At 61.1% G+C, this 55,707-nt stretch carries 55 protein-coding genes and 8 pseudogenes; 51 read left to right on the top strand and 12 right to left on the bottom strand.

Annotated elements, in window-relative coordinates; genetic code table 11:
* Positions 1–23 precede the first annotated feature (23 nt).
* Positions 24–980: a toll/interleukin-1 receptor domain-containing protein gene (locus NKH49_RS28665; protein ID WP_352624386.1), complete on the bottom strand. Its 957-nt coding sequence runs from the start codon at positions 978–980 to the stop codon at positions 24–26.
* Positions 981–1,025: 45 nt separating this feature from the next.
* Here NKH49_RS28665 and NKH49_RS28660 point away from each other — a divergent pair, with 45 nt between their 5' ends.
* Positions 1,026–1,937 (top strand): toll/interleukin-1 receptor domain-containing protein, encoded by a 912-nt coding sequence (locus tag NKH49_RS28660; protein ID WP_352624388.1) that lies wholly within the window; start codon positions 1,026–1,028, stop codon positions 1,935–1,937.
* 931 nt (positions 1,938–2,868) lie between these two features.
* Here NKH49_RS28660 and NKH49_RS28655 read toward each other — a convergent pair.
* Together NKH49_RS28655 and NKH49_RS28650 are read right to left on the bottom strand one after the other, a co-directional pair.
* A complete protein-coding gene (locus NKH49_RS28655) occupies positions 2,869–3,120 on the bottom strand; it encodes a helix-turn-helix domain-containing protein (protein WP_352624389.1) in 252 nt (83 codons plus the stop codon).
* A 370-nt stretch (positions 3,121–3,490) separates the two neighbouring features.
* Positions 3,491–4,528 (bottom strand): IS110 family RNA-guided transposase, encoded by a 1,038-nt coding sequence (locus tag NKH49_RS28650; RefSeq protein ID WP_352457839.1) that lies wholly within the window; start codon positions 4,526–4,528, stop codon positions 3,491–3,493.
* Positions 4,529–4,715: 187 nt separating this feature from the next.
* Here NKH49_RS28650 and NKH49_RS28645 point away from each other — a divergent pair, with 187 nt between their 5' ends.
* From NKH49_RS28645 to NKH49_RS28605, 9 genes and pseudogenes are all read left to right on the top strand, one after another.
* The gene (locus tag NKH49_RS28645; protein ID WP_352624392.1) at positions 4,716–5,285 is read left to right on the top strand and encodes a hypothetical protein; all 570 of its coding nucleotides are present in this window, start codon (positions 4,716–4,718) and stop codon (positions 5,283–5,285) included.
* Positions 5,286–5,381: 96 nt separating this feature from the next.
* The gene (locus tag NKH49_RS28640) at positions 5,382–5,909 is read left to right on the top strand and encodes a helix-turn-helix domain-containing protein (protein ID WP_352624393.1); all 528 of its coding nucleotides are present in this window, start codon (positions 5,382–5,384) and stop codon (positions 5,907–5,909) included.
* A gap of 8 nt (positions 5,910–5,917) precedes the next feature.
* A pseudogene (locus NKH49_RS28635) lies at positions 5,918–6,430 on the top strand (recombinase family protein); the annotation flags it as partial.
* A gap of 125 nt (positions 6,431–6,555) precedes the next feature.
* Positions 6,556–6,648 (top strand): annotated as a pseudogene (locus tag NKH49_RS28630) (hypothetical protein); the annotation flags it as partial.
* A gap of 204 nt (positions 6,649–6,852) precedes the next feature.
* Complete coding sequence (locus NKH49_RS28625) at positions 6,853–7,011, top strand: hypothetical protein (protein WP_352624441.1); 159 nt, start codon at positions 6,853–6,855, stop codon at positions 7,009–7,011.
* A gap of 440 nt (positions 7,012–7,451) precedes the next feature.
* Positions 7,452–7,544, top strand: a pseudogene (locus tag NKH49_RS28620) (helix-turn-helix domain-containing protein); the annotation flags it as partial.
* An 11-nt stretch (positions 7,545–7,555) separates the two neighbouring features.
* Positions 7,556–8,197: pseudogene (locus NKH49_RS28615) on the top strand (histidine kinase dimerization/phosphoacceptor domain -containing protein); the annotation flags it as partial.
* Between the two features lie 403 nt (positions 8,198–8,600).
* Positions 8,601–9,251, top strand: coding sequence for a DUF433 domain-containing protein (locus tag NKH49_RS28610; protein ID WP_352549603.1), 651 nt, complete (start codon positions 8,601–8,603; stop codon positions 9,249–9,251).
* A complete protein-coding gene (locus NKH49_RS28605) occupies positions 9,248–9,661 on the top strand; it encodes a DUF5615 family PIN-like protein (protein ID WP_352928937.1) in 414 nt (137 codons plus the stop codon). The genes NKH49_RS28610 and NKH49_RS28605 overlap by 4 nt, the downstream gene beginning before the upstream one ends.
* 353 nt (positions 9,662–10,014) lie before the next feature.
* Here NKH49_RS28605 and hemN read toward each other — a convergent pair whose 3' ends face one another.
* Complete coding sequence (gene hemN, locus NKH49_RS28600) at positions 10,015–11,364, bottom strand: oxygen-independent coproporphyrinogen III oxidase (RefSeq protein ID WP_352928935.1); 1,350 nt, start codon at positions 11,362–11,364, stop codon at positions 10,015–10,017.
* A gap of 153 nt (positions 11,365–11,517) precedes the next feature.
* Between hemN and NKH49_RS28595 the strand changes: the two genes are divergently transcribed.
* From NKH49_RS28595 to NKH49_RS28540, 12 genes are all read left to right on the top strand, one after another.
* Positions 11,518–12,264, top strand: coding sequence for a Crp/Fnr family transcriptional regulator (locus NKH49_RS28595; RefSeq protein WP_352624399.1), 747 nt, complete (start codon positions 11,518–11,520; stop codon positions 12,262–12,264).
* Between the two features lie 257 nt (positions 12,265–12,521).
* Positions 12,522–12,824: a hypothetical protein gene (locus NKH49_RS28590; RefSeq protein ID WP_352610871.1), complete on the top strand. Its 303-nt coding sequence runs from the start codon at positions 12,522–12,524 to the stop codon at positions 12,822–12,824.
* Between the two features lie 46 nt (positions 12,825–12,870).
* Complete coding sequence (gene ccoN / locus NKH49_RS28585) at positions 12,871–14,502, top strand: cytochrome-c oxidase, cbb3-type subunit I (RefSeq protein ID WP_352624401.1); 1,632 nt, start codon at positions 12,871–12,873, stop codon at positions 14,500–14,502.
* A complete protein-coding gene (gene ccoO, locus NKH49_RS28580) occupies positions 14,493–15,224 on the top strand; it encodes a cytochrome-c oxidase, cbb3-type subunit II (RefSeq protein WP_352624403.1) in 732 nt (243 codons plus the stop codon). Before ccoN ends, ccoO begins: the two co-directional genes overlap by 10 nt.
* Positions 15,225–15,235: 11 nt before the next feature.
* Positions 15,236–15,385 (top strand): cbb3-type cytochrome c oxidase subunit 3, encoded by a 150-nt coding sequence (locus NKH49_RS28575; RefSeq protein ID WP_352624405.1) that lies wholly within the window; start codon positions 15,236–15,238, stop codon positions 15,383–15,385.
* Positions 15,386–15,387: 2 nt separating this feature from the next.
* Positions 15,388–16,251, top strand: a complete 864-nt coding sequence (gene ccoP, locus NKH49_RS28570; protein ID WP_352624407.1) for a cytochrome-c oxidase, cbb3-type subunit III — start codon at positions 15,388–15,390, stop codon at positions 16,249–16,251.
* Between the two features lie 132 nt (positions 16,252–16,383).
* Complete coding sequence (gene ccoG / locus NKH49_RS28565) at positions 16,384–17,943, top strand: cytochrome c oxidase accessory protein CcoG (protein ID WP_352624409.1); 1,560 nt, start codon at positions 16,384–16,386, stop codon at positions 17,941–17,943.
* Complete coding sequence (locus NKH49_RS28560) at positions 17,940–18,437, top strand: FixH family protein (RefSeq protein ID WP_352928931.1); 498 nt, start codon at positions 17,940–17,942, stop codon at positions 18,435–18,437. Before ccoG ends, NKH49_RS28560 begins: the two co-directional genes overlap by 4 nt.
* Complete coding sequence (locus NKH49_RS28555) at positions 18,434–20,722, top strand: cation-translocating P-type ATPase (RefSeq protein WP_352624412.1); 2,289 nt, start codon at positions 18,434–18,436, stop codon at positions 20,720–20,722. The genes NKH49_RS28560 and NKH49_RS28555 overlap by 4 nt, the downstream gene beginning before the upstream one ends.
* Positions 20,719–20,871, top strand: a complete 153-nt coding sequence (gene ccoS / locus NKH49_RS28550; protein ID WP_352624413.1) for a cbb3-type cytochrome oxidase assembly protein CcoS — start codon at positions 20,719–20,721, stop codon at positions 20,869–20,871. Before NKH49_RS28555 ends, ccoS begins: the two co-directional genes overlap by 4 nt.
* A gap of 423 nt (positions 20,872–21,294) precedes the next feature.
* On the top strand, positions 21,295–22,476 hold the full coding sequence (ubiM, locus tag NKH49_RS28545) for a 5-demethoxyubiquinol-8 5-hydroxylase UbiM (protein WP_352624439.1): 1,182 nt from the start codon (positions 21,295–21,297) through the stop codon (positions 22,474–22,476).
* Positions 22,477–22,777: 301 nt separating this feature from the next.
* Positions 22,778–24,685 (top strand): putative bifunctional diguanylate cyclase/phosphodiesterase, encoded by a 1,908-nt coding sequence (locus tag NKH49_RS28540; protein ID WP_352508088.1) that lies wholly within the window; start codon positions 22,778–22,780, stop codon positions 24,683–24,685.
* Between the two features lie 95 nt (positions 24,686–24,780).
* On the opposite strand, the gene NKH49_RS28535 is transcribed toward NKH49_RS28540, so the two are convergent.
* A complete protein-coding gene (locus NKH49_RS28535; protein ID WP_352480260.1) occupies positions 24,781–25,062 on the bottom strand; it encodes a DNA -binding domain-containing protein in 282 nt (93 codons plus the stop codon).
* Between the two features lie 105 nt (positions 25,063–25,167).
* Between NKH49_RS28535 and NKH49_RS28530 the strand changes: the two genes are divergently transcribed.
* The 8 genes and pseudogenes from NKH49_RS28530 to NKH49_RS28495 form a co-directional block, all read left to right on the top strand.
* Entirely contained in the window at positions 25,168–25,401 is a 234-nt protein-coding gene (locus NKH49_RS28530) for a helix-turn-helix domain-containing protein (RefSeq protein ID WP_352624416.1), read from the top strand.
* Between the two features lie 152 nt (positions 25,402–25,553).
* A complete protein-coding gene (locus NKH49_RS28525; protein ID WP_352624418.1) occupies positions 25,554–25,781 on the top strand; it encodes a hypothetical protein in 228 nt (75 codons plus the stop codon).
* Positions 25,782–25,839: 58 nt separating this feature from the next.
* Complete coding sequence (locus NKH49_RS28520; protein WP_352624420.1) at positions 25,840–26,016, top strand: hypothetical protein; 177 nt, start codon at positions 25,840–25,842, stop codon at positions 26,014–26,016.
* Positions 25,974–26,174 carry a sunset domain-containing protein gene (locus NKH49_RS35005; protein ID WP_502894680.1) on the top strand — a complete coding sequence of 67 codons (201 nt, stop codon included), beginning with the start codon at positions 25,974–25,976 and terminating at the stop codon, positions 26,172–26,174. The genes NKH49_RS28520 and NKH49_RS35005 overlap by 43 nt, the downstream gene beginning before the upstream one ends.
* A 414-nt stretch (positions 26,175–26,588) precedes the next feature.
* Positions 26,589–27,551 carry an ArdC family protein gene (locus NKH49_RS28510; protein ID WP_352825784.1) on the top strand — a complete coding sequence of 321 codons (963 nt, stop codon included), beginning with the start codon at positions 26,589–26,591 and terminating at the stop codon, positions 27,549–27,551.
* Between the two features lie 51 nt (positions 27,552–27,602).
* Positions 27,603–27,749 carry a hypothetical protein gene (locus tag NKH49_RS28505; protein ID WP_352517888.1) on the top strand — a complete coding sequence of 49 codons (147 nt, stop codon included), beginning with the start codon at positions 27,603–27,605 and terminating at the stop codon, positions 27,747–27,749.
* Positions 27,750–27,763: 14 nt separating this feature from the next.
* On the top strand, positions 27,764–28,171 hold the full coding sequence (locus NKH49_RS28500; protein WP_352825786.1) for a DUF2958 domain-containing protein: 408 nt from the start codon (positions 27,764–27,766) through the stop codon (positions 28,169–28,171).
* 90 nt (positions 28,172–28,261) lie between these two features.
* Positions 28,262–28,732 (top strand): annotated as a pseudogene (locus tag NKH49_RS28495) (ParB/RepB/Spo0J family partition protein); the annotation flags it as partial.
* A gap of 444 nt (positions 28,733–29,176) precedes the next feature.
* Here the strand turns inward: NKH49_RS28495 and NKH49_RS28490 are convergent.
* Both NKH49_RS28490 and NKH49_RS28485 read right to left on the bottom strand, forming a co-directional pair.
* Positions 29,177–29,356, bottom strand: a complete 180-nt coding sequence (locus NKH49_RS28490) for a hypothetical protein (protein WP_352642236.1) — start codon at positions 29,354–29,356, stop codon at positions 29,177–29,179.
* A gap of 141 nt (positions 29,357–29,497) precedes the next feature.
* Positions 29,498–29,749 carry a hypothetical protein gene (locus tag NKH49_RS28485; protein WP_352642238.1) on the bottom strand — a complete coding sequence of 84 codons (252 nt, stop codon included), beginning with the start codon at positions 29,747–29,749 and terminating at the stop codon, positions 29,498–29,500.
* A 4-nt stretch (positions 29,750–29,753) separates the two neighbouring features.
* Between NKH49_RS28485 and NKH49_RS28480 the strand changes: the two genes are divergently transcribed.
* From NKH49_RS28480 to NKH49_RS28420, 13 genes and pseudogenes are all read left to right on the top strand, one after another.
* Positions 29,754–29,984 carry a hypothetical protein gene (locus NKH49_RS28480; protein WP_352750050.1) on the top strand — a complete coding sequence of 77 codons (231 nt, stop codon included), beginning with the start codon at positions 29,754–29,756 and terminating at the stop codon, positions 29,982–29,984.
* A gap of 546 nt (positions 29,985–30,530) precedes the next feature.
* The gene (locus NKH49_RS28475; protein WP_023672372.1) at positions 30,531–30,854 is read left to right on the top strand and encodes a DUF736 domain-containing protein; all 324 of its coding nucleotides are present in this window, start codon (positions 30,531–30,533) and stop codon (positions 30,852–30,854) included.
* Positions 30,855–31,004: 150 nt separating this feature from the next.
* Positions 31,005–31,274 (top strand): helix-turn-helix transcriptional regulator, encoded by a 270-nt coding sequence (locus NKH49_RS28470; RefSeq protein WP_023800971.1) that lies wholly within the window; start codon positions 31,005–31,007, stop codon positions 31,272–31,274.
* Positions 31,271–31,819 (top strand): signal peptidase I, encoded by a 549-nt coding sequence (gene lepB / locus NKH49_RS28465; protein ID WP_352624432.1) that lies wholly within the window; start codon positions 31,271–31,273, stop codon positions 31,817–31,819. The genes NKH49_RS28470 and lepB overlap by 4 nt, the downstream gene beginning before the upstream one ends.
* On the top strand, positions 31,807–32,493 hold the full coding sequence (locus tag NKH49_RS28460) for a lytic transglycosylase domain-containing protein (protein WP_352624434.1): 687 nt from the start codon (positions 31,807–31,809) through the stop codon (positions 32,491–32,493). Before lepB ends, NKH49_RS28460 begins: the two co-directional genes overlap by 13 nt.
* A gap of 185 nt (positions 32,494–32,678) precedes the next feature.
* The gene (rlxS, locus tag NKH49_RS28455) at positions 32,679–34,649 is read left to right on the top strand and encodes a relaxase/mobilization nuclease RlxS (RefSeq protein ID WP_352928925.1); all 1,971 of its coding nucleotides are present in this window, start codon (positions 32,679–32,681) and stop codon (positions 34,647–34,649) included.
* Between the two features lie 375 nt (positions 34,650–35,024).
* Complete coding sequence (locus NKH49_RS28450) at positions 35,025–35,261, top strand: multiubiquitin domain-containing protein (RefSeq protein ID WP_023800975.1); 237 nt, start codon at positions 35,025–35,027, stop codon at positions 35,259–35,261.
* On the top strand, positions 35,261–35,638 hold the full coding sequence (locus NKH49_RS28445) for an E2/UBC family protein (protein WP_023800976.1): 378 nt from the start codon (positions 35,261–35,263) through the stop codon (positions 35,636–35,638). The genes NKH49_RS28450 and NKH49_RS28445 overlap by 1 nt, the downstream gene beginning before the upstream one ends.
* Positions 35,635–36,990 carry a ThiF family adenylyltransferase gene (locus NKH49_RS28440; protein ID WP_352928923.1) on the top strand — a complete coding sequence of 452 codons (1,356 nt, stop codon included), beginning with the start codon at positions 35,635–35,637 and terminating at the stop codon, positions 36,988–36,990. Before NKH49_RS28445 ends, NKH49_RS28440 begins: the two co-directional genes overlap by 4 nt.
* Positions 36,980–38,482: a phosphotransferase gene (locus NKH49_RS28435; RefSeq protein ID WP_352928921.1), complete on the top strand. Its 1,503-nt coding sequence runs from the start codon at positions 36,980–36,982 to the stop codon at positions 38,480–38,482. The genes NKH49_RS28440 and NKH49_RS28435 overlap by 11 nt, the downstream gene beginning before the upstream one ends.
* Before the next feature lie 17 nt (positions 38,483–38,499).
* Complete coding sequence (locus NKH49_RS28430) at positions 38,500–39,048, top strand: ubiquitination-like system serine protease family protein (RefSeq protein WP_352725328.1); 549 nt, start codon at positions 38,500–38,502, stop codon at positions 39,046–39,048.
* A gap of 236 nt (positions 39,049–39,284) precedes the next feature.
* Positions 39,285–40,184: pseudogene (locus NKH49_RS28425) on the top strand (IS701 family transposase); the annotation flags it as partial.
* A gap of 301 nt (positions 40,185–40,485) precedes the next feature.
* On the top strand, positions 40,486–41,487 hold the full coding sequence (locus NKH49_RS28420; protein ID WP_352772934.1) for an NAD(P)H-dependent flavin oxidoreductase: 1,002 nt from the start codon (positions 40,486–40,488) through the stop codon (positions 41,485–41,487).
* Here NKH49_RS28420 and NKH49_RS28415 read toward each other — a convergent pair.
* Together NKH49_RS28415 and NKH49_RS28410 are read right to left on the bottom strand one after the other, a co-directional pair.
* A pseudogene (locus tag NKH49_RS28415) lies at positions 41,475–41,985 on the bottom strand (IS5 family transposase); the annotation flags it as partial. The gene NKH49_RS28420 and the pseudogene NKH49_RS28415 sit on opposite strands and share 13 nt — an antisense overlap.
* Positions 41,986–42,688: 703 nt before the next feature.
* Positions 42,689–44,335 carry an MFS transporter gene (locus NKH49_RS28410; RefSeq protein ID WP_031194952.1) on the bottom strand — a complete coding sequence of 549 codons (1,647 nt, stop codon included), beginning with the start codon at positions 44,333–44,335 and terminating at the stop codon, positions 42,689–42,691.
* A gap of 485 nt (positions 44,336–44,820) precedes the next feature.
* On the opposite strand from NKH49_RS28410, the pseudogene NKH49_RS28405 reads away from it, so the two are divergent.
* A pseudogene (locus tag NKH49_RS28405) lies at positions 44,821–45,846 on the top strand (class I tRNA ligase family protein); the annotation flags it as partial.
* Between the two features lie 189 nt (positions 45,847–46,035).
* Here the strand turns inward: NKH49_RS28405 and NKH49_RS28400 are convergent.
* Entirely contained in the window at positions 46,036–47,181 is a 1,146-nt protein-coding gene (locus tag NKH49_RS28400; RefSeq protein WP_352625523.1) for a trans-sulfuration enzyme family protein, read from the bottom strand.
* Between the two features lie 92 nt (positions 47,182–47,273).
* On the opposite strand from NKH49_RS28400, the gene NKH49_RS28395 reads away from it, so the two are divergent.
* Together NKH49_RS28395 and NKH49_RS28390 are read left to right on the top strand one after the other, a co-directional pair.
* Positions 47,274–47,918, top strand: coding sequence for a helix-turn-helix domain-containing protein (locus NKH49_RS28395; protein WP_352721586.1), 645 nt, complete (start codon positions 47,274–47,276; stop codon positions 47,916–47,918).
* 49 nt (positions 47,919–47,967) lie between these two features.
* On the top strand, positions 47,968–48,606 hold the full coding sequence (locus NKH49_RS28390) for an FMN-binding negative transcriptional regulator (RefSeq protein ID WP_352928917.1): 639 nt from the start codon (positions 47,968–47,970) through the stop codon (positions 48,604–48,606).
* 999 nt (positions 48,607–49,605) lie between these two features.
* Here NKH49_RS28390 and NKH49_RS28385 read toward each other — a convergent pair.
* Positions 49,606–50,115, bottom strand: a complete 510-nt coding sequence (locus tag NKH49_RS28385; RefSeq protein WP_352721583.1) for a GNAT family N-acetyltransferase — start codon at positions 50,113–50,115, stop codon at positions 49,606–49,608.
* Complete coding sequence (locus tag NKH49_RS28380; RefSeq protein ID WP_352721581.1) at positions 50,116–50,400, bottom strand: type II toxin-antitoxin system TacA family antitoxin; 285 nt, start codon at positions 50,398–50,400, stop codon at positions 50,116–50,118. It abuts the gene before it with no gap.
* Between the two features lie 995 nt (positions 50,401–51,395).
* Between NKH49_RS28380 and NKH49_RS28375 the strand changes: the two genes are divergently transcribed.
* Genes NKH49_RS28375 through cybH form a run of 5 tightly spaced genes read left to right on the top strand, consistent with a single transcriptional unit; the run spans position 51,396 to position 55,576 of the window.
* Positions 51,396–52,472, top strand: coding sequence for a hydrogenase small subunit (locus NKH49_RS28375; protein WP_352721579.1), 1,077 nt, complete (start codon positions 51,396–51,398; stop codon positions 52,470–52,472).
* A complete protein-coding gene (locus NKH49_RS28370; RefSeq protein ID WP_023679114.1) occupies positions 52,472–54,268 on the top strand; it encodes a nickel-dependent hydrogenase large subunit in 1,797 nt (598 codons plus the stop codon). The genes NKH49_RS28375 and NKH49_RS28370 overlap by 1 nt, the downstream gene beginning before the upstream one ends.
* Positions 54,269–54,281: 13 nt before the next feature.
* Positions 54,282–54,506, top strand: coding sequence for a HupE/UreJ family protein (locus NKH49_RS28365; RefSeq protein WP_051406206.1), 225 nt, complete (start codon positions 54,282–54,284; stop codon positions 54,504–54,506).
* Positions 54,503–54,856: a HupE/UreJ family protein gene (locus tag NKH49_RS28360; protein ID WP_280952126.1), complete on the top strand. Its 354-nt coding sequence runs from the start codon at positions 54,503–54,505 to the stop codon at positions 54,854–54,856. Before NKH49_RS28365 ends, NKH49_RS28360 begins: the two co-directional genes overlap by 4 nt.
* Before the next feature lie 9 nt (positions 54,857–54,865).
* Entirely contained in the window at positions 54,866–55,576 is a 711-nt protein-coding gene (gene cybH, locus NKH49_RS28355; RefSeq protein WP_352579874.1) for a Ni/Fe-hydrogenase, b-type cytochrome subunit, read from the top strand.
* The last annotated feature ends 131 nt before the right edge of the window (positions 55,577–55,707 follow it).

Here is a 55,707-nt window from a genome sequence, read left to right as displayed (position 1 = left end):
GGCTGGCAAGGATTAAGGCAGCACTAGCTGTCCTTCTTCCCCCTTATAGCGGCCACGATCTGCACGACCATATTCACGATCTGGGGGTCAATCTGTGAAGAGTCCAGTGAGGAAAAGGTGGATGTCCGATCGATATTCCAGTGCTGGAACACTTCTCGGATTTCGACGGTGGTGGCCCTGTTCCCATAAGCACGCAAGAAGAACCGCCCGAATTGAATCGCATGAATTCGGTCTGACGACTTAAGGGATTCGCTCATATACGATTTGCCGAGCGAATAGGCATATCTAGCTAGCGCCGCTAGAATGGCGATTGCGATGACGTTGAGTAGAGAGACGGAGATCGCGCGTGGATAGTCCGGCGAGGCGGTTTGCGTATTGATAACTGAGTACGCTAGGTAGGCAGTCGTCGCCAGTCCAAGGACCAGGCTTCCATATCCTATCAAATACCAGTTTTGGGCGGAGTTCTTGTGCGTCTTCTCGTAGTCCTGTTGCGTTTTGATGGCATCATCAACAAAGTCCGCCAAGTTGACCTGAACGGCCTGCTGAATTTCCTTCAATTCGACTTCTTGCGCGGCTCTCCGGCCCTCGAACGCCGAGATGGCCTGCTCGATTTGTGGCAGCAATTGCTGCGGCTCTTGCTCGCGAGCGAAAATGACCTGTATGTCCTGAACAATCGTCGGAAGCGCCAGGTCGCCCAGGACGATTGGGAGAATCAGCATTTTGCCCGACGTTTCAGCGTAAGCGCGGGCGGTGCCTAGCTCCATCATCGGGTATTGTGAGTGCATCGTGCTCCGCGAAATGAGGATGATGAACACCTCGGCGGCCTTTAGTCCTTCGTTGAGTTCGGCTCTCCAGTTGATGCCGGCAGTAAGCTTCGTTCCTTCAACCGTTATCTGATGACCTTCGGCACGAAGCGCCATCATCAGCCCTTGGGCAAACTCATCATCCGGCGTAGTGTAAGAGACATATATTTTAGACATGTCGGCCCCCATCCCTTTGGCACTCTTACACGATTGGTTCGTCAAATGAAGCAATGGGATGTGTTCATTTCACATGCCTCGGAAGATAAAGAGGCGTTCGTTGAACCGCTAGTAATCGCCTTAAGAAGCCTGGGGCTTCAAGTTTGGTACGACAAATTCACCTTGAAGTTGGGCGACTCTCTTTCGCAAAGCATCGATCTAGGCTTGGTGCAAAGCGAATATGGCATCGTCGTCATCAGCCCCGCGTTCCTGTCGAAGCCTTGGCCTGCGTATGAGCTTGCCGGGCTGGTCACACGGGAGATCGGGGCACGCAAGGTCATTCTCCCTATCTGGCATCATGTGACCCGCGATGACGTTTTGAACCGCAGTCCCACGCTGGCAGACAAGCTCGCCGTTAACACCGCACATTCCTCTTCAAAAGATATCGCGATGCAGATTCTTCAGGTAGTTCGGCCGGACCTTTATGCAGGTACAGATCGCGCGGCTTTGATCGCACGAATGGACGGGACGGCACTTCGCAATATAGAGGCGGAGCTTGAGAACATGCGCGACGAGCTGCGGGAATTCCTGTGTCCCGACTGTGGCGCCCCTTTAACTGAAAGCATGGAGGTGCCGGTAACGGATGATGATTCCGACAATCTACGAAGCTTTGAATGCGGACGACGTCAGATAGGGAGCGATATAACTGACCCGTGCCCCTCAAGTCCTTCGTTCCCAAAGTTCGATGCCATACCCATTCAAACGTACCGCAACGCCAACCTCTGGTCGGCCCTCGTCGCCCCAGGTGCGGTGCCACGCTTCTGGTTGAATCCGAGCGCTGGGCGAACGGAAGAAGAAGCGATCGCATCGCTTAAGGAACAATATGACCGGCGCGCCAAGAAATACGACAAGGACCGTTGGCGGCGCGAGCAAGCCATGATTGATGACTACGAGAGCCAGAGGGATCAAGAGGATTAGCCCATGCCGCCTGCCATGGGTGGCAAGCGGCATGAAGCTTCGTCATTCGCCAAACGGGGCGGTGACCAAGATTGTAACGAGCGCTGTCAGCGCAGTCCCGAGGACATAAAAGAGTCCAGGGTTCGAAGGCGGATAGCGGATCATCCAATAGGAAATTACCACGACCAACGTGGCCGAGGCAGCAGTATGGAGAGGCATAAATAGCTCCAATCTGGGTTGGAGCAGGTTCGGGCTGCGACGCGCGAGTGCCTGCCCCAACCCATTGCAAGGGTTGAAACTGGCCTCGGCGGCGTCCTCATTGACCGTTTTTACGCGGCTCGCACTGCCTAGGTTTATTCACCAGAATATGGCCGGCTATCGATGCGATGTGCGGGCATTCCTGGCAAATATCTCGCAAATGGGCAACTTAACGAGCTGTTTCGGGAGACGAGGAAACCCGGCTCACGTTACCCTTGCGAGAAATCGTGTGGCATGGACATAGGAACAGGTTACTGCACTGTCAAGGCGATTACGGAAGGCCGGGCAGGTAAGCCTTAGAACCGCCGATCCAGTCCGCAGATCAGCAACAGCACGCCGACGGACGCAGCCACGGTCAACGGCACGAAGCTGCAAAGGATGACGGCGTCGTTCATTTCGCACCCCGCGCTTGACTACCCGCCGATCGCCCGCCTTCGGCTTCCAATAGTGCAGCCGGTGCTTGCCTTGTCCCGAGCTGTTGGGAATCTCGATAAAAGTGGTTTGCATACAAACATTTCGACAGCGGCGTGTCGGGATGTCGAAAATCACACTGGCGAAGGCGCACGCGGTGGACGGTCACCGTGGAATGGGAGCAGTCATTACGCCCAAGAGGTTGGCGCGACGTCTGGTCAACTTGCACCGGCGCCGTAGCAGTTAGGCAGCGGAAATCTGGGAGACGTACTCCGGGGTTCTGTCATTTCCCATCCACTCGACGGGCAAGCCGAACGCCCCGTCCCCCTCCATTCTGTGAAATGAATTCGATCCCTGCGGCCTCTAATGCCTTGGCCAATGCTTCAAGCGTTGTTTGTCTGGGGATCGTCTGAGAGCTCTCTATTCTGGCAAGCGTACGAACGGTTAAACCCGATGCGTTTGCCAAGTCGTCTCTTGTCCAATCGATCAACGCTCGTGCTGCGCGAACCTGCTGAGGCAATATGTCCTTTTTCATGACATTCAACTAATAATGACAGCACACGGCCGCACAGGTGCTCGTCACACCGGCGCGGCCTGACCACGCCTAAGCTTCTGGGAGCTCGGATCATGGCTTCTCTATTCGGCGGCTTGGGGTCAAGCGCTTTTGTCATTTTCTGCCTTACCAGCTTCTGACATCATTCGCGGGTTCGTGCTTCTCTCCGGGATCGGCCCATTGGCCCTCCCTTGATGGGATTCAGAGAATAAGGCGGAACAATCTGATTCGCGTCCTGGCCAGCATGACATGACCGGTGCGCCCATGATCGCGAACTCACCTCATCCTTCGTCCCGCGACGACGTGCTTCCGCGCTGGGCGGAACTCTCTACCTCTTCTTCCCGGCCTTTTGTCACACGGCTGACGCCATGGTTTCCCGCGTCCAGCGGAACTCGCTGTTGTCCAGCCACATGCGGTGCATGACGACCGCCAGGCGACGTGCGAGCGCGACTATCGCCCTGCGCAAGCCGCGCCGCTTGGCGACGTTCATCGCCCAGGCCTTCAGCCATGACCATTTCTTCACGTGCGTCAGCATGACTTGGGCTGCTTCATAGAGCAATGTTCGCATCATGCCGTCCCCGCAGAGTGAGATGCCTCCAACGCGCTTGCTTTCGCCGGACTCGTCGAGCTTCGGTGTCAGCCCCAGGATCGGCCCTACCGCCTTGGAGTTTCTGAACCGTTGTGGAATGTCGATCGTCGCGGTGTACGCGAGCGCCACTATGGAGCCGACACCAGGGACCGTCATCAAGCGCCGGCAGGTAGCATCGCCCCTGGCGATCGCCAGCACTTGTCTGTGCAGGTGCGCAAATTCCTCGCGCAGCTTCCGCCTGGCGGCCAGCAGTGGCTCCATGATCTGTTCGAGATCGGGCATGCATTCGACAAGCTCACGGATGCGGTCCTCGAACTTCGCCGTTCCCACGGCGCCGACCTTGAGCCCGAAGTTGCGCAGAAGACCGCGGATGTCGTTCTCGATCGCGATCGCCTTTTCCTGCAAGATCTTGCGGGCCGTCAGCAGCACCCGGCGCTTCTGGCTCGTCAGCGTCTTGATGTGCACCGGGCGGAATAGGTTGACCCGCATCATCTGGGCTATGCCGCGCGCATCATTGCGATCTGTCTTGTTCGGCTGCGCCTTCAGGAATGCTTTCACATGACGTGTTTCGATGCAGATGACCGGCAGCCCGGCCCTGGCCAGCCCCTCGAATAGCCACTGCGACAAGGGCCCTGCTTCGAGCCCGACCCGTTCGACGTTCCAAGTCGAGTCCTTCAGCACCGCAATGATATCGTCAGGGTGGCTGACCACCTTCACCTCACGACAAATCCTGCCGGTTTCGTCGACAACGCAAACGGCGGTTTCCTTCACCGAGATATCGAGGCCAACAAAATGCTTCATGTTGCGCTTCCTTTCCTGATGCTTGTGGCTGTCTGGACAGACCAAGTTATCATCAGCTCGAAGCGCAACACCTCTTTGCATCACCTTTGAAGATGGGCTCGAGCCGAATACCCCATCTGATTCCGACAATAGCACGACTTTGTCTTTCGTCACGCGCAGGAAGGTGCTTGCGGGAACAGCAATCGCAATGGCGGCGACACAGGCTAACTCGTTTGCTCGCAGCGACTTGGAGGGTGATGACGCCATTGATCCTGCGGTGGCGGTGTGGAAACGATGGCAGGCGGCTTGGGAGGAGACTGAACAGCTTTGCAATCAGCAGCAGCGGTTGGAGAGGGTACTTATCGAGACCGTTGGTTTCCCTTGCATGACAGTGAAGTTGTCCGACGGCCAGAGCGTGACCGTTCACTCTCTCGAAGCCCTCCAAGAATTGCTCGGTGTTCGTCCGGCGACCACAATAGCCCGCGCTCAGGCCGAAGCCGAAATCGTAGCCCATCAGGCGCGCTGGGATGCCGCCGGTAGGGAGATTGGTTATTCGACATCGTTACTTGCGGAGTGCGAAGCTGCCGAGCGCGCGCAGGCATTGCTCGAAGTCCTATCCCAGGTTCCTGCTACGTCACTGGCTGGTATAGCCGCTAAGCTAGATGCAGTGCTTAGGGAAGGGGAGTATTCGCTACACGACGGTGAATCCCCGTGGCCACAGATCCGCTCGGCTTTAGACGATATAGCTCGGATCAGGGAGCAGAAAGTCACGAGCTGAAACCTCGGCACTAAGGTTCCGAAATCGCGATCATTCGGCGGTTTGGTGATTCTCGCGGGGCTTACCGAATCAAACTCTCTATCCATGGAGTGACTGATGCAGTTCCGAAAGGCATTTGCGGAGCCAGGACGCCCCCACGTCATCCAGGCATGGCCAAAGACTGAAACCGAGTGTAGCCCGCATCCCGCAGATCAGCACGTCGGCAGGCAGATCGCCATCGTTCGTGTCCAGTCGGACGTATCGCAAGCCCAGCTTGCCCGATCCATAGGCATCAGCTTCCAGCAGCTTCAGAAATACGAGAACGCGAAAAACCGCGTGAGTGCCTCCACGCTCTACGAGATCGCTAGTTCACTGGCCGTCCCGGTCAGCCGTTTTTTCGGAGGCCTGCCCGGCAATGAGACTGACCGTGACGTTCCCACGCTACCGGTCGATGGGCGCATCGATTTTATTGCCAGCGCAGAAGGCCGACGCCTGATTGAAGGGCTGGTGCAACTTCATCCACGGGTGCGCCGCCGTGTGTCGGCCTTGGTCTCCGCATTGGGGAAGAACTGGCGGTTGTCGACCCAAAGCAGGAGAGTGGAACGTCCGCCGACCCCCATGCCGGTCGAGGGCAGGTTGGCTTAGGTGATTCCTTGTCGGTCGAGAAGACCGATCGCCTCTACTGCAACCTCAAGGATTGGGTGACGCTCGACGAACTCGATGTCGAGATCCACCTCGCCAAGGAAGGCGTGGTGTTGTCGCGCGACTCGCGATCCTCGGAAAAGTTCATGCATGGCATCAAGGTGCTGATGGCCAAAAATTACATCGACAACCTTTCTGAGGAAGCCCGGAAAGGGCAGATGGAAAAGGCGGAACAGGGGATCTGGCCGTCCAAGGCGCCGCTCGGCTATCTCAATGTCACGGCCAAGGACGGTAAGAAGGTCATCGAGCCGGACCCGGTGGTAGCGTCGGTTATCACCAAGCTATTCGAGCGCTACGCGACCGGCCAGTATTCACTCAAGGCGCTCACGAAGGCGGCGCATTGCGACGGCCTCATCCATCCAAAGAGCGGCAACCCAGTACCAGTCAGTACCGTGCACACGATTTTGCGCAATCGGCTCTATACGGGCCTGTTTCAATGGAATGGCAGGCTGCACCACGGCAAGCACGACCCGCTGGTATCGATCGACCTCTGGGAACGGGTCCAGGGCGTCCTGGCAGGCCGGCACGCGACCCCCATCCATTCCTACGGTTATGAGTTCGCCTTCTCGGGCCTCGTGATCTGCGCTGAGTGCGGCTGTGCGGTCGTGGCGGAGGTCAAGAAGGGGAAATACATTACTACCACTGCACGGGACATGCCGACAAAGGCCGGGGCGGCTATGCCGACTGTCGTCGCAAATATGTTCGCGAGGAGGTGCTGGATAAAACTTTTGCCGGCCTCCTGGACCAGCTTCATTTCGATGAGGAGGTTCTGGAATGGGTACGCGACGCGCTGAAGGCGAGCCATGCAGATGAGCGGCGCGAGCAGGAACAGGCAATCGAGCGGTGTCAGACTCAGTGCAAGCGTCTCGAAGACCGCCTCAACGCCATGTACCTGGACAAGCTCGACGGCCGCATCGACAATGCCTTCTACGACCGCATGTCGGCGCAATGGCGCGTCGAACAAGCGCGTCTGTTGCGTGAGATAGAGCGCCACGGCGAGGCGCAGGAAGCATACATGGCGATGGAATCCAACTGCTTGAGCTAGCCCGCAACGCCAGTCAAATGTTCAGTCGCCAGGCCCCAAATGAGAAAAAGCGGCTTCTAAATCTGGTGCTGTCGAACTGCGAATGGAATCGCGGCGAAGTTCACGCTGTCTTCAGGCAACCATTTGATTTACTTGCCGAAACGGCCGTGTCTGCCTCAATGGCAGAAGCTCGTGGCGACGTGTCTTTCACGAGGCATCCAGTTTGGCTGGGGTTCTTGGAAGGTTTTCGAACCTTCTGTCTCGCTCCTCCAGCCGAATTGCGTGTGCTTATGAAAGAGATGGGGACGTCGCGCTATCGGACAAAATTTGATCATCGGATACGTTCACTCCCCATTGGTGAGGGCGAGTCAGAAGATCGCTACTTCTTGAGACGCACCCATGAAGGAGACGTGACTATAACGTTTAGTGCCGCTTTATGTGGCCAGACGAGGGATGCTGCCTTGATCACTTCCGCACAGATGCGCGCGGCGCGGGCGCTGCTCGGAATCGACCAGGTCAGACTGGCCGAGTTCTCGGGAGTGTCGATTACAACCAGACTGACAGCCGCAAGATCGAGGAGCGCATCCGCGAAAAAGACGTTCAGTTGCGCGAACTCCAGCACCGGGTCAAGAACAATTTGCAGATGATCACCGCCCTGATCCGAATCGAAACTCGCAATGCGGTAGTGCCGGACCAAAAGCGTTTCGAGCGCCTAGCAGGACGTGTCGATGCCTTGGCGATGCTCTACCAAGAACTTTCCGGTGACGAACCAAAGGACGAGGTTGATCTCGGCGTCTATCTCAGTCAAATCGCATCGGGAGTCATGACCGCGCATGCTACAGAGGGGATCCGGCTCGACATGAGCGTGGACACCTACCCAGTTTCGATCAATGTCGCCATGCCCGCCGGACTGGTAGTGAACGAACTGCTGACCAATGCACTAAAGCATGCTTTTCAAGGACGCGAGGGAGGCACGATCACCCTGCACAGCATCGTTGAGGGTGAAGGCTGCCGGGTGGTCGTCGCCGATGACGGTATCGGCCTGCCAGAAGGCGAGACATGGCCCAAGCACGGTAAGCTCGGCGCGTTGATTGCGCGCTCGCTGATCGAAAACGCCAACGCGCAATTCGACGTGAACTCCAGCCCGAATGAGGGCACGAGAGTAACTATCCTGTTCAGGCGGGCCACAGCAGCCGCCGCCTGTTAGCTGCGTGCTTATGGAGGCGGGACATTATTTTTCGCTCAGTAGGTTGCCAGGAGCTTGCCCCAGGTCTCCCGAGTGAGCTCTTGCCATGGAGGGGAGTCCGTTCGCTGCCTGAAAGGGATCGGCTTCGGTCGGCGGATATCTGGGGCAATGGCAGCCGTTAGTTCCGGCCGATTGAACTGGATGTACGGCTGCTAAGGGGACGATGCCGACCTGGCCGCCTTTTCGAGAACCGGGGAATTCAAGCCCGTGTTGCAGTGACTTTGGAGGCGGCTGGACGGCAAAAAAGAAAGCCAGCTTAGAGGCTCGGCCAAGTTGTGAAGGTCAAAATCGCTATCAGGCATTGAAAAAGGCAGGCTCTCATTATATATCTCCGATGCGTCGGAAGATTTATTTAGGAGCGACCATGGCAGCTGTAGCCGAAATGCTGAAGGCAACCGAGGCCGCCGTGGTCTCGCGTGTAAGCCTGCGAGATGTCAATCGCGCAATCGATGAACGCATCCTGCCCGATGCCTTCGTATCGGTTGACAACGGCCGGCACGTCCTGGCTGGAGCCTGCTCCTTCATCAGCTTCTACTTCGAGACCGCAAAGCGTCTAACCTCGGAAGAACGACTGTTTGCGATCAGGACGGTTGAGCCCAAGCTAACACGCTCGCGCTCGCTCGCTTGGGCGGCACTGCTGCGCGAGGACTGGACCGTGCGTGACGACTTTCTAACGATCGATCTGATGCCGTTCCTGAAGAGCACGAGTGAACGTCTGTCCGATCTCGAGGCGGCTCGCGAGATGGTCACGTCGTCGGATGACGTGCTCAGCGGCACGCCCGTTATCCGTAACACTCGCGTCCCAGTGTATGATGTCGCGGCATCCGTCACTGTTGGTCATTCGGTTGAGCGCATTCTTGGGGCCTACCCGAGCCTTGACACGGAGAAGGTACGGCTCGCGGCGATTTATGCAGAGGCGAACCCCCTGCGAGGGCGTCCTCGTACTGGAGACCTTCCAAAAGGCTCCGTCATCACTTCCGATCGCCGTGTTCCGCGTCTTAGGAAGGCGGGATGAAGTTCCTGATCGATGAATGTCTCACCCCCGAGCTTGCAAAAATTGCGCATGGGAAGGGTCATTGCGAGACCAGCCACGTTGTCTGGCTGGGGCTCGCCGGGCTCAAGGACTGGGAGCTGAAGCCGATCATTCTTGAAGGCGACTGGACCTTCGTAACCAAGAACTCGGTGGATTTTAGGGGGCCAAAGGATAATCCGGGCACCAAGGGACAGTATGCAGATGTTGCCATCCACGCAGGGCTTGTTTGCCTAAACGGCCCGCCAGGCATGGATCTCGACATGCAGATCGAACTTTTCGAAATCGCGCTGATCGAGTTCGACGACGATGATCTTGTGAACCAGGTTCTTGAAGTGATCCTCGAAGACGAGGAAACGTTGCGCGTTGTCCGTTATGCGCTACCGAAGGAATGATCGAAGCCAACGAGGCAGCAAGCCCGAGGCGCAGGACCGATTTCATCAATGATCCTGCCGTCGTCGCGAAGCGCGAATAGGCACCTGGCGAGACTGGCCGCGGCAGAGTGAGACTGTAGCGAACAGACGATAAAAACAAACATCACTTGGGCACGCCGCAGAAAGGTGGCAAGCAGCCCTCTGGTCGCAACAAATGGAAGGCACGACTGGACGACATCGTCGATATGCCAAAGGCCTTCGCATCTGGTCCGATCAGAAATCCTATCTTGACGCGACGGCGCCGATGAAGAGTCAAAAAACGTAGCGCAATCGGTTCACGTCGAATGAAAACCGTGACCGTTCCTGTGCGGCGCTCAGACCGCCGCTGAGTGCCTGGCCTTTCCACTTTCAAAATATTTATCGAACTTCACCGCAATGCTCCTCACGAAGGGGCGATTTGCCGCCGGCACGACGAAACTGTCGCCTTGCAGTTCAAGCAGTTGAGCAGGATCCTTAAGGGCGATGGACCTTGCCTGAAGCAGGAGCCTTTGGCCGGCTTGCCCGAAGTTCTCCACCAGGTCGATCGCCGAGAAGGCGAAATCGCACATCAGCCGTTCAATGATCCAGCCCCGGGCGCGATCGTCGTCGCAGAGCACGATGCCGCGCACAGCCGCCAACCTGCCGTCTGCAACCATGCGGCCGTACTCGCCGGTCGAAGGCATGTTCTGCACGTAGCCCTGGCGAAAACGGCTGATCGACGAAGGGCCAAGTCCGATCAATGTCTCGCAGCGATCGTCCGTGTAACCCTGAAAATTGCGGTGCAAAGCGCCCGCGCGGGCCGCCACGGCCAACGCGTCGCCCGGCTTTGCGAAATGGTCGAGCCCGATTGATTCATAGCCCTCGTCCACAATCGCTCGCGCGGCAAGTCGCGATTGAGCGAACCGCTCCGTGGGACCGGGGAGACATGCCTCGTCGATCATCGTCTGATGTTTCTTGAACCAGGGCACGTGAGCGTAGCCGAACAGCGCCATCCTGTCCGGTTCCAGGGTGAGCGCCTGCGCCACGGTGGAACACAGGTTCTCCCTGGTTTGATGCGGCAGGCCGTAGAGCAGATCAAGGTTCACGGAATCCACTCCGCGGGAACGAACTTGGTCGACGACTGCCTTGGTCTGCAAAAAGCTTTGCTCGCGGTTGATTGCCTTTTGCACTTTCGGATCGAAATCCTGCACGCCGAGGCTCGCCCGCGTCATGCCGATTTCGGCAAGCGCATCAAGGCGGGCTTCGTCCGTATTGTTCGGATCGATCTCGACGCTGACCTTCGCATCGCCGAGAAAAACGAAGCTGTCCCGCAGCACCGTGCCCAGTCTCAGCATGTCCTCGGGCCTCAGCATCGTCGGCGAACCGCCGCCGAAATGAACTGCGCGAACTCGGCCCTTGCCGCTGACAAGGCCGCCAACCGTCGCGATCTCCGCATACAGCGAGCGCAGATAAGCGGCTACCGGCTCATAGTGGCGCGTCTGTCTGGTATGGCACGCGCAGAACCAGCAGAGCCTGTCGCAATAGGGAATATGCAGGTAAAGCGATATCTCGTCACCGCCTTCGAGCGCCTCCAACCAGCCTCGGTAGACGACAGCATCGACCCCCGTATGGAAATGCGGCGCGGTCGGATAACTGGTATAGCGCGGGACATTCTCGCCAAGTCTGGCAGCTAGCTCCGGTCGCATGTCTGGTCCACCGTGTTTGCGTCGCCGGAACTCTGGACGCCTTGATGAGGCAAAGCCCTGATTTCGGTCAACCTTCAGCACGGACAAACTGCCGCAAGGATTTTTCTACCGTAGATTGCTATCCTGCCGGCACTTGGGACGTAGAGCGATCGAATGACATTACGGCAGGACATTCACACTTCCGGCATTCCCGTTCTTTGCCTGTCTTGCGAGGCACGGCACCGCGGTGTCTGTGGTGCGCTCGAACCAGACCATTTGGCTCAGCTCGCCAAGACGTCGTCGCGGCACAATATCGAGCCGGGGGTCGAACTGATCGGCGACGCCGAGGCGGTCGACTGTTATTCAAACGTGCTTTCAGGCGTGGTGAAGCTCACGAAGAGCCTTTCGGACGGCCGCCAGCAGATCGTCGGTCTCCAGTTCGCGCCGGATTTTCTGGGACGGCCCTTCAAGATGAAAAGCGCGATCAATGCGGAAGCGGCAACAGCTGTCTCGCTATGCTCGTTTCCGAGAGCGGCCATCGAACGGATGATGAAGGAATCACCGGAATTTGTGCATCGCCTGCTCAAGCAGGCGCTGAACGAACTCGACGAGGCACGCGAATGGATGGTGACTCTGGGGCGCAAGACCGCACCGGAGAAGGTGGCGAGCTTTGTCCTCATGATCGCCCGGAACATCGGTTCCAGTGTTGACCCGGCGGCTAGGTCGGCGTGCTTCGAGCTGCCGATGACGCGTGCCGACATCTCTGATTTCCTTGGAATTACAAACGAGACCGTGAGCCGTCAGCTGACCAGCCTGAGAATGGACGGCGTGATTCGGATCGAGAACAACCGCCGTGTCACCGTGGACAGCATGAGCCGGCTGGAACGGCGCTGCGGCGGCCGAGGCGCAACCGCCGTTTGAATGACACCGAAGCTGCATGGCCTACGTCACTTACTTCGTTCGGGGCAGGGCATGCTCGCGTTGGGCTTAGAAGAAATCGCATAGCGACAGCCCGCTCTCCATCCGATCGCATGAGCCAGATGCGTTTCGGCCAACTCGTCGGCGAAGCATCCATTCCTCGAGATGCTTGACGTGCAACCGGCTGTTCCAGGCAGGATCGCACTCGGCCGAAGTCACCACGCCTCATACGCAGGGGAAAATCGCCGTCTCCCCGAACGATGAATGTCACGAAGGCAGCGCAACGCTGGCGCTGGCTGTCCCAAGGCATTGAAACGATCGACGTTCGGCAAGGCATTGGCCTACTTTCCAGCGTCACAGAAGGCGCGCTTCCCCACACGCCCGCGATCGCCTCCATACCCGACCCGACCGGGGACGCCGGGCCTGTCCATAAGCGTGGCGGCCGATGCTGCGCTTCCACATTCGATCGCCGCAGTCTGATCGCACCGAACTCGATGCTGCTCGAAGCAAAATCGTGCGGCTCTGACATGGATCAGGGCGAGCAGGCCACGGCTGCGCAATAAGGCACTGCGGTTTGGCGCCCGCCGGAATTGGAAATCGGGGCTTGCGATGAAATTCGGCACAGAGATCGTCCTTCTAAGCCTGTTTGCGTTTGCGGCCCTGGTGGCTGCCGGCTTCGGCGTAGATGAACCTTTTCGGCGGCATATGTGGGTTTTGTTCTTCGCCGTGGCTGGCTTCACTGCGATTCTGTTGCGCAACACGGAGTTCAAGCCGGCAGTTCCGATCGACCCCGCCGCTTACATGGATGGGCCGATCCGCTACGGTGCCATCGCCACCATGTTCTGGGGTGTCGTCGGCATGCTGGTCGGCGTCGTCATTGCGCTGCAACTTGCCTACCCCGATCTCAACATTCAGCCCTGGTTTAACTTCGGCCGTTTACGGCCGTTGCATACGTCGGGCGTCGTCTTCGCCTTCGGCGGCAATGCGCTGCTCTGCACGTCCCTGTATGTCGTCCAGCGCACCTGCCGCGCTCGGCTGTTCGGCGGCGATCTCGCCTGGTTCGTGTTCTGGGGCTATCAGCTGTTCATCGTTATGGCGGCAACCGGCTACCTGCTCGGCATCACCGAGAGCCGCGAATACGCCGAGCCCGAATGGTATGTGGACCTGTGGCTGACCATTGACTGGGTCGCCTATCTCATCCTGTTCCTCGGCACGATCCTGAAGCGCAAGGAACCGCACATCTATGTCGCCAACTGGTTCTACCTTGCCTTCATCGTGACCATCGCAATGCTGCATGTGATCAACAACCTGTCGATGCCGGTCTCCTTCCTGGGCTCCAAGAGCTATTCAGCCTTCTCCGGCGTACAGGACGCCCTGACGCAATGGTGGTACGGCCACAATGCCGTCGGCTTCTTCCTCACCGCCGGCTTCCTCGGCATGATGTATTATTTCGTTCCCAAGCAGGCCAACCGACCCGTCTATTCCTACCGGCTGTCGATCATCCACTTCTGGGCTTTGATCTTTCTCTACATCTGGGCCGGTCCGCACCACCTCCACTACACCGCCCTGCCGGACTGGGCCCAGACGCTCGGCATGGTGTTCTCCATCATGCTCTGGATGCCGTCATGGGGCGGCATGATAAACGGCCTGATGACGCTCTCGGGCGCCTGGGACAAGCTGCGCACCGACCCGATCATCCGCATGATGGTGATGGCCATCGCCTTCTACGGAATGTCGACCTTCGAAGGCCCGATGATGTCAATCAAGGCCGTCAACTCGCTCTCGCACTACACCGACTGGACCATCGGTCACGTCCATTCGGGCGCGCTCGGATGGGTCGGCATGATCTCGTTCGGCGCGATCTATTTCATGGTCCCGAAGTTATGGAACCGCGACCGGCTTTATTCGCTGCGGCTCGTCAACTGGCACTTCTGGCTGGCGACGCTTGGGATCGTCGTTTACGCCGCGGTGATGTGGGTCTCCGGCGTCATGCAGGGCCTGATGTGGCGCGAATACAACGAGCAGGGCTTCCTGGTCTACTCCTTCGCCGAAACCGTGGCCGCCATGCATCCCTACTACATCATGCGTGCCATCGGCGGCGCGATGTATCTGTCGGGCGCCCTCCTCATGGCCTGGAACATCGCCATGACCATCCTCGGCTACCAGCGCGAGGAGGATCCGATGCCGCGCTCCATCCCCGCCCTCCAGCCTGTGCGATCAGGAGCCAGAAAATGGGCTTGATGGACAGACACGCGGTCATCGAGAAGAACGCCACACTGCTTCTCCTCGGGTCCCTGCTGGTCGTGACAATCGGCGGTATCGTCGAGATCGCGCCGCTCTTCTATCTCGACAACACCATCGAGAAGGTGGAAGGCATGCGGCCCTATTCGCCGCTGGAGCTCGTCGGGCGCAACATCTATGTGCGAGAGGGATGCTATCTCTGCCATAGCCAGATGATCCGGCCGTTCCGCGACGAGGTCGAGCGCTATGGTCACTACAGTCTGGCGGCCGAGTCGATGTACGATCATCCTTTCCAATGGGGATCGAAGCGCACCGGGCCGGATCTCGCCCGGGTCGGCGACCGCTACTCGAACGGATGGCACGTCCAGCATCTCACCGAGCCGCGTTCGGTGGTGCCGGAATCTATCATGCCGAGCTACGCGTTCCTGAAGGACACGCCAATCGAGGTGAAGGATTTCTCGACGCATCTGATCGCCAACAGCCGTGTCGGTGTGCCCTATTCAGACGACATGATCACTCATGCCAATGCCGATCTCATGGCGCAGGCCGATGCGAATGCCGACACATCGGGCCTGGAGAGACGCTATCCGAAGGCCAAGCTTGGGGACTTCGACGGCAATCCGCAGCAGGTCACCGAAATGGATGCGCTGGTCGCCTATCTCCAGATGCTCGGCACGCTGGTCGATTTCAGGACCTATGACGAAGCCGCCGGTTACCGCTGAGGAGAATGGCGATGACCTACAATTTCATGCGGGAGTTTGCCGACAGCTGGGGCCTGCTTGCCATGGCGCTTTTCTTCCTCGGATGCGTTGCCTTTGCACTTCGTCCCGGCAGCCGCAGGCGAGCCGAGAGAGCCGCTCACATTCCTCTCAAGGACGACTGATCATGGGCAGCGAGCATATCGACGAGGTTTCGGGTATCTCGACGACCGGCCATGAGTGGGACGGCATCAAGGAACTCAACAACCCGCTTCCGCGCTGGTGGGTCATCACCTTCTACATCACCATTGCCTGGGCGATCGGCTACACCGTCGTCTATCCGGCATGGCCGATGCTGACTTCCGCGACCAGGGGTGTGCTGGGGTATTCGAGCCGCAGAGACGTCAAGAATGAACTGGCGGCGGCCGAAGTCGCCAAGGGCAAATATGTCGCTGCCATTCAGGCGAAGACCGTCTCCGAGATTACTGCCGACGATACGCTACGCGAATTCGCGATCGCCGCAGGTGGCGCCGCGTTCAAGGTCAATTGCGTGCAGTGCCATGGCTCGGGCGCTCAAGGGTCCAAGGGTTTTCCCAACCTAAACGACGACGATTGGCTGTGGGGTGGCAACGCCGAACAGATCCAGCAGACGATTGCGCACGGCATCCGCTTCGCATCAGACCCGGATACGCGCCTGTCGGAAATGCCTGCTTTTGGCGACATCATCACGACGGATCAGTTCAAGCAGGTCGGCGCCTATGTCGCAAGCCTCTCCGGTCCTGTTCAGGACACCAGCCTGATCGAACCCGGCGCCAGTGTTTTCGCCGAGAATTGTGCCGCCTGTCATGGTGAGAATGCAAAGGGCAACAAGGAATTCGGCGCACCCGACTTGACTGATGCGATCTGGCTCTATGGACCGGGCGAGTCGGCTATTGCCGCCCAGGTCCGCGCGCCGAAGCACGGCGTCATGCCGGCATGGATCGGGCGTCTCGGCGAGATCAAGGTCAAGGAACTCGCGGTCTATGTCCATTCGCTTGGCGGCGGAGAATAGGAACGCAAGCCTATTCTCGTCCTCCCCCCAACCGCCAAGCGACGAGGCCCGGCGCGAGCCGGGCCTCGGCATCATCCAGAAACCGATGGGTCGGGCTTCCGGCGAAATCGTCGCTGGTGACTGGAGCTTCTCGTGCTCGATAACACGCAAATAGAACGGCTCGAAGCCGATGCGGTCAACTCCGCCAAGACCCGTCAGCCGCTCTATGCCGGACGCAAGAAGATCTTCCCGAACCGGGCCTCTGGCAGTTTCCGCCGCTTCAAGTGGTCGGTGATGGCAATCACGCTGGGGATCTACTACCTGACCCCCTGGCTGCGGTGGGATCGTGGCCCGTTTGCCCCTGACCAGGCCGTGCTGGTCGATCTTGCCAACCGCCGCTTCTACTTCTTCTTCATCGAGATATGGCCGCAGGAATTCTACTACGTCGCCGGCCTGCTGGTCATGGCCGGTGTCGGCCTTTTCCTGATCACATCCACCGTCGGCCGGGCCTGGTGCGGCTATACGTGCCCGCAGACCGTGTGGGTCGATCTGTTTCTGGTCGTCGAGCGAGCCATCGAGGGCGACCGCAACGCGCGCATCAAGCTCGATGCCGGTCCCTGGACTGCGCGCAAACTCGTGCTGCGAACATCGAAACACGCCATTTGGCTGGTCATAGGGGTGCTGACCGGCGGCGCCTGGATTTTCTATTTCGCCGATGCGCCGACGCTGCTTGGGGAACTCTTCACCGGCACCGCCGCCCCCGTCGCCTACATCACCGTGTCCGTGCTGACGGCGACGACCTATACGTTCGGCGGGCTGATGCGCGAGCAGGTCTGCACCTACATGTGCCCATGGCCGCGCATCCAGGCGGCCATGCTCGACGAGAATTCCCTCACCGTCACCTATAATGACTGGCGCGGCGAACCGCGCTCGCGTCACGCCAAGAGGGTCCTTGCCGCCGGGCAGCCCGTCGGCGACTGCGTCGACTGCAATGCCTGTGTCGCGGTGTGCCCGATGGGGATCGACATTCGTGATGGCCAGCAGCTTGAATGCATCACCTGCGCGCTCTGCATCGATACCTGTGACGGTATAATGGACAAGCTCGGCAGGGAGCGCGGACTGATTTCCTATGCGACGCTGGCCGACTACAACGCCAATATGATGCTGGCGACCCCGGGCGGCTCCGGTTCAGTCAACCCGTCACTGCTCAGGAGCGCTGACGGCCTGTTCTCCGACAAGGTGGCCCGTTTCCATATCCGCAAGATCTTTCGCCCGCGCACCTTCATCTACATGGGCGCCTGGTCGGCGGTCGGTCTCGCGCTGCTCTATTCGCTGCTGACCCGCGAACGGCTCGAATTGAATGTCCTGCACGATCGCAACCCGCAGTTCGTGACGCTGTCCGACGGTTCGATCCGCAACGGCTACACCGTCAAGCTGCTCAACATGATCCCCGAACCAAGAACGATCATTGTCACGATGCAGGGCCTGCATGGAGCCGAAATGAGCGTTGTCGGCATCGACCTGCCGGCGGATCGCTCCTTTGCCATCCCGGTCGAACCCGACCGGCTGAAGATGCTCAAGGTTTTCGTGCGTCAGCCGGCAGATCAGGTTCGGGGTGCAGCGCAAAGCTTCAAGTTCCGGGTCGAAAACAAGGCAACGTTCGAGTCGGACGAATACACGGCCACTTTCAACGCACCGGAGATCCCCAGATGAGCGACACCTCGCGACAATCTCGCGAATTCACCGGCAGGCATATGCTGTTCACCATCCTTGGCTTCTTCGGCGTGGTCATAGCGGTCAATCTGACGATGGCGACGCTCGCCAACACGAGCTGGACCGGCCTTGTCGTCGAAAACACCTATGTGGCGAGCCAGCAATTCAACAAAAAGGCCGAGCAAGGGCGAGCTCAGGCAGCCCTCGGCTGGACTGGCAAACTGACCATCGCAGGCGGTGAGGTCCGCTACAGTCTCACCGATGCTGGCGGCAAGACGGTTGCCGTGCATGGCGTCAAGGTGCTGTTTCGTCATCCCGCCTACGAGGCCGAGAACAAATCCGTCACTCTTGCAGCTGCCTCCGGTCAGATATTCGCCGCGCACCACATGCCCAAGGATGGCGTCTGGATCGTCGAAATCGACGCCGATGCGAGCCTTGCGGAACCCTATCGCGACGTTCGCCGGATCGTGATTTCCCGCGGGGCGCTGCAATGAGCTGCTGCGCGCCAGGCGCCGAAATGGCATTGGACCTGGAAAAGGTCACACTGGTCCTGCCTTCTGGCCAGGAAATCAGACTGGCGAGCCGCTCGATTGGCGAAAATCTTCGCCAGACCGACCTCTCGGTGCCAGCTGTGCATTGTGCCGCCTGCATCCAGACGATCGAGACGGCGATCGGCAAGCTGGATCGCGTCGAAGGCGCTCGTGTCAATCTTTCGACGAAACGTGTTTCGGTCCGGTGGCGCGGCGACGAGGTTCCGCCATTCGTCGCCACACTTGGACGGCTGGGCTATGGCGCGCACCTGTTCGATCCCGAGGCTGACGGGAAGAACAAGACGCTCTCGGAACTGATCCGCGCCGTCGCGGTCGCCGGCTTTGCGGCGGGCAACATCATGCTGCTATCAGTCTCCGTCTGGTCCGGCGCGCAAGGCGCGACCCGCGACCTGTTCCATTGGGTCTCGGCCTTGATTGCCATTCCTGCGCTCGCTTTCGCCGGCGGCATCTATTTTCGCTCGGCCTGGAATGCGCTGCGCCACAGCCGCATGAACATGGACGTGCCGATCGCGGTCGGGGTATCGCTCGCTTACGCCATGAGCCTCTACGAGACGATCAACCATGGCGACCATGCTTATTTCGACGCGTCGGTGTCGCTGCTGTTCTTTCTGCTGATCGGCCGCACGCTGGATCACGTGATGCGGGAACGGGCGCGGACGGCCGTGAACGGACTGGCTCGGCTGGCGGCGCGCGGCGCCATGGTGCTGCGCGAGGATGGTTCGCGCGACTACTTGCCGGTTGGCGAGATCGAACCAGGAATGGAGCTCTTGGTCGCGGCTGGCGAGAGGGTGCCCATCGACGGCAGGATCATTGGCGGGGCGTCGGATCTCGACTGTTCCCTGGTTTCCGGGGAAAGCACGCCCAGAACGGTGGGCCCGGGGGCGCAGGTCCAGGCCGGTACACTCAATCTCACCGGTCCGCTGACCATCGAGGCGACGGCCGCCGCGAAGGATTCCTTCCTGGCCGAAATGATTCGGCTGATGGAAGCGGCAGAGGGCGGCCGCGCCCGCCATCGCAGGATCGCCGATCGCGTCTCCGCGCTCTATGCCCCCGTGGTCCACCTCACCGCCTTTGTGACGTTCCTCGGCTGGATGGCGGCGACCGGCGACTGGCACCGGGCAATAACAATCGCCATCGCCGTTTTGATCATCACATGCCCGTGCGCGCTCGGTCTCGCCGTGCCGATCGTGCAGGTGGTCGCTGCGCGGCGGCTGTTTGAAAGCGGCGTCATGGTCAGGGACGGCTCCGCCATGGAGCGCCTGGCGGGGATCGACACGGCATTGTTCGACAAAACCGGCACGCTTACGCTCGGACTGCCCAGGCTGATCAATGCGCCGTCCATCGATCCGACGATGCTCGCTATGGCGGCCGAGATGGCAGCCCATTCCCGCCATCCCTTTTCGAAGGCAATCGCTGGCAATGCAGCCTTTGCCGGCCAGCCGAAACTCGCGTCCGTCAGCGAGCATCCGGGCTTCGGCATCGAAGCCATCGCCGAGGGCAGTACCTGGCGGCTGGGTCGCCGCGGATGGGGTGAGTGGAAAGCCCGGACCGGCGGCGAAAGCAAACAAGGCTATGGCGGAACCGTTTTGACGAAGGACGGGGTCATTGTCGCGACTTTCGATTTCGAGGATGAGCTGCGTGCCGATGCCAAGGCGGCCATCGAGCAACTGAACGGCGCCGGCGTGTCGGTGGAGATGCTGTCGGGCGACACAGAAGCTGCCTGCGGCGAAGTCGCGGAAGCACTGGGTGTCGAGCGCTTCGTTCCCGCGTTGCTTCCCTGCGGGAAGGTCGATCACATCGAAGCATTGACGCGAACTGGCCACAAGGTGCTGATGGTCGGCGATGGGCTCAACGACACGCCTGCATTGGGCGCCGCACACGTTTCGATCGCTCCGGCCACGGCGGCGGATATCGGTCGCAACGCCGCGGATTTCGTGTTCCTGCGTAAAAGTCTTCTGGCGGTCCCACTTGCTTTAGACATTTCGCGGAAGGCCGGACGGCTGATCCGGCAGAACATCGCCATCGCGATCGTTTACAATGGCATCGCCGTGCCGGTCGCCATTCTGGGGCACGTTACGCCACTGATCGCGGCGGTCGCGATGTCCGCCTCGTCCCTCCTGGTCATCGGCAATGCGCTACGCCTGCAAGGTTTCGTGTCAAATGCATCGGTGCAAGATGCCCGACATGACAGGCGCTCCGACATTGGCGCACTGGCACAATCCTCATGACGACGCTCGCCTACCTCATACCTGTGGCCCTGTTCCTCGGAGCGCTTGGGCTGGCCGGGTTCCTGTGGACCTTGAGGAGCGGCCAATATGAAGATCTCGATGGCGCCGCCGAGCGGATCCTGATCGATCGCGACGAGCCACGCAGTTGACCCAGCCTGCCCTGCGAGGACTCGCTCGAATATTTTCCGCGGTTGCTTCGCGTCATGCCGATTTCGGCGCGCGACGGGTGCGAACGGATCAGCCAGAATACGTTGCCGAACTTTCGGCCAGGAAAGGGCCGCACCGAACGGGAAGCCGGCCATTCCATGATGACCTGACCAGACCATGGCGTCGCGATCGACCAGTCGACCGTGAACCCGCCGTTGCCGCGTTTATCGAGCCTGGTTGATCCACATCAGGGTTATCTCTTCATCGGCATGGTTTCATTGAGCATTTTTGAACGGAGAACGGATGTCTAACGGACGGTTAGGTCGCGTGGAGACGCTTGGGGAGATGAGCCGCAAACCGTGGATCGATTGCGATGCGTTCCAGTGCCCTTCGTCGCAGATAGCCGACGCTATGGCGGCACGCTGATGGCCGGCTCTGTCGATAGATTCGACGTTATTGTCGTCGGAGCCGGGCCGGTCGGACTTTCCTTCGCCGCATCGCTTGCCCAGAGCCGACTCAAGGTGGCAGTGGTTGAACGGCAGTCGCTCGAAAGCCTGGCGAATCCGGCTTTCGACGGTCGCGAGATCGCGCTGACCCACGCATCGGTTGGAATCCTTCGCGAGCTCGGCGCCTGGGATGCCATCCCGGCTTCGGACAAATCACCGCTACAAGGCGCGCGCGTGCTCAACGGATCGAGCCCTTTCGCCCTGAGCTTCGATTCTCCCAGCGGATCTGGGGAACCACTCGGAATTCTGGTCCCAAATTGTCGGATCCGCGACGCCCTGTTCAAGCTTGTCCACTTCCAGGATCATGCCCAGCTGCTGTGCGGCCGCTCGGTCGTCACTGCAACAACCAGCCACAAAGAAGCAGTCATAACGCTCTCTGATGGCAGGCAATTGGCCGCTCGGCTGCTCGTTGCAGCGGATTCGCGTTTGTCCGCGACGCGCGACCTCCTCGGCATTGGCGCCGCCATCAATCGGCTTGGCAACTCGATGCTGATTTGCCGGGTGAGGCACGAGCGCGCCCATCACCAGATCGCGGTCGAATGGTTCGATCACCATCAAACGATAGCGATGTTGCCGCTCATGGAAGGCGTGTCGTCGCTGCTTCTCACTTTGCGCTCAAGCGAGGCCGACAGACTGCTTGCTCTCGACGACGATTTGTTCCTCATGGAATTGACGAACCGGTGTCGAGGACGCCTCGGAGAGATAACCTTGGCAAGCACCCGCCATGCCTATCCGCTGGTCACGACCTGGGCGCACAAGTTCTGGGCTCCGAGTGCGGCACTGATCGGCGATGCTGCCCTCGGCATGCACCCGGTGACCGCGCATGGCTTCAACATCGGCCTCAGTGGCCAGAAGCAACTCGCCGATAGAATCCTGGCGGCATGTCGCGAGCGCCGCGACATTGCTGATCCCGACATACTCGGCAGATACGAAAGCCGGCTGCGTCTGTCGGCGGCACCGCTCTATCATGCTACGAATGCACTTGTCGCTCTCTACTCAGGCGAGCACCCGGCGGCACGGCTTGCAAGACATGCAGGGCTTCGCTTTGCCCAATATCTTCCCTTTATCCGCCATGGCATTTCGGCCATGCTCAGGCGGTGAACGCAGGCAGCGCTGCCGCTCTGGAACGCTATCTCGGCCCGGCTTCCTTTTGTCTCGCCGGGCGCGTTGATGCCGTTGGCAGGGCTGCTTCCATGGTGACGTTGCCGATCCTGGGATGATTCGGATCAAGGCACGCGTGCGGGCAAGAGCTCGATGGTCAGACGGCAAGGCCAAGAGCAGACGTGCGCCCCGAAGACATGGTGAGCGCACTGGTTACCCCCGCTGGATAGTTAACCCGTCCTTCAGTGGGCCTGCGTAAGCTTGTCCTCGCGAACAACGATGGGAGCAAGCTGGTCCGTCCATGGCCCCGAAGAAAGTAGACACGCTGGAGGCCAAAATCCGTCAGGATCAGCTTGCTGACCTGAGGACCGGCCTCTTCGTGTCGATGCCGATAAGCGGTATCCTGTCAGGCCTGATTTGGGCGGTGCACGCCCTTTCTGGCAGCGGCTTTGCCGCTGCAATCTGGTTCCTGGTCGTCAATGCGATAAATGCCGCCCGCCTTGCACTCGCGCGTTATCAGCTAAAGGAAACGGGGCGCCATGACGGTTTAGTGGGGGTTTTGCCGCGGCTTCGCTGGTTTGGCATCCTTGCTCTTCTGGCAGGGTTTGCCTGGTCCTTCCTCGCCGTCCTGACCGTTGGATATACGACACCTCAAGCACCGCTGCATCTGGTCATTCTGGCGGGCATTTCCGCTGGTGCGGTTACATACGGCAGTTCGTATGCCGCGGCGGCGACCAACTTCATCACACCTCCGCTCCTCATCACGGTGGGTTGCCTTTTGGCGAAAGGCAATTTTGAAGACTACATTCTGGCTTTTACCGTTCTGCTCTTCATGGGCGGCTTGGTTCGAGCTTCGTTTGTTGGGCAAGCACGGTTCCGCGAAGCGAGCCGCCTGAGGCATGAGGCCGAGCGGCTTGCGGCGGAGATGAAGGCCAGTTCCAGGCAGGACCACCTGACGGCCCTTCTCAACAGGCGTGGCCTCGAACACGCTATCGGACGGTTCGAGACCGCGGATAGCCCCTTCGTGGCAATGCTGATTGATCTGGACGGGTTCAAATCCGTCAACGATACCTACGGTCACAGGACCGGTGATGAACTGCTTGTCAGGATCGCCCGCCGCATAGAGGAGGAAGCACCGGAAGGCTCAACGCTCGCTCGTATCGGCGGCGATGAATTCGTGCTGTTTTTTCCCTCAACGAGGGTTTCGCTTTCTGCCAGTGATCTCGCCTCCAATATCATAGCCAAAATTGCCCGCCCCTATATCGAGGTCGCGTCCGTCCGGGTCGGGGCATCAATAGGAATATACCTGGCGGAAAGCCCGGGCCTGACCGAAATGTTGTTGCGGGCGGATATCGCCCTTTATACGGCCAAGCGTCGTGGCAGGAACGAATTTTGCCTGTTCGATGCCGAACTCGACAGGGAACTGCAACGCCGCCAGTCCGTCGAACGGGACCTTCATTCGGCGATAAAGACGAGAAGCTTGCAACCTTGGTTCCAGCCGATCGTGAAACTCGACACCGAGGCCGTGGTCGGTTTTGAAGCCTTGCTGAGGTGGTCCCATCCGACTCATGGTGCCATCTCTCCACCCGAAATCATCACAGCTGCACGCGAAACCGGTATGCTTCAGCTGCTGACGCAAACCGTATTCGCCGACTGTTGTGCTTTTATCGACGGCTTGGTGAAAGCTGACTGTCGTGATCTCCGTGTGGCGATGAATGTTTCACCGCGCGAACTGGAAGCCGGCGATATCGACGACATGGTTCTGGATGGTCTGGCGGCAAGAGGTCTGCCTGCAACGATGTTCGAGATCGAGATTACCGAAGAATCCCCGGTGGACCCGGACAGAGTGGATGAAAAGCTCGGACGGCTTTCACATGCCGGCATTTCCATCGCGCTCGATGACTTCGGCACCGGCTTTTCCACGTTGGCATCGCTCAAGGACAGTCGGATACGCAAGGTGAAAATAGACCAGGGCTTCATTCGCGGCTTGGCCAAGTCCCGAGAGGACCGACTGCTTGTCAAATCGGTCATCGATCTCGGTAACATGCTCGGGATCGAGGTCATGGCCGAGGGCGTCGAAACAGAGGCGGATCGGCAAACCCTGCACAAGCTTGGCTGCAGGACCGCTCAGGGCTTCCTGTTCTCGAAGGCGGTGCCTCTGAGCCAAGCACTAGAAATGGCAGTCAAACAGCACGCGAACCAGTTGTGACCGCTCCAGCCGCGCTGTCTCTCGCGGCCGTGCGCTCATGAATGGCGGGTATCTGAACTTCCTTGTTTGAAGAGCATGACAGTCCGTGCTGTGCGTCAGCCGGCGAACAGTTCTTTGTAGCCAGTCGTCACCATCCAGTTCGCCCGGTCGATATGGCTGCGAAGAGCCTTGCGGGCGCGGACCGGTTCAAGGGCCGGGTCGATGCCGAGAATGAGATCAGCCATCTCCTCTTCGCTGGCATTGTCGGCGCAGGCATCCAGGATCCGCAGGTAGATCGTGAAATGCTCCCTGTCGTAGCTCGTGAGGTTCTCCGACCAGGGGACTTCATCGCTCAACGTTGAGCTTCGACTCTCATCTGTTCCCATTGGTCGATTCATGCCTGCGAACCTCGCCTGTTGAGCGCACGCAGCATATCCCAAAATGGGATAATCCGAAACCGGGATTAGTCGCTGATCCGGTCTTTACCCGACCGGTTCGCCTACATGCCCAAGTCTCTTCGATCGCCCCGCCACCAGCGGTTTCTGGCCCAGCTGGTTTCCCTGCGCAAGGCCAAAGGCCTGACTCAGGCGCAGGTGGCCGAGAGGCTTGATCGTCCCCAATCCTTCGTGGCCAAGTACGAGGGCGGAGAGCGTCGTCTCGACGTCATCGAGTTTCTCGACTTGACTGCGGCCCTTGACGTTGATCCGTGCGAGATTCTGTCCAGCCTGCGGTCCTAGCGGGCGCCCGCGCGCCAACGGCTCGCGGCGGTGCCTTGAACCGAGCGCGCTTTTTTCGGCAAGCTGCCATTCCGCTGCGGGTGGATCTTTACCAGGCCATGCCGATATAGGATGATAATCCTAGGTGGGGCGATTCCTCAACGGAGATCGCAATGGCTAGGACCAAACTTTCCAAGCAGCTTTCACAGGCTGAAATCGAGCGCTTTCTGGCGGACGCGGAACGGCTGCACAAGAGCATCGTCCAGCCGCTTCTATCACCTAGCAGCGACCATTACCGGGCTCTCCAACGCACCCATGAAGCGCTGTTGAAGACGGTGAAGGATATCACGGGTAAGGATGCGCCGTTCATTCAATGGTTCGGAACAGGACCGGTGAATTAGACCCGACTTGTAGACTCCAGGCTGCAAACGTCGCATTCTCTCTTCGGGGAGAAGGGGCGTGGGCAACCATCGCTATCAAGACAATCGGTACAACCGTCGCAGGTATGGCGAGCGCCATCGTTCGAAGGACGTTCCGTTGTGGGCAAAGATCGTTGCTGGTGGAACAATCCTGGCTGGCTTTCTTGCCTTCGAATCGACCCTGCCGCTGTCGGCTGCAACATCAAAGCCAATATAAGCTACAAAACGGGCGAGCGCATCTATCATGATCCCGGACAGGAATATTACTGGGACACGCGCCTCAACCTGTTGAAAGGCGAGCGCTGGTTTTGTTCGGAGGAAGCCGCGCCACGGCGGCGATGTCGTCGAGTTTCTCGACGTAACTGCGGCGCTTGACGATGATCCGTGCGAAAAATCTGTCCGGCCTGCCGTCCTGGCGGGCGCCCGCGCGCCTGACGACGCGCACCAGGTGCTCGTGAACCGAGCCCGCTTTTCTTCGGCAAGCTCAGGCGGTCTCGGCCATTCGGCTTCGCCCCTTGGCGTGGGCAGCCCTTCGGGCTGTGACGGCCGCCGCCCTTGCGGGCGGCGCGGTTTGTCTGTTGGCCTTTCCCGGTGGCGCGGGGTGGGCGGCACTCCCTTCTAGGCCCGCCGCGGCAGCCCGCAACCCTTCGCGTGCCGCTCAGGGTCCTCCTCTTCGTTCCGGTCCTTCGGATGCGGTCCGCCTCCCACGGCGGGCCTTTCCGGTCGCGACTCGCCGCCCACCTCGCTTCCGGGGAAAGGCGCGGCGATTGGCGAGCGGAGGATGAGACGATGCATGCAAACAGCAAGCGTACCGCCAGCGGAGAGGCTGGCGCAGGCAAGGGCGGGCGCCCCGGCGCCAGCCTTTATCAGGAGATCACCGACCGCATCATTGCCGAGCTGGAGCGCGGCACCGTGCCATGGGTCAAGCCATGGGGCAGCGCAAAGGCAGGCCTTGGCCTGCCGAGGAATGCGTCCACGGGGCGCACCTATTCCGGCATCAATATCCTCATCCTGTGGGGCGCGGTCATCGAGCGCAGCTATCCCAGCCAGAACTGGCTCACCTTCCGGCAAGCGCTCGTCCTTGGCGGCAATGTCAGGAAGGGCGAGCGCGGCACGACCATCGTGCATGCCGACCGCTTTGTCCCCAAGGGCGAGAAGGAGCGCGCACGCCACGAGGGCGATGAACCACAGGCCGTGCCTTTTTTGAAGCGCTTCACCGTCTTCAATGTCGCGCAGTGCGATAATCTTCCGGAACACCTCTATGCCGCCGCCGAGCCGCTGCCTCAGTGCGAGATCGTGCCGCAGGCCGAGACGCTCATTCGCGCCAGCGATGCGGATTTCAGGGTCGGCGGCGATCGCGCTTTCTACATGCCGGGCAGCGACCACATTCAGGTGCCGCCGCAGCCGGCGTTCCATCAGCAGATCGACTATTACCGGACCTGCTTTCACGAGCTTGGCCACTGGACCGGCCACCCGACGCGGCTTGCTCGCGACCTCTCCGGCTCGTTCGGCTCCAAGGCCTACGCGCGTGAAGAATTGGTCGCCGAAATCACTGCCGCCTTCGTCTGCAGCAATCTCGGTATCGAGCCGACCGTGCGTCATGCCGATTACATCGGCTCATGGCTGAAGGTGCTGCGCGAGGACAACCGCGCCATCTTCCGTGCCGCCAGTCTTGCCTCCAAGGCCGCCGATTTCCTGTTTGGCCTTCAGGCCGATGCCGAAGGCGAGGCGCAGGAAGGGATTGCGGCATGACGATGCGCGATCCTCAACTGACCGCGACCGAGCCGACGCCAAGGCGAGCAGATGCTCATTCCCGGTGTCCGGCCGATCACCACGCGCGATCGGCTCACCCTCCTGATGGACGCGCCGATGTGTCCGCGCGCGGCGCAAAAGCCGCTCGATATCGGCCTTTTCGATGAAGCCAGCAGAAATCAACTCGACCTGTTCTGACAAGGAGTCTTTCCATGATCCTGATCACCGATCCACTGCGCGCACGACTGCTCGCCAATGGCGCCGCCGACGCCGACATCGACCATTTTCCCGTTGTGAAACTGTTTAATCCGACAGGTGCCGCCACGTGGCTTTTGACCGAACTCGACGCCGATGGCGACACGCTGTTCGGCCTTTGCGATCTCGGCTTCGGCTTCCCCGAACTCGGCAGCGTCAGTCTGGCCGAGCTTGCATCCGTAAAAGGTCCGCTTGGCCTCGGCATAGAGCGCGACCTGCATTTCCAGGCGCGCTTTACGCTCTCCGTCTATGCCGAAGCCGCCCGCATTTGCGGCCACATCACCGAGGCCGAGCGACTTCTGCGGCAGGCAGCAGACGCCCTTTCAAAGCCCCATTCCGAGCTTCCGCCCGACACGGCGGAATAGCAGCGCCGATAGGCGCAAAAACCGTCCCGCCGCGCCGGCCGTCGGCCTCTGCGGCGGGGACAACCTTAACCAAAGCGAAGGAGAGTAACCATGCAGCTTGCCCACATCCCCTTGGATCAGCTCAACATTTCCGCGCTCAACATGCGCCGTGGAAAACGCGCGCCCGACATATCCGACATCCTGCCATCCGTGCGTGCGCGCGGCGTGCTGGTGCCTCTCCTTGTGCGGCCCAATGGCCAGCCGGAAACCTTCGAGATCGTCGCCGGCAGGCGGCGCTATTTCGCCGCCAAATCGCTTGCCGACGAGCGCGGCGAAGGCGATCCCTTGCCCTGCGCCATCATGGAGGACGGTGACGACGCCGATGCGCTGGAAGCCTCGCTGATCGAAAACCTCGCCCGCCTCGATCCTGACGAAGTATCGCAATGGGAGACGTTTTCGCGGCTCGTCAGGCAAGGCCGCACCGTTCCGGACATCGCTGCGACCTTCGGCATCACTGACCTGAAGGTCAAACGCATTCTGGCGCTTGGCTACCTCTTGCCCAAAATCCGCGAAGCCTATCGGCGCGAGGAGATCGACGCCGAGACGGTGCGCCATCTCACCATGGCGTCCAAGGCGCAGCAGAAGGACTGGCTGGCACTCTGTGCCGATCCCGATCAATACGCGCCGCGTGGCTTTCAATTGAAGCAATGGCTGTTCGGCGGCCAGTCGATTTCCACCAAGGTGGCGCTGTTTGCCATCGACGAATATCCCGGCCTGATCACCTCGGACCTGTTCGGCGAGGACAGCTATTTCGCCGATGCCGACCTGTTCTGGCAAAAGCAGAACGAAGCGATTGCCGCCAGACGCGACACCTATCTTAACGACGGCTGGAGCGAGGTGGTGCTGCTGGAGCCGGGCCAATATTTCCACGCATCGGACCACGAGAAGACCCCGAAGAAGAAGGGCGGCAAGGTCGTCATCACTGTCTCGCATCGCGGCGAGGTTGAGTGTCACGAGGGCTGGCTGTCACGCAAGGAAGCGCGCCGCGCCCGCGAGGGCGGCGAGCAAGAAGAAACAGCCGCCAAGCCGCCGCGCCCCGAACTCACCGGCCCGATGCAGAACTATGTCGATCTGCATCGCCATGCTGGCGTGCGCGCGGCCATGCTCGACCATCCCGCCGTGGCGCTGCGCCTCGTGGTGGCGCACGCCATCACCGGTTCCGGCCTGTGGCAGGTGCGCCGTGAACCGCAGCGAGGAGCCAACGAGACGGTGACTGCCAGCCTTGCCGGCTGCAAGGCTGAAGCCGCATTCGGCAAAAAGCGGCGCGAAGTGTTGGCCCTGCTCGGATCACCGGATGAGGATGGCGTGGTCGCCGGCGGCAATGGCGACGCCTTTGCTATCGCCGGCGTCTTCGCGCGCCTCTTGGCGCTGTGCGACGACGATGTCATGCGCGTTCTCACCCTTGTCATGGCCGAGAAGCTTGCAGCCGGCAGCGCCGTCATCGAGGCGCTCGGCAACCATCTGAACGTCGATATGGGCACATGGTGGCAACCGGACGATGCCTTCTTCGACCTCTTGCGCGATAAGGAAAATCGCCAATTCGATGCTGGCCGAGGTCGGCGGCAAGCTGGTCGCGGACGGCAATGTCGCCGAGAAGGTCAAGACGCAAAAGAAGATCATCCGCGACTTCCTGGCGGGCGAGAATGGCCGCCAGAAGGTCGAGACCTGGCTGCCGCGCTGGATGAAATTCCCCGCCGAAAGCTACACCAGCCGCGGCGGTTTCCGCACCGCCGATCAGTGGGCACAAGTGCAGCCGCTGTTCGCGCGCGAATAGTCGATCAGGGCCCGAGCGGCGGTTCTCTCGAGTGCCGCCGCTCAGGTCGCGCGCGCCGCCCCGGGCCGCGCCGGCTGCCGATTGGTCGTCTTGTCGAGCCAGTGCCGCGCGCGAGAAATCCCGACGCCAACTCGCCCCCATTTGGGCAGCCCTGCACCGCGCCGGGTTGCTTGCCGAGGCGCCCAGGCGCATGGGGCCAATTGTCCGATCGGGTTGCCGACAGAGCCCGCGCAGCCGGCGCCCTGTTATGCCGCCTGCTCGTTGTGCCGCCGATCGCGCCACCTGTCTCCATGTGTCTCAGGGACCATTCCCCTGCGGCTGGCTTGACGACCTATGGGCGGATCCGGCCCGCCCGAAACCCTCGCCAGCAGCTTTTTTCCCCGCCGCCTGCGGCGGCTTCCTCGCGCCGCTTCGCTTCAAAAAAGCTGTCCGCTCGGGTCCTCCGCTATCGCTGCGGCCGTCCCGGTTCCGGCGGTCCGGACGCGCCCATCACGGTCCGCCATCGCAGGGGAATGGTCCCCGGCGAGCACCAAAAGGAGACTAAAAATGACCGCGATCGGATACGTCACCAAACAGGAAAACGGCGGCTACAAGGGCCAGCTCAAGACGCTCAGCGTCCGCGCCGACATCGACATCGTGCCCAATCAGGCAAAGAGCGCCGACACCCATCCCGACTTTCGGGTGCTGACGCAAGGGGTCGAAGTAGGGGCCGGCTGGATCCGCACCGGCGAGACCTCCGGCAAGGACTATGTGAGCCTGTCGATTGCCGCCCCGGAGTTCGGTCCGCGCAAGCTCTACGCCAATCTCGGCCGCGCCGCCGGCCAGGATGACGACGACACATACGCCATCATCTGGAACCCGGTCGACTGAACCGCCAGCCTCGAGCCCCGCGCCGCAACCGGCGCGGGGCTCTTTCGGGAGGGGGCGGCGAAAACTCGCCCCCCACTCTTCGCCCGTCCCCGAAACGATCTTGCTCGCCGATCCTCGCCTTCGCTTATCCGTAGCGAAACGAGGACCATCATGGACGACGAAAACGAACGCGCGGCCCGCGCGAAGAAGGGCAGTCCGTTTCTCAACACCGCGCAGGCCGCCTTCTATATCGGGCTGTCCCAGCGCACGCTGGAGAAGATGCGGCTCAAAGGCGGTGGCCCGCAATTCCGCAAGCACGGCCGCTATGTTCGGTATCACATCGACGAGCTCGACGACTGGTCGAAGGGGCGCGCGCAGGAGACCAGGCCCGAGGATGGCGGGCACGATTCCGGCTCGGCCGGTGAGGGAGGCCGCTCATGAGCCGGCGTCCCACTATCCGTTTGATCGGCAGCCATCTGCAACGCATTCGGGCGCGCAAGACGATCGCCGTGGCCAGTATAGGCCTCAGCCTGATCGGCTTCGCCGCTTTCGACAACCCATCGCCCTGGCTGGTCTGGAACGCCTCGGCCAGTGCGCCGGTCGGCCTTTATCGCGTCGCGTCCGGATCGCCGGCTCGTGGCGATCTCGTGCTCGTCCGCCCGCCAAAACCGGTCGCCGATCTCGCCGCCGAACGCTTCTATCTGCCCAGCAACGTGCCGCTGGTCAAGCGCCTTGCCGCGCTGCCTGGCGAGCATGTCTGCGCCTTCGGCGACGCCATCATCATCGGCGGCGAAATTGTCGCGCGCCGGCTGGCAACCGACACGCAGCACCGTCCGCTGCCTTGGTGGAATGCCTGCCGCAAGCTCGCCGCCGCCGAGGTTTTCCTGCTCGGCAACGATAGAAACCGCTCCTTCGACAGCCGCTATTTCGGGCCGGTGCCGGCCGAAAATATTGTCGGGAGGCTGGTGCCGCTATGGACCGAGTAACCCTCCTGATGCTGGGCATGGTCGCGATAGCGCCATGCGCATGTTCCGCCGCGACCGACGCTCAGCCGGCCGCCATCTCCCGTGGTCCGCAGCTGGCAAGATGGCAGCCCTTGGTAGCCGAAGCAAGCCGGCGTTTCAGCATTCCACAGCCCTGGATTTATGCCGTCATGGATGCCGAAAGCCGGGGGCAGACAATGCTGGACGGACGGCCGATCGCCTCACACGCCGGCGCCATTGGCCTCATGCAGGTGATGCCCGGCACCTACGAGGAGATGCGCGCAGAGCTTGGCCTGGGGGCCGATCCGCACGACCCTCGCGACAACATTCTGGCAGGCACTGCCTATCTGCGCGCCATGTATGACCGCTTCGGCTTTCCCGGCCTGTTTGCCGCCTATAACGCTGGGCCGGACCGCTACGAACAGCATTTGCAGCGTGGGCGACCGCTGCCCAGCGAGACGGTTTCGTATCTGGAAGAGCTCAAGGCTGCGGGGATTTCGGCCGCCGACATGGACGCGTTCACCGGCAAATCCCGTTCCGGAAAAGCGCCGGAAATCCCGTCCGGGCAGTCGCTGTTTTTCCTGCGAAACGGTGTTTCCGCGACCGATCCGAATGGCCAAATTGTGGTGCCGCTCGGATCGGAGCGAGCAAGGTCAGGCCGGCCGGATCGCAGGTGAGGGCAGGGGTACCGTGGGTCGGGCGGGGCAGGGATGCAGGTCCGCGGAAGGCAAGATAAAGGCATCGCCTCCTGGAGGCGGCGAAGTCTTTGTCTGCACATCGTTTTTCACGGAGGCTGCCTTCAGCGTCAGGAGAGCTGCTGCCGACAAACCTCTGATTTTGCTTAAGATTACTAGGAGGCTCAATGCAGGATGAAGAGTTCAAGCCGAGCCTGGGCAAAATCGGATCGCGCGGCTCGAAGGCAGGCAAGCGTTTCGCCGGCCAGATCCGCGCCGCGATCAACCGAGCCGGCGGCGGCAGCGGTCGCCGTGGCCGCTTCATCGGAAGCCGGGCGGGGCGCGGCGGGGCTGCTGCCGCCGTTCTCAGAGCGCGCGACCGCCACGCGGCGTTTCGGCAGCGGCGCGCCGTCGTCAAGGCGCGTATCGTCAAGCTGGCCGGCAAGGGTGTTGACGGGGCACGTGCACACCTTCGCTACCTCCAGCGCGACGGCGTCACCCGGGAAGGCGAGCATGGCGAGCTCTATAGCGCCGACAGCGACCGCGTCGATGGCAAGGCCTTTATCGATCGTGCCGATGGCGACCGGCATCAGTTCCGCTTCATCGTCGCCCCTGAAGACGGCATCGAGTATGATGACCTGAAGCCGCTCACGCGGCGTCTCATGGCGCAGATGGAAGAAGACCTCGGCACCAGGCTCGACTGGGTGGCCGTCGATCATTTCAACACTGGTCATCCGCATACCCATATTATCGTCCGCGGCAGGGACGACCGCGGCGAAAACCTCGTCATCGCGCGGGACTACATCTCGTCTGGAATCCGTGAACGGGCGGCCGAGCTGGTCAGCCTCGACCTTGGCCCGAGAACGGACCGCGAGATCGAGCAACGCCTGCGCCAGGAAATGGAGCGGGAACGCTTCACCAGCATCGATCGGCAGCTGCTCCGCATGCGCGACCATGAGGGGCATGTCTCATCGGCCAGCCGAGACACGTTTCGCCAGACGCTGCACCAGGGCCGCCTGCGCAAGCTCGAGCGGATGGGTCTGGCTGAGGAAGTCGGCTCGGGCCGCTGGCGCCTTGATGGCGAGCTTGAAGCGACGCTGCGCCGCATCGGCGAGCGGGGCGACATCATCAAGACCATGCACCGCGAACTGACCGGCAAGGGGCTCGCCCGCAGTGCCGCCGACTATGTTGTCCATGATCGATCTGCAGAGCAGATGCAGCCTGTCGTCGGCCGCATCGTTGCGCGCGGCCTGGCCGACGAAATCAATGACCGCCATTACCTCGTCGTCGACGGCGTGGACGGCAAAAGCCACTATGTCGATATCGGCAAAGGCGAGGCCACCCAACCGGCGCCAGAGGGCTGCATAGTGCGGGTCACGCCGAGGGACGCCGGGCCAAGGCAAGTCGACCGCACAATTGCCGAGATCGCCACGGCCCATGACGGGCGCTACAGCATCGATATCCATCTCAAGCATGACCCGTCGGCCACCGAACGCTTTGCCGAAACGCACGTGCGGCGACTGGAGGCGATCCGCCGGGCGACCGGTGGTGTCGAGCGCGAGCCGGACGATACATGGACTATCGCGCCGGACCATCTCGACCGCGTCGCGGGCTACGAGCGTCAGCGAGCGAGGGCCGAGCCGGTTGTCGTCGACAAGCTCTCATCAATGCTGCTGGAGAGCCAAGTCAGCTTCGACGGCGCCACCTGGCTCGATCGAGAGCTGGTTTCCGACACACCGGAGGCCTTGCACAGCTCTGGTTTCGGCCGCGATGTCCGAGAGGCGCAAGGCCGCCGACGGCAGTGGCTGATTGCGCAAGGTCTTGCTCGGGAAGAGCAGGATCGGGTCATCTATCGCGCGAACATGCTTTCGATGCTGCGCCAACGCGAGTTGAACCGCGTGGCCGGCCAGTTGTCGAACGAACTCGGTCTGCCCTATTCTGAAGCCCAGAGTGGAGATCGAATAGAAGGCACGCTCCGCCGCTCCGTCGAGCTCGCCGGCGGAAAATACGCTGTCATCGAGAAATCGCGCGAGTTCACGCTGGTGCCATGGCGGCCGGTGCTTGAGCATCATATCGGCAAGGAGGTTTCCGGCGTCGTGCGTGCAGAGGGGATTTCATGGACGATCGGACGGGAAAGGAGCGGGCCTGGCGTTTCGTGAAGGCCGCAGCGGCACCAAATACGCTGGTCAAACATAACTAAGGCGACCGCCCGCAGACGCACGATCGCCCATCGCGTGTGATACGATCGCGGTCCCTTGTTGAACTCGAGAGGGCCGGGCGCAAGGAAGCCTCGCAGGCGTGCGAATGCCGGACCGGATTTGAATGCCGTGGCAGCATCATTCTCAACGAAATGAGGGTGAAAAAATGTGGCGCTGTTCCTACATAGCAGGTGTCAATGCGGGGTGCTCGTCGGCGGTGGGGGATCTTGATTCCGCCTTCTGCGATCACTCCTTTCACGATAAAAGCGAGGCAGCGGCTCTGATTCTCTTTGAATGCCGAGGCTGCTCTTTCGGGTTCATTTTGCAGAGGGAACAATGGCCAAAGAAGATCATCCGAAATTTTCCATCAATATTGATGGGGTCCATATCGAAGCGACAAGCGAAAGCATGACCGGTGCGGAGCTGAAGCAGCTCGCCGCCAAGGACCAGCAATATCAGTTGTTCCTCGAGGGGCACGGCCATGATGCCGATCGGCAGATTGGGGACAATGAGGCTGTTACGCTCAAGAACGGAATGCACTTCTACACTGTTCCTCCGGCGACGTTTGGCTAATGTCGATCCTCGAACGTCACTTCCAGGATATCAGCAAAAAGCACCCTAACGCGACCCTTGAGCTCCAGTCCGGAGGTACGGCAGTGGTCAGCATGCCGGCTGTGCAACTTCCAAAGGGCTGGAACCGCGCCGAGGTTGGCATAAAGTTCGTGGTGCCTGCGGGCTATCCGCAGGCTGCGCCCGATTGCTTCTGGGCCGAGCCGGCGCTCGCCCTCGAACACGGTGGAACCCCACAAAACACAGGGCAACAGGCCACCCCGGGAGTTCCCTCGGAGTGGCTGTGGTTTTCCTGGCATCCGTCTACCTGGAAGCCCAACAGCGACAATCTGCTTACCTATTTGAATGTGATCCGGCGGCGGCTGGGCGAGGCGCGATGAACCGTCTGATGTTCCGGGGTGGAGAATGGACGGCTCTTCGAGATGACCTTATCGCGCCTGCCCCCCTTGAATCTGCTGCTGCGTTGATCGTTGGCGGTGGTCGTTTCGAAGGCGGGATGAGGTTGATCGTTAGAGAGATCATTCGCCCGGCTCCGGACGACTATATCGCCCGCAGCCCGATAGAAGTCTCATTGACTCCCATGTTCCTGTCGCGCGTGCTCAAACGCGCGCGTCTGGAGCGAGCGGGCGTAATTCTTGCGCATTCGCATCCTGTGCAACGCAGACTGGCGTTCTCATCGGTCGACGACGCAGCGCAGCAACTCTTGGCTCCGGTGCTGCATTTTCGGTGCCCGCAAGGGCCGCATGGATTCCTGATCGCCGGGCCGACGGGATTTCGTGGCCGCCTCTTCGATATCAAAGGCGAGACCACATTCACCATCGATCGGATTCAGGAAATCGGGCGCAGTGTTCGATCTTACCCAACTGAGACTGACGCGGAAGATCCGGCCCCATTGCCGGAAGTGTTCGACCGCAATGTGCGAGCATTCGGCGCCGCAGGGCAGCGAATCCTCAACGATCTCACCGTGGCGGTCGTCGGCGTAGGCGGCACCGGTTCAGTGGTCGTCGAGGAACTCGCCCGGCTGGGCGTTGGTCGGCTGCACTTGATTGATCCTGAACAGGTCGAGCGAACCAACCTCAACCGATTGATGGGGGCCGAGCAGAAGGACGTTGACCGACCAAAGGTCGCAGTGGCCTCCGAAGCGTCGCAACGCGCGAAACGCGACATTGAGGTTATGACCTTACAGGAATCCGTTATTGACGAGCCCGTGGCCAGGACGTTGCTCGACGGCGATTTTGTCATGTGTTGCACGGATTCGCACGGCAGCCGCGCCGTCCTCAATCAGATCGCCTATCAGTATCGTTTGCCAATGATCGACGTTGGAGTGCGCATCGACGCCCGGGAGGGTGTCGTCGCCGCGATGTCGACTAGGGTCCAAATGCTTGCCGAGTCGCTGGCCTGCCTTAACTGCCATTCCCTTCTCGATCCCGCCGCAGTGAGACGCGATCTTCTCGCCGATTCACGCTCCGATCCGTATTTCGTCGGCCATTTCGAGCCGCAGCCGGCCGTGATCTCCCTTAACGCAGCAACCTCTTCCATGGCCGTCTCGATGTTCCTTTCGGCAGTGACCGGGTTCCCTGGGGAGGCGCGGAATCTTATTGGGCGGCCCATTGAAGGATCGGTGCGGCCTGTCAGTTCAAGGTCAGATCCGACCTGCGTTGTATGTGCTCAGGACAATGCCCTGGCCAAAGGAGACAGTTGGCCCATGATTTGGCGCCAACATGAAAGCTGAAGAGCGCACGACCGTTTTGGTTGACGGAGGTACCGTGAACCCGACGCCTTTCTCCGCCCGCCAACTTGCCGTGAAGCCGCTCGTGTCGCTTTCTGATCTTGATGACGGAGGCGCCCGGGCGTTGATCGTGCTGGCCGGTGCCCTTCCGTCGGACGAGGGCCGATTGGATTTGGTCAAGCGTCTTCGACGCCTCGCCGCTTCGTCCGCACAGCGCGGCATACTCGTCATTGTCGTTACGAAACGGGGCGAGGAAGCGATTGGACAGGCGGTGGCGCGTTCAGGCGCAGGCGTGTTGGCGCAGTGGCAAGAGCATACTGGTGTCGTGCTGCGGCAGCTCGCAGTGCTTCCAGACTCTGACTGGGATAACATTGCCGAGACCTGCGCACGATGCCGGTGCGGCCCTTCCCTGAACAGCAGCCTGGCGATCCGCGACAAAAATGGGAATGAGCTGCCGACGCCTCTGCTACCCGAACTGAAGCTTCTGTTCCGTCGCGCGTTTCACGACTACTCGGGCATCCTTATTTCCGAGGAGAATGGTGGCAAATCTTCTTCGTCCGTCTGGAAGGTCGAGACGGAAGGCCTGGAGCAGCACACACCTTTCATCGTCAAGTCAGGCCCCGCGGCGGTGATGGAAGAACACATTAACACGTACAGGGACGTGGTCGCTGACCGCGTGCCATATCGCGGATGCGCCCCTTTGTGCCTGGATCGTTGCGTTGTGGGATCTGAGCACCAGCTTGCGGTCTCCCGCTTCGTCGAGAATGCCGTCCGCCTGGACAAGGTTGTGATCAACCGCGATGTGAAAGAGGTCATCCAGGCGATCTATCGAACTGTGTTGGGTCGTTGGCGAAAAGACCCCGAAAGAAAGAGACTAGACCTTCTGCAGGAGTTTCTACCTGCGGCACGGCATGACGCATATCTAAAAGGCCTTGAGCGCACCTACGACAAATTGACCAAGGACAGCTACGCTGGCGCTTCGCCACGAAGCTTTTTTGTTCGTCTCGCTGGACTGCAGGCTGAGGAGCATCCGGTGTGTCGAGCTCACGACGACCTCAATTTGCGCAACGTGTTCGTCTGCGGCGGCGATGCGGAAGCGGTTCTGATCGACTTCACGCGGGCAGCTCGACGTCCTTTGTCCCACGACGTCGCCCGGTTGGAAATCGGGCTTGCGTTCGACGCGGAGTTGCAGGCTGATCAACCGCTGCCCGAACAAGTGCTCGAAGATTTTTACTCCAGAGATCTCTTCGCTATGTCGCTTAAACATCTCCTGCAATGCAAAAAGGCCCAGTATCGGCTCAACGCGATCGTGGCGTTGCGTACGACCATCCTCGAGGAAGGTCAGTCCCATTCGTTCGATCTGAGGCGCGAGTATACAATCGCGATCTGCGTCGGGCTGCTCTATTATGCCAAAGGCAAAAGCCCGGATGCGGCCATTGCTTACAAGTGCGCGGTGGACCTTCTGGATCGCGTGACAAATCCTTCGCTTTGGTAGGTCGGGAGTTCGGTTGGGTGCTCAAGAAAACGCACGCGGTACAGTTCAAGGGCAGGGTTGAACGTCAGTCCGAAGCCATCGAGCAGGTGGATAACCCGGGAGACGTTTCACTTGTGGAGCGCGGAGCTCCGCGGTCCCTTGTCATGAGATGCCCCGATGGATGCGGAGACATACTGACGGTTAACCTCGACCGTCGTGCCGGGCCGGCCTGGCGCCTTTATCAACGCGAGGGCGGGTTGACCCTTTTCCCTTCTGTGTGGCGAGACACTGGATGCGGGGCACACTTCATCGTCTGGGACAACGTCATCCATTGGACCAACGATGCCTGGATCCTGCGGCCCAATTCATCACTCGAACGTGCTGTCGAAGGTCGACTCAGTGACGAGCTGGCGAGCTTCGTTGATATTGCGGCAGCGGTGGATGAAGTGCCTTGGTCGGTTCTCGACGCATGCCGGTCATTGGTCAAGTCGGGGATCGCTGTCGAAGGAACCGGCGCCGAGCGGTCCAGCTTCCGCCTGGCGAGTGATAGCGTCCAAACCTCACGGGCCAGGAAAAGGCATTGGTAATCAGCCGCGCGACCGGCGGCCTAGAGCGAGCATCTCAGCAGCGTGGCGAACCCTCGATCGTCAGCTTGCCAAGGCTGAACCTGTGATCGTCTGCAAGTTATCTTCAGGACCGCTGGAGGTAGATCAGCTCGCGGCGGCGCTTGATAGCCACCATGTGCAAGCAAGTCCCGGGCGTTGTGCAGTGAGAGGGTATCCACGAAATGCTTGGTCCGCTTCTCTGCCGGCCGATGGTCCATGAGGATGGTGTCCTGATCGTCGACGAGACGGGATTTGTGAAGAAGGGCGATCGTTCCGCCGGTGTCGCGCGTCAGTACTCGGGAACGGCGGGGCGGATCGAGAACAGCCAGGTCGGCGTGTTCTTGGCTTACGCGAGCCGCTACGGCCAAGCGCTGGTCGATCGTCGCCTTTATCTGCCGGAGAGCTGGACAAGGGATCGGGCGCGATGTGCCAGAGCGTCGATCCCGGAGATGGTCGAGTTTGCGACCAAGCCAAAGATGGCGCGCGCCATGGTCGAGGCGGCGCTCGATGCCGGCGTCCCGTGCGCTTACGTTCTGGGCGACGCTGTCTACGGGGCGGACAGCAGCCTTCGCCGGATGCTGGAAGCTCGCGAGCAGCCCTATGTCTTGGCGGTTCGAAGCGCTCACTTCATGCGCCGGGGAGGGGATCGTCTGTTTGAGGAAACCTCGCCCGAGGAACTGGCCAGCGAGTTCGAGCCCGACGACTGGGCCTGTCATGCGGCAGGTGAAGGCGCCAAAGGGCCTCGGCTCTACGACTGGGCACGCATCCGCCGCCCTTGGACGTCAAAAGGCGGCTTCGAGCATTGGCTTCTCGTCCGCCGCAAGCGATCGACATCCGGAGAAAAAGCCTACTACCTGGTCTTCGCCCCGCCCGGTTCCTCCTTGGCCGAATTGGCGGCAGTGGCCGGCCTGCGCTGGGCGATCGAGGAGTGCTTTGAGCGCGCCAAGGATGATCTCGGACTTGATCATTGCGAGGCTCGGTCCTGGCACGGATGGCATCGCCACATGAGCCTGTGCATGGCCGCCCTGGCATTCCTCTCGAAGCTATCGGCTGATCTTCGCCGCAGCGCATGGAGCAAACCGAACGAAACGAGTCCAAAGGAGCCAATCGCCGCCTGATCCGGATGGCTGCGCTCGTCCCGAGCGTCCCCGAGATCCGCTATCTCCTCGCCCGGATCCTCATCTTCCCACCGACACAAAAGCCCTTCATCATCGCCTGGTCGCTATGGCGACGACGACATCAGGCTGCGGCCACCATCTGTCACTACAAACGGCATCGGCATTCGCAACTGTAGTACTAAGGTCCGGACTCATAACCGTCGGTCGACTGGGGGCTCTGGTTGCCGTTAATCGCGGGGCGCTGAGCGGGGCTCGATAGAATCAACCGAACCTGCGATACTCAAGGCAATCTGTTGGAGTGATGATGCGCATCGTAACCCGTCTCACTGATCGGCTTGAACTGCAGCATCCGATCATCAGCGCGCCGATGGCATTCGCATCGGGCGGGGAACTCGCAGGTGCGGTCAGTTCAGCCGGAGGGCTTGGGCTTATCGGCGGCGGCTATGGCGACGCTGATTGGCTGACGCGAGAGTTCGAGCGATCTGGCAACCGACCTGTCGGCTGCGGCTTCATAACATGGTCACTCGCCAGGAACCCGCGCCTACTCGATAAGGCCCTGGAGCGGCGACCAAGTGCGATTTTCCTATCCTTTGGCGACCCGGCGCCTTTTTCGCCGGCGATACGGGCCGCCGGGGTCCCCTTGATCTGCCAGGTCCAGAGCCTCGACGACGCGCGCCGCGCTCTTGATGTCGGAGCCGACATCGTCGTCGCCCAAGGCGCGGAAGCCGGCGGTCACGGTGAGAAGCGAGCGACATTCACATTTGTTCCGGAGGTCGCGAACTTGGTACGGCGACGGGCGCCGGACACGCTCATCTGCGCGGCCGGTGGCATCGCCGATGGTCGTGGGCTTGCAGCGGCGCTGATGCTTGGCGCTGATGGCGTCGTGATGGGATCACGTTTCTGGGCCTCGTTGGAGGCTCTCGTTCATCCAAATCTGCACCAGGCTGCCCTTGCGGCGACCGGAGACGACACGGTTCGAACCTCGGTGATGGACCTAGCGCGCCGCCTGGATTGGCCATCGCGGTTTTCACTGCGCGTTCGGAAGAATGCTTTTACGGAAGCCTGGCACGGCAATGAGGCCCATCTCCTCGCCGACATTGACGCGCAGTCCGCTGCCTACCGCGAAGCGTGGGCAAGCGGCGATCCCACGATAGCCGCGATCATGATTGGTGAGGCCGCCGGCCTTATCCACGACATCGAGCCGGCGAGTGACATACTCCTTCGCACCGTTTCTGAAGCGATCACCCTGCTTCAGGGCGCAAGTTCGCTTCTGTTTGTCGAGGACAACTGTCACAGCCAGTAACCGACCGTAGCGGCGAGGCAGACGGCAGCGAGGAAGTTAGTGACCGATCGATCGTATCTGGTGGCAATGCGGCGGAAATCCTTGAGCCGTCCAAACATGCGCTCATGGCGTTGCGATCACGGTAGAGGAACGGGGAGAAGCAGTTCTTCCAGCGCCGGTTGGCTTTCGACGGAATGTTCGGCATCGCCCCTTTAGCCTCGACCTTGTGGCGAATGGCATTGGTGTCACAGCCCTTGTCGGCGTGCAGGATCGGGCTCTCGGGCATCTGCTCCAGAAGCAAATCTCCGGCGCTGCAATCGGCGACCTGGCCACCGGTCAAGAGGAAAGCGATCGGGCGGCACAGGCCATCGGTCAGGGCGTGGATCTTCGTGGTTCGCCCACCGCGCGACCGGCCAATCGCCTGATTTTGCTCCCCCCTTTGCCGGCAGAAGCGCAGCGATGCGCCTTCACGGCCGAAGAGTCGATCAGGACCTCAGCCGGAGGACCGCCAGCGCTTGCCGCGCGTGTCGGTTGGCAGCAGCGCCTGCAGCCGCGAAAACTGCTCCTCGGTCAGCCAGAAATAATCGCGATTCATCGGTGGCCTCCCTTTGGAGACCGTGAATCATAAAACCACCGTCAGTGGAACCCTTTATGGGTCCGGACCCTAGCAGGTTGTGACCATTGCTGCGGCAATGCAGCAGTCCTGGATAATAAGTCCAAGATGCCCCGGGTGCGCTTCCACCGCACCACCGGGACCTTCGCTGCAGCTAAATGCAGAAAATCCACTCGCGCGCTGAAGCCCGAAAAGGCCGCGGCGCTGGCGGGTTGAAACTCCAGTCGGGCTACGCCCTCCCTGCGTTCCAACCCGCCAGCATTCTCATCTTGATTGACGCAACGCTCGCAGCTTCATTGTCGCGCCGCCGCTGGCGGATTCCTCCGTCTGCCCGCTTCGCTCCGTGCAGACCGGGGAGACCCCTCCGCCCCCCTTGCTCCCCGCTGCTCGCCGCGATGCAGGGGGACAGGCGACCTGAACCCGTGCCCAAGCCGATCTGATGGCAGAGGCGGTGGGGCTGGACATGGGCCCGTGGTGGACATACGTGCCACACAAATCCTCATGCTCGCCTAACCGGCCGCAAGGTATGGCAATCCGGGCTGACCCGACGAAAGAAGGAGTAGGTCTCGGCCATTCCCGTGTCCGAGCCCAGAAAAGTTACTGGTTTCCTTACGGGCGCGATACAAAGGGCACAGGCTGGACTTGGCTGCCGGGGGCGGGGCTTGTCGACCGCTCGATCGAAAGTGAGAGACGAGGAGGAGAATCACCGACCTGCAGAGCGGCAAGGCGCTCGCCTACCTCCCTGTCAGTCACCGTTAGCCGATGGTTTAGACGAAGATAGTCCGTCCATGTCGGCGTGCGGAATGTCTCGGTCCAAAGAGTCGAGTTCTGAAGATCGCGCTGGAGGGTCCAGTCCCGCGCACCGGCACGGCTCTGAACGCGCCGCCTTTCGCGCATGCAGCTCAGAAATTCCTCGATATTCTCCTCGGGGATCGAGTACTCCACCTTGATCACGATCGGGCCGCTCCTGGGCTTCAAATCGAGGGCCAGTTCTGGTGGCCTGAAGTCGAAGGCCCCTTGATCCGATTCCTCCCATAGCCGTACCGGCAATAGCTTTCCCACAGCTGCAACCAGCAACAGCGCCGCTGCAGCACCTTCCAAAGCCCACGTCAGGGAATAGTACTGCGCGACAGCACCCCAGATCCAGCTGCCCGCTGCCATGCCGCCGTAGGTCAGGGCGTAATAGATCGACAGGGTGCGACCAACGACCCATCTTGGGCTTGCCAACTGCACACACACGTCGGTTCCGGTCCAGGTGACAACCCAGCCTGCGCCAGCGATTGCAAGCGCGATCGCTGCTACAGCCACCGATGATGTGAGAGCCAGTAAAAGGCAACACGTTGCGCAAGCAACGGACGCGAGCGTGATCAATCGATTTTGGGACGTGATGCGTCTCAAGTAGCTATTGCCAATGCCCGCGATGAAGGCGCCTGTGCCGAAGCCGGCCAACAGGACGCCGTAAACAATTGGCCCCCCCGCCAGTTGGTCGCGAACTAGGAGGGGGAGCAGAGCAAGGATCGAGATGCTTGACAGCCCGAACAGGGTTGCACGCACGATCGCCACTCTGATCTCCGAGGAGATTGCCGTGAAGCGCATGCCATCATGAATGGCCGTCGTCATCCGCTCGCGCGGAAGAGGCGAAGAACGAACTTGCCACTTGGAGCGCAGGACAGCGCTCAATGGGACCAGGTCGGTCAGCGCAGCGAAGGCGAAAGCCGTAAGGGGGCCCAGCAAAGCCAAAATTACACCGCCCAGCGCCGGTCCTATGCTCCGAACCACGTTGTACCCCACCGACATCAGCGTCACTGCAGCGGGTATGTCGCGCTTTTCGAGGATGTCGCCGACCGAGGCGTGCCAGGCTGGATCATTCAAGGCAAAGCCGCATCCCGCCAAGAAACTCAGTCCCAAGATCAGCCATGGACTGACAAAGCCCAGTCCAACAGAGAGAGCCAGCGCCGTGGATGCCAGTGCGATCAGGCAATGTCCGGCAAGCATCACGCCGCGGCGGCTGAAGCTGTCTGCAATCGCTCCAGCAAGGATCGACAAGAAGAAGGCGGGCAGTGTCGATGCAGCCTGCACGAGCGCAACCATCAGATCGGAGGCTGAAATCGTTGCCATAAGCCAGCTTATAGCCACGCTCTGCACCAGCCAGCCAAGGCTGGATATCTGCGTGGCTGTCCAGATCGAACGAAAGACCGGATTCTGAAGAGGAATCAGTGTGTTTGCTGCAAAGGGCGGGGAATCTTGACGCCGCATGACTTCTCACCTCCACCACGTAGTTCTTTCGCTCACTCACTTGCTGACAGCGGTGCGCTTACGCACAGCTGCGTCACAACCAAGTTCCGATATCGCGCTCGCAACAAAGTAAACAAAGTAGATGTCGCATCCACGGTGCTGATGCGCGATGAGTGTGCCAGTTGGGCGTCAGCTGGTCTGGGTCGCGCAGCCCGATGGGGTGCGGTCTGCCCTGCGACTCTTGGCCTTGTACGGTGCTACCGCCCCGATGGCCGGGTTGTCAAACTGCCACGGTGCTAGCAGCGCCCATCCCATCCTGACAGGCATGAGCATACGACGCAGCGGATCGCTGGTATCGGAGGCGGGTGCAAGATCAAGGGTGGCATCGTCTTGACAAGTACGAGCTGGTGGACGCCTTTGCCCGACCTATCACATCGGCGATTTATGGGGCCGCCGTTCAACTCGTTGGTCTATGCACAAAAAAACATAATACGCTTGAAAAGACGTTTCGGGCCGGTGCCGGGGCCGAGGAGGGGGCTGAAGCCTTCACCATCGTCATCCCGCCGCCGAATGTCACCGGCTCGCTGCATATGGGTCATGCGCTCAACAACACGCTGCAGGACATTCTGGTGCGCTTCGAGCGCATGCGCGGCAAGAACGTCTTGTGGCAGCCGGGAATGGACCATGCCGGCATCGCCACGCAGATGGTGGTCGAGCGCCAGCTTATGGAAAAGCAGATTCACCGCCGCGACCTGACGCGCGATGAGTTCATCGACAAGGTGTGGGAGTGGAAGGCCGAGTCCGGCGGCGCCATCCTCAACCAGCTGAAGCGGCTCGGGGCCTCGGCCGACTGGAGCCGGGAGCGCTTCACCATGGACGAGGGCTTATCCAAGGCCGTGCTCGAAGTGTTCGTGACGCTCTACAAGGAAGGGCTGATCTACAAGGACAAGCGCCTTGTGAATTGGGACCCGAAGCTGTTGACCGCCATCTCGGATCTCGAGGTCGAGCAGCAGGAAGTCAACGGCAACCTCTGGCACTTCCGCTATCCGGTCGAAGGCATGACCTTCGATCCGGAAAATCCGAAGACCTTCATTACCGTTGCGACGACCCGACCGGAGACGATGCTGGGCGATACGGCTGTCGCCGTCCACCCCGACGACGAGCGTTTCCGGCATCTCGTCGGCAAGAACCTCATCCTGCCGATCGTCGGCCGCAGGATCCCGGTGGTGGCGGACGAGTATTCCGATCCCGAAAAAGGCAGTGGTGCGGTCAAGATCACGCCGGCGCATGACTTCAACGACTTCGAGGTCGGCAAGCGCCACCGGCTGCCGGCGGTCAACATCCTTACCGTCAATGCGGCGGTGAGCCTCAAGGACAATGAGGACTTTCTCGCCGGACTGGACGTGACGCCGGAGCGCCAGGCCGTATGGGACAGCCTCGACGCCCTCGACCGTTTCGACGCGCGCAAGAAGATCGTCGAGCTGATGCAGACCGGCGGTTTCCTCGAAAAGGTCGGGCCGCATCGCCAGGCCTGAAGCGGCGGTTGCGGCGATCCTGAACAAGGTGCGGTCTCTCCGCGCCAACGCATCCGACACCGAGATTTTCGATCGAAATCTAAGCATCGTCGAAGATGCTTTGCCTGATCTAGGCGCCCAACCGTAGCAGGCCGCATTGCTGCGCCAGCCGCCACGTAAAGCGCTGCCAGAGTTCTTGCACCCGCGTCATTCGGCTGCCGCTTTGAAGGTTCCGCCTAGGGCCTGCATCAGATCATCGATAATGTCCTGAGGATGCTCAAGTCCCACTGACATTCGCAGTAATCCGCCTGGCGCCTTGGACTTGGCACCCTCGACGGATGCGCGATGCTCAATCAGAGAGTGCGTCCCGCCAAGGCTTGTCGCCCTGGCAATAACCTCGAGGCGGCCGGCCACGGCCATCGCAGCATCGGCTCCGCCTTTGACGATAAAGGATAGCATCGCTCCGTAATGGCTCATTTGCCGCTTAGCGAGATCGTGTCCCGGATCAGTTTGCAGGCCAGGAAAAAGTACTTTTTCGACACGCGGATGAGACGCCAAAGCCTCAGCAACCTTCTGGGCGCCTTCGCAATGCGCGCGCATGCGTACCGACAATGTCTGCAGGCCCCGCAATGCCAGCCAACAGTCGAATGGCGCTGCGACGCTGCCCTTGTGTCTCTGGACCATCCGCAGTGGGCGACCGAGGGGTGACGAGTGCGGGACAATGACGACGCCCGCCATCAAGTCCGAGTGGCCGCCGATGTACTTTGTCGCCGAGTGCACGACCGCGTCCGCCCCAACTTCGAGGGGCCGTTGAAGCACTGGAGTTGCCCACGTGTTGTCCACTACGGCCAAGGCGCCAGCCTCGTGCGCGATTTTGCAGATGGCCGAAATGTCGACAACGCGGATCATCGGGTTTGACGGCGTCTCGACCCAGACGAGGCCAGTCCGCTTCGACGTGACCGCGGCGCGCACGGCATCCAGATCGCGCATGTCGACGGCCGCAAAGTCGAAGCGAGACCCAATGTCGGTCTCGTCAATCAGCGAACGAATGCCGAAATACATGTCATCCGGCAGAACGATCCGACCCGTCGACGGATGGCTCTCAAAGACTGCAGCGATTGCAGCCATGCCCGACGCGAAGGCAATGCCATCTTCTCCGCCCTCGAGCGCGGCCATGGCCATTTCGAACGCGTTGCGTGTCGGATTTCCATCCCGCGTATATTCGAATCCGGACGGAAACGAGCCGTCGACGCTACGTTGGAACGTCGTGCTGGTGTGCAGCGGCAAGGATACCGCCCCCGTGGAAGCGTCGACAGCTCGGCCGCAATGGATCGCCTTCGTCTCAAAACGCATCGGTCATTTCCTCCCTAACGGCGCAGTTGCGCAATTCCAGGCCGGTCATTATATTGACCGTAATAGGTGAGCCGAGGCACTAAGTCAATATAATGACCGATGTTACGACAGCGTTGGACTCCGAGCAGGTGCTTGGCCAAGCGATAGCGGTTCGGATCCGACAATTGAGGCGCGACCAGAACCTGACCCTGGATCGACTGGCAAAACTGAGCGGCTTATCCAAGGGAACCGTCGTCACGCTGGAGCAAGGCAAGGCGAACCCCAGCATCGGCATACTTTGCCGACTGGCGGCGGCGTTTTCGCTTTCGGTGGCCGATTTGTTGAATGACCTTCCTTCCAAAGTTCGCCTTCCTATTGAGCGGACAGAGACGAGGACGCTTTGGACAAGCGCTAAAGGAAGCTTTGCACAACTTCATTCATCCACCTCGGGACGCACGATGTTCGAACTGTGGAGCTGGGTCATTATGCCGGGCGACGTGTTTTCCGCAGATGCTCATAGTCCGGGTACGCGCGAGCTGATCTCGGTCGCTCGGGGGTCCCTAAGTGTCGTGGTGGGTACCCATGCAGTAATTTTGAGCCAAGGCGAGAGTGTGCGGCTTGTCACTGACCAACCGCACTCATACGCGGCGGCATCTGATGCGCCCGCCCACTTCTCGATGGCAGTTCTTGAGGGTGGTGGACAGCGAGATCCGGGGCCCTCATCGACGGCAACGAAGATGCCCGGGCCCGTTCCGTGAGACTTCGTCGATCACTAACAACCGCCCATTCACGACAGGAGATATACCGTTGTACGTTCCGCCCCATTTTGCCGTCCGCGATCAGAACGCCCAGTTTGACCTTATCGAGAGACACCCGCTCGGTGTCCTGGTCACCCACAGCAAAGGCACTTTGGACGCGAACCACATCCCGTTCGAGCTTGACCGCTCGAAGGGAGACAAGGGCGTCCTCAATTGCCATGTTGCCCGCAAGAATCCAGTCTGGGAGGAAGTCGCCAATGGCGATGAAGTCCTCGTTATCTTCCGTGCGGCCGACGCTTACATCTCGCCGAACTGGTATCCAAGCAAGCATGAATTCCATAAGCAGGTGCCGACGTGGAACTATCTCGTCGTCCACGCCCACGGACGCATCACTGTCCGGGATGATGAGCGCTATGTGCGCCGTAACGTGGCGAAGCTCACTCACATGCATGAAGCCTCGCAGCCTGCCTCGTGGAAGATGGGCGACGCGCCGAAGGACTTCATTGACACGATGGTTAAGGCGATCGTCGCCCTGGAGATCGAGATCACCGGCCTGGTTGGTAAATCAAAACTCAGCCAGAACAAAGAGGTGCGCGACATTCAGAACGCTGGTGAAATGCTGAATGCCCGAGGCGTCAATGGGATGGGAGAAGCGATGCTCGCGGCTGCGGCGGCCCAATCCCAATAGCATCTATCTTGTCCCGATAAGCCGCTGGTGCTGGATTTCCAAAGGGTGACCTTGAGAGACAAATGCTTCGGCTCGCCGGAAACGCGACCAGCACCTGACCACCCGCTATGCGGCAGATGGACAAGAACTCAGGCCGCCATCGCCAGCCACATCCGCAATGCCGCCGGATCGATGGAAGCTGCTTACCCCGCCAGCCTTTCCGGTCATGTCGCCTGCGTCGTCAATACCTCGAACAGCAGCCTGGCGCTTAAACCGAGTTGCGTGTTCGGTATGGCGGCACAGCGGTTTCGAGATCGGAGCCGACTGGCAGCGAACGCCACCCCCACGGTGGCGATGCCTCGCAGCCAGGTTGGATGACCAAGCAGCCGGGATGTCGGCAGGCTTGCACCCGTTTCAGATGCGAGACGGGTCAAGACGATCATCCTGCACAACGTCACGCGGCGGTGGGCCGGTTTCGAAAAGGGCCGGCCCCGGCCGTTCATACAAGTGGAGTTGGGGGCGGGGCCGGATCAAACCTATCGGGTCGGACCCGCCGGGACCGCGCGTACATCATCCCGGCAACGCCAGGCGCTCGTCCGGCGCCATGCGGGCTTCGGCTTGGCGCGCCGAATGTCTGGACCGGCATCGCGGAGCATGGCGCACCAGTCTCCCACATTGTACGTAGTCGCCATGCTGCCCCTGGCCAGATCGCAAATGACGCACGGCTTGTTCGCGATGGCGAGCTGAAGCACGTTGACGGCCGTGCCGGGCGATGCGCCGTCCCAGACTATCATCCCAAAGTCCGCGCGCCGCGCCATCTCCCGGTCTTTGGCGGCTGGATCCAGTATCCTCTAGCGCCTTCACGAGAGGGGACCTGGTAGGCAGCCCAGTCGCCCAGATTATTGCTAGCTTCCTCGCTCTGACCGCCGTCTCCCTCTGGCCCTGCGTGAGGGATCGTCATCCGGCTGCAGGCCGGCGCGCCCGGACGCTGCCGCTGCCGGAGGCGCTACGCGCGTGGAGCTAGTGGCCTTTGTCGGCCAGCCAGAGGCCCACGTCCTGGATCGAGCGCATGAGCACCGACGGATTGTCCCGCGCGGGAATGAAGCCCCAGCTCTGCCAGTAGCGCTCGGCCTCGGCGTCGATCGCCCGCACCACCACCGCGCGGCCGCCGATGATGTCGGCGCCGGCGACGCAGCGATGCAGCGCGTCCTTGACCAGGCCGCTGCCGATGCCTTGTCCGGCATAGCGATGGTCGACGGCGAGTTGTCCAACCAACAGGCAGGGGATCGGATCGGGCGGGCGTCCGGTGCGGATGGCGCGCGGTGCGCTGTTTGGCTGGATCACGCCCGGCGCGAGGCCGCAATAGCCGACGACTGTTCCCTCATCGTGAACGACCAAGACGCGGGTAAAGCCGCGGACCTGGTTCGTTCGCGCGAAGCCGGCCAGCCAAGCGTTGAGCGTCGGCTTGCCGCAATCGAAGCTGTCGAGGCGGTGCGCGTCGTCGAGGAGTTCGATGCCTGAAAGCGCCACCTAACGGTCCCAGGGCGGGGACCGACGCAGCCGCTCGGCCGCCTTCGGCGGGGGCGAAGCGGCGGGGGCTGAGATCGCCTGCATGAAGGCGTCATAAGCTTCCGGGGACACGCGGATGACGGTTTCGTTGAGGATGGCCGCCTGCGCCTCGTGCAGCGCGGCGCGCCGCATGAACTCCGTGCGCGACAGGCCGAGCAGCTCCGCGCCGCGGTCGATGATGGTGAGATCATCGTCGCGAAACCGCATCGAGACGGGTGTTTCCTTCCTGGTGGCTGTGGTGGCCATGGCGCGCTCCTGTACTGCGGACGTATATACGGTAGTGTAACGCGGAAGGCAATACTTCGTTCCCTGGTGACGTCTCGTGGACGGATGGCCTCAGGACTTCTCGCGCATCGGTTCTTCTCGGCTTCTCGCCCGCAATCGCCATTGCCGCAATCCAGAGCAAGGTGGCTTTGGTCAGCTCCGGCGGATCAATTACGGCTTAGGACGCGCATGTGTTTTTCAGCGGCCGGATGAGCGGCTCCAGAAGCGAAGTCGCTGCCATGACTGTAGCCGGAAGCCCCGGCTATGCCGAACCCTGATGAACATCTGACGCGATGGCGACTTTCACGCCACAAAGGAGGAACGGCTATGAAGGCTGGGCGGCGGCACTTTCATTCTCAGGCACCGCTCTATGCCACCTGCCGGCCAAGTGCAGTTGGCACAAATCTTGAACCTCTCTTTGCGCGGCGGCAGGAGCTGCAATCGCACGTTCGGCCTCACGCAATGAAAGACCGGTCACGACCGCGGCACGTGCAGCCTCAGACAAACCAGTCTGCATTTTATTCAACGGCTTAGCTGCGAGTGCGGCGGCGCGCGGCCGAACATCACCGTGTCGCGGATGCGACAAACCCGACAACAGCGGTTTCAACGCAAGCGGCGACGAGTAGATGGTGCAAATCCCGCGATTCCCAGTCTGCTGTAGCCGCGCAGGCCAAGCGCGATCTGCTCGGCCGTCCTGACAAGCCGCGCGTGGCTCTGGGCGAGGTCGGTCGAGGCCCGCCGAAATCCCGTCGGCACCCGCCGCCAGGCCTCTTCGCTCGTCTCGCCGCATCACGGAAACTTTGTTCGAAATCTGCCAGCCCGGTTTCCACTCCTTTGCCGGCGACCGGAACAAGTCAACGCCTCGAAGAGCATCTGAGTTTTGAATTTATTCGGCTTTTTAACTCTGGCATCGGACTTGCTCCGCCTTCGCATGTCCGCGGCACCAGGAGACGCCGCCGCCTGTGGAGGAAGGCCTGATGCAACAAACATTCTACGAGGTCATGCGCCGACAGGGGATCACCCGCCGAAGTTTCCTGAAATTCTGCAGCCTGACGGCGGCTTCCCTCGGCCTTGGACCGGCCTTTGCGCCGAAAATAGCTTACGCGATGGAGTCCAAGCCGCGCATTCCGGTGCTGTGGCTGCACGGGCTTGAATGCACTTGCTGCTCCGAAAGCTTCATCCGCTCGGCGCACCCGCTCGCCAAGGACGTCGTGCTGTCGATGCTTTCACTCGATTATGACGACACGCTCATGGCGGCCGCCGGCCATCAGGCCGAGGCGATCGTCGACGAGGTCGTCGAACAGTACAAGGGCAACTACATCCTCGCGGTCGAAGGCAATGCGCCGCTCAACGAGGACGGCATGTTCTGCATCATCGGCGGCAAGCCCTTCGTCGACCAGCTCAACCATGCCGCCTCCAACGCCAAGGCGATCATCTCCTGGGGCTCCTGCGCCTCCTGGGGCTGCGTGCAGGCCGCGCGGCCGAACCCGACGCGGGCCACGCCCGTCCATAAGGTTCCGGGCCTGCCGGACAAGCCGATCATCAAGGTTCCCGGCTGCCCGCCGATCCCAGAAGTGATGACGGCCGTCATCACCTACATCCTGACCTTTGAAAAATTCCCAGAGCTCGACCGGCAGGGCCGGCCGAAGATGTTCTACAGCCAGCGCATCCACGACAAATGCTATCGGCGCCCGCATTTCGACGCCGGCCAGTTCGTCGAGTCCTTCGATGACGAGGGCGCGCGCAAGGGCTATTGCCTCTACAAGGTCGGCTGCAAGGGACCGACCACTTACAACGCCTGCTCGACGGTGGGCTGGAACGGCGGCCTCTCCTTCCCGATCCAGGCCGGCCATCCCTGCATCGGCTGCTCCGAGGACGGCTTCTGGGACAAGGGCGATTTCTACAGCCGCCTGACCCGCGTCCACGGCTTCGGCATCGAGGCCGATGCCGACAGGATCGGCACGACGGCCGCGACCGTCATCGGCGCCGCCGCGGCCGCGCATGCGGCGGCGAGCGTGGTCAAGCGGATGCGCGAAAAGGGAGGGAACAAGTGATGGTCATCCAGACGCCGAACGGCTTCAATCTCGACACCTCCGGCCAGCGCGTGGTCGTCGATCCGGTCACGCGGATCGAAGGCCATATGCGCTGCGAGGTGAACATCGACGAGAACAACATCATCCGCAACGCGGTCTCGACCGGCACCATGTGGCGCGGGCTCGAGGTCATCCTCAAGGGCCGCGACCCGCGCGACGCCTGGGCCTTCACCCAGCGCATCTGCGGCGTGTGCACCGGCACGCACGCGCTCACCTCGGTGCGTGCGGTCGAGGACGCACTGGGCATCATAATCCCGGAGAACGCCAATTCGATCCGCAACATCATGCAGCTCTCGTTGCAGGTGCACGATCATCTGGTCCACTTCTACCACCTGCACGCGCTCGACTGGGTCAATCCGGTTAACGCATTGAGAGCCGACCCGAAGGCGACGTCGGAGCTGCAGCAGGCGGTTTCGCCGAGCCACCCGATGTCCTCGCCGGGCTATTTCCGTGACATCCAGAACCGGCTGAAGAAGTTCGTCGAGAGCGGCCAGCTCGGGCCGTTCAAGAACGGCTACTGGACCAACCCGGCCTATCTGCTGCCGCCGGAGGCCAATCTGATGGCGGTGACGCACTATCTGGAAGCGCTTGACTTCCAGAAGGAGATCATGACGACGCGCACGATCTTCGGCGGCAAGGACATCCATCCCAACTGGCTGGTGGGGGGCGTGCCTTGTGCGATCAACATCGACGGTGAGATGGCGGCCGGCGCGCCGATCAACATGGAGCGGCTGAACTACGTCCGCAGCGTCATCGAGCGCGCCATCGCCTTCGTCGACAACGTCTACATCCCCGACATCATCGCGATCGGCAGTCTCTACAAGGGCTGGCTCTATGGCGGCGGGCTGTCGGGCAAGAGCGTTCTTGCCTATGGCGACATCCCCGACAAAGCCAACGACTATTCGGCAGCCAACCTGATGATGCCCCAGGGCGCGATCATCGATGGCAACCTCAAAGAGGTGCTGCCCGTTGACGTGCGCGATCCCGAGCAGATCCAGGAGTTTGTGCCCCACTCTTGGTACAAATACCCGGACGAGGCGAAGGGCCTGCATCCATGGGATGGTATCACGGAGCCGAACTATCAGCTCGGGCCGAATGCCAAGGGCACGCGCACCGACATCCGCGAAATCGACGAGAGCGCGAAATATTCCTGGATCAAGGCGCCGCGCTGGCGCGGCCATGCGATGGAGGTAGGGCCGCTCGCCCGCTATGTCGTCGGCTACGTCCAGGGCCACGAGGAGATCAAGGAGCAGGTCGACTCGACGCTGCGGGCACTCGGCGTACCGCTGACGGGGCTGTTCTCGACGCTCGGCCGCACCGCTGCGCGCGCGCTGGAAGCACAGTGGGCGGCCCGCAAGCAGGTCTACTTCATGGACAAGCTGATCGCCACCATCAAGGCTGGAGACAGCTCGACGGCCAATACCCAGAAATGGGATCCGAAGTCCTGGCCCGCCGAAGTCAAGGGGGTCGGCTTCACCGAAGCGCCGCGCGGGGCGTTGGGCCACTGGATACGCATCAAGAACGGCCGGATCGAAAACTACCAATGCGTCGTGCCGACCACCTGGAACGGCTCGCCACGCGACCATGCCGGCAATATCGGCGCCTTCGAAGCGTCGCTGATGGAGACCAAGGTGGAGCGGCCGGAGGAGCCGGTCGAGATCCTGCGGACGATCCACAGCTTCGATCCGTGCCTTGCCTGTTCGACCCATGTCATGGGTCCGGACGGACAGGAACTTGCCAATGTCAAAGTGCGCTAGGGGAGGAATCGAAATGAGACACGCTATCCTGAAACTTGGCGCCGCAGCTTCGCTCGCGGTCCTTGCCAGCCCGGCGCTCGCCCATGTCGGCGCAGGGCATGCCGACGGGTTCGCCGCCGGCATCGCCCATCCGCTGATGGGACTCGACCACCTTCTCGCCATGGCGGCGGTCGGGGTCTGGTCGGCGGTGGCCATGCCGTCGCGGGTCCTGGTGGCCCAGCAACCTTCGTGGCGATGATGATGACGGGTGCGGCGTTGGCCTTTGCCGGCATCCGCCTGCCAGCGGTCGAAGGCATGATCGCGCTATCCGTGCTTGCTCTCGGCATCATGATCGTCGCCGGTGCCGGCCTTCCCGGCATGCTCGGCATCGGCCTTGCCGGGTTCTTCGCCCTCTTCCATGGCCATGCCCATGCGAGCGAGACGACCGGCGCGGCACTTGCCTATATTGCCGGCTTCACGCTCTCGACCGCGGCGCTGCATCTGGCCGGCACCGGCATCGGCCTCAGGCTCGCGTCGTCGCCTTGGGCGCGCGCCGGGCTCGGCATGGTCATTGCCGGCTCGGGCGCTACGCTCGTGTTCGGCGGCTAGGGGGCGGCCATGAGCGCGAGCCAAACTCCGCATGGCGAAGAAGGGGTCTATGTCTACGAGGCGCCGCTGCGCCTCTGGCACTGGGTCAATGCCTTCGCCATCCTCATGCTTGCCGGCACCGGCTACCTGATCGGCTCGCCGCCGCCGGCGGTTGGCGGCGAGGCGAGTTCCAGTTTCCTCTTCGGCTGGATACGCTACCTGCATTTCGTTGCGGGCTATGTCCTGATCGTCGGCTTCGCATTCCGCATCTACTGGGTCTTCGCCGGCAACGAGCATTCCCGGCAGATATTCCTCCCGCCTGTCTGGAACGGACGGTTCTGGAAGGAGCTCTGGCACGAGGTGCTCTGGTACGCCATGCTGGTGAGCGAGCCGATGAAGTATTCCGGGCACAACCCGCTCGCGACGCTCGCCATGCACTTCCTGTTCGTCTGGTTCACCATCTTCATGATCGTGACCGGACTGGCGCTCTACGGCGAGGGGGCCGGCATGGGGTCCTGGCAGTACGACCTGTTCTCGAGCTGGGTCATCCCACTTCTCGGTCAGAGTCAGGACGTGCATACCTGGCACCATCTCGGCATGTGGGTGATCATCTGCTTCGTGATCATCCATATCTATGCCGCGGTGCGCGAGGACATCATGTCGAAGCAGTCGATCATCTCCTCGATGTTCTCCGGCTGGCGGACCTTTCGCGGCAACGGCGCGCCTCGTGATTCCCACTAGGACTTTCGCGACCTCACCTGCCGGGGGGGGGGGGGGGGGGGGGGGGGGGGGGGGGGGGGCGGGGGCGGGGGGGCTGGGGGTGTGGGGCCACTCAACACGAGGGCGGAGTAGAGACGCAGCAGACCGACGGA

Source organism: Mesorhizobium sp. M1088 (assembly GCF_040318575.1).
Taxonomy (GTDB): Bacteria; Pseudomonadota; Alphaproteobacteria; order Rhizobiales; family Rhizobiaceae; genus Mesorhizobium.
The sequence above is the reverse complement of the archived record's forward strand: the minus strand, read 5'-3'. Positions and strand labels throughout refer to the sequence as shown.

What these genes read in the sequence shown, in the direction of transcription:
- NKH49_RS28470 (WP_023800971.1), top strand. Translation starts at nt 31,005, where the DNA reads ATGGACGACGAAAACGAACGCGCGGCCCGCGCGAAGAAGGGCAGTCCG.
- ccoS (WP_352624413.1), top strand. Translation starts at nt 20,719, where the DNA reads ATGACGACGCTCGCCTACCTCATACCTGTGGCCCTGTTCCTCGGAGCG.
- ccoO (WP_352624403.1), top strand. Translation starts at nt 14,493, where the DNA reads ATGGGCTTGATGGACAGACACGCGGTCATCGAGAAGAACGCCACACTG.
- ubiM (WP_352624439.1), top strand. Translation starts at nt 21,295, where the DNA reads ATGGCCGGCTCTGTCGATAGATTCGACGTTATTGTCGTCGGAGCCGGG.
- NKH49_RS28440 (WP_352928923.1), top strand. Translation starts at nt 35,635, where the DNA reads ATGAACCGTCTGATGTTCCGGGGTGGAGAATGGACGGCTCTTCGAGAT.
- NKH49_RS28655 (WP_352624389.1), bottom strand. Translation starts at nt 3,120, where the DNA reads ATGAAAAAGGACATATTGCCTCAGCAGGTTCGCGCAGCACGAGCGTTG.
- hemN (WP_352928935.1), bottom strand. Translation starts at nt 11,364, where the DNA reads ATGCGACCGGAGCTAGCTGCCAGACTTGGCGAGAATGTCCCGCGCTAT.
- NKH49_RS28665 (WP_352624386.1), bottom strand. Translation starts at nt 980, where the DNA reads ATGTCTAAAATATATGTCTCTTACACTACGCCGGATGATGAGTTTGCC.
- NKH49_RS28650 (WP_352457839.1), bottom strand. Translation starts at nt 4,528, where the DNA reads ATGAAGCATTTTGTTGGCCTCGATATCTCGGTGAAGGAAACCGCCGTT.
- NKH49_RS28460 (WP_352624434.1), top strand. Translation starts at nt 31,807, where the DNA reads ATGGACCGAGTAACCCTCCTGATGCTGGGCATGGTCGCGATAGCGCCA.
- NKH49_RS28555 (WP_352624412.1), top strand. Translation starts at nt 18,434, where the DNA reads ATGAGCTGCTGCGCGCCAGGCGCCGAAATGGCATTGGACCTGGAAAAG.
- NKH49_RS28400 (WP_352625523.1), bottom strand. Translation starts at nt 47,181, where the DNA reads ATGCGTTTTGAGACGAAGGCGATCCATTGCGGCCGAGCTGTCGACGCT.
- NKH49_RS28525 (WP_352624418.1), top strand. Translation starts at nt 25,554, where the DNA reads ATGGCTAGGACCAAACTTTCCAAGCAGCTTTCACAGGCTGAAATCGAG.
- NKH49_RS28360 (WP_280952126.1), top strand. Translation starts at nt 54,503, where the DNA reads ATGATGATGACGGGTGCGGCGTTGGCCTTTGCCGGCATCCGCCTGCCA.
- NKH49_RS28605 (WP_352928937.1), top strand. Translation starts at nt 9,248, where the DNA reads ATGAAGTTCCTGATCGATGAATGTCTCACCCCCGAGCTTGCAAAAATT.
- NKH49_RS28530 (WP_352624416.1), top strand. Translation starts at nt 25,168, where the DNA reads ATGCCCAAGTCTCTTCGATCGCCCCGCCACCAGCGGTTTCTGGCCCAG.
- NKH49_RS28500 (WP_352825786.1), top strand. Translation starts at nt 27,764, where the DNA reads ATGATCCTGATCACCGATCCACTGCGCGCACGACTGCTCGCCAATGGC.
- NKH49_RS28660 (WP_352624388.1), top strand. Translation starts at nt 1,026, where the DNA reads ATGAAGCAATGGGATGTGTTCATTTCACATGCCTCGGAAGATAAAGAG.
- NKH49_RS28480 (WP_352750050.1), top strand. Translation starts at nt 29,754, where the DNA reads ATGCTGGCCGAGGTCGGCGGCAAGCTGGTCGCGGACGGCAATGTCGCC.
- NKH49_RS28435 (WP_352928921.1), top strand. Translation starts at nt 36,980, where the DNA reads ATGAAAGCTGAAGAGCGCACGACCGTTTTGGTTGACGGAGGTACCGTG.
- rlxS (WP_352928925.1), top strand. Translation starts at nt 32,679, where the DNA reads ATGCAGGATGAAGAGTTCAAGCCGAGCCTGGGCAAAATCGGATCGCGC.
- ccoP (WP_352624407.1), top strand. Translation starts at nt 15,388, where the DNA reads ATGGGCAGCGAGCATATCGACGAGGTTTCGGGTATCTCGACGACCGGC.
- NKH49_RS28590 (WP_352610871.1), top strand. Translation starts at nt 12,522, where the DNA reads ATGAATGTCACGAAGGCAGCGCAACGCTGGCGCTGGCTGTCCCAAGGC.
- NKH49_RS28445 (WP_023800976.1), top strand. Translation starts at nt 35,261, where the DNA reads ATGTCGATCCTCGAACGTCACTTCCAGGATATCAGCAAAAAGCACCCT.
- NKH49_RS28560 (WP_352928931.1), top strand. Translation starts at nt 17,940, where the DNA reads ATGAGCGACACCTCGCGACAATCTCGCGAATTCACCGGCAGGCATATG.
- NKH49_RS28475 (WP_023672372.1), top strand. Translation starts at nt 30,531, where the DNA reads ATGACCGCGATCGGATACGTCACCAAACAGGAAAACGGCGGCTACAAG.
- NKH49_RS28370 (WP_023679114.1), top strand. Translation starts at nt 52,472, where the DNA reads ATGGTCATCCAGACGCCGAACGGCTTCAATCTCGACACCTCCGGCCAG.
- ccoN (WP_352624401.1), top strand. Translation starts at nt 12,871, where the DNA reads ATGAAATTCGGCACAGAGATCGTCCTTCTAAGCCTGTTTGCGTTTGCG.
- cybH (WP_352579874.1), top strand. Translation starts at nt 54,866, where the DNA reads ATGAGCGCGAGCCAAACTCCGCATGGCGAAGAAGGGGTCTATGTCTAC.
- NKH49_RS28375 (WP_352721579.1), top strand. Translation starts at nt 51,396, where the DNA reads ATGCAACAAACATTCTACGAGGTCATGCGCCGACAGGGGATCACCCGC.
- NKH49_RS28595 (WP_352624399.1), top strand. Translation starts at nt 11,518, where the DNA reads ATGACATTACGGCAGGACATTCACACTTCCGGCATTCCCGTTCTTTGC.
- NKH49_RS28365 (WP_051406206.1), top strand. Translation starts at nt 54,282, where the DNA reads ATGAGACACGCTATCCTGAAACTTGGCGCCGCAGCTTCGCTCGCGGTC.
- NKH49_RS28645 (WP_352624392.1), top strand. Translation starts at nt 4,716, where the DNA reads ATGGCGGCGACACAGGCTAACTCGTTTGCTCGCAGCGACTTGGAGGGT.
- NKH49_RS28420 (WP_352772934.1), top strand. Translation starts at nt 40,486, where the DNA reads ATGATGCGCATCGTAACCCGTCTCACTGATCGGCTTGAACTGCAGCAT.
- NKH49_RS28640 (WP_352624393.1), top strand. Translation starts at nt 5,382, where the DNA reads ATGCAGTTCCGAAAGGCATTTGCGGAGCCAGGACGCCCCCACGTCATC.
- NKH49_RS28535 (WP_352480260.1), bottom strand. Translation starts at nt 25,062, where the DNA reads ATGAATCGACCAATGGGAACAGATGAGAGTCGAAGCTCAACGTTGAGC.
- NKH49_RS28395 (WP_352721586.1), top strand. Translation starts at nt 47,274, where the DNA reads ATGACCGATGTTACGACAGCGTTGGACTCCGAGCAGGTGCTTGGCCAA.
- NKH49_RS28380 (WP_352721581.1), bottom strand. Translation starts at nt 50,400, where the DNA reads ATGGCCACCACAGCCACCAGGAAGGAAACACCCGTCTCGATGCGGTTT.
- NKH49_RS28610 (WP_352549603.1), top strand. Translation starts at nt 8,601, where the DNA reads ATGGCAGCTGTAGCCGAAATGCTGAAGGCAACCGAGGCCGCCGTGGTC.
- NKH49_RS28450 (WP_023800975.1), top strand. Translation starts at nt 35,025, where the DNA reads ATGGCCAAAGAAGATCATCCGAAATTTTCCATCAATATTGATGGGGTC.
- NKH49_RS28625 (WP_352624441.1), top strand. Translation starts at nt 6,853, where the DNA reads ATGTACCTGGACAAGCTCGACGGCCGCATCGACAATGCCTTCTACGAC.
- lepB (WP_352624432.1), top strand. Translation starts at nt 31,271, where the DNA reads ATGAGCCGGCGTCCCACTATCCGTTTGATCGGCAGCCATCTGCAACGC.
- NKH49_RS28510 (WP_352825784.1), top strand. Translation starts at nt 26,589, where the DNA reads ATGCATGCAAACAGCAAGCGTACCGCCAGCGGAGAGGCTGGCGCAGGC.
- NKH49_RS28575 (WP_352624405.1), top strand. Translation starts at nt 15,236, where the DNA reads ATGACCTACAATTTCATGCGGGAGTTTGCCGACAGCTGGGGCCTGCTT.
- NKH49_RS28410 (WP_031194952.1), bottom strand. Translation starts at nt 44,335, where the DNA reads ATGCGGCGTCAAGATTCCCCGCCCTTTGCAGCAAACACACTGATTCCT.
- NKH49_RS28505 (WP_352517888.1), top strand. Translation starts at nt 27,603, where the DNA reads ATGCTCATTCCCGGTGTCCGGCCGATCACCACGCGCGATCGGCTCACC.
- NKH49_RS28540 (WP_352508088.1), top strand. Translation starts at nt 22,778, where the DNA reads ATGGCCCCGAAGAAAGTAGACACGCTGGAGGCCAAAATCCGTCAGGAT.